Below are 46,336 nucleotides of genomic sequence, written 5' to 3'. Positions count from 1 at the left end.
CGGAATCTATAATCAGATTCCGGATTTTCCTGCTACCCAAGGATTAGTCAACAATCCTTAAGTGAACAGCATTGCGGGCAATGCCCGGGCTTTTCCTGAAACTCAGACCAATTACTTGGCTTGGGCTTCTACTTCGGCTTCTACGCGACGGTTAACAGCGCGACCAGCGTCGGTGGCGTTGTCAGCCACTGGGCGGGTTTCGCCATAACCAACGGAGTTCACGCGAGTACCTTCCACGCCATACTGGTTGACCAGAACGTTACGAACAGCGGCAGCGCGCTTCTCGGACAGCTTCTGGTTGTAAGCGTCAGTACCAACGGAGTCGGTGTGACCTTCAACAGTAGTGGTGGTGGCTGGGTACTGCTTCATGAAGTCAGCCAGGTTCTTGATGTCGGCATAGCTGTTAGGCTTGACGACCGACTTGTTGAAGTCGAATTTCACGTCCAGTTCAACACGAACGGTTTCAGCAACGGCTGGGCAGCCATCCGCGTCAACGGTGGTATTGGCAGGGGTGTTAGGGCACTTGTCAACGTTGTCGCAAACGCCATCGTTATCGGAATCGGAGCACACTTCAGCAACTGGAGCCGGCGCTGCGGCCACTTCCTGCTGCTTGGCGCCGCCACCGAAGTTCACGCCAACACCCACGCTTGGAGCCCACTCGGTCTCGCCACGGTCGATGTTGTACATGGCTTCAACGCCAGCACGTGCGTAGATGTTCTCGGTGAAGTAGTACTTGGCGCCGCCACCTGCGTTGAAGAAGGTGGAGTGGTCACGGCCTTTGTGGCCATGAGCTTCGACGTTGCTGATGCTCTGCTGCGAGAAGCCAGCGGAGAGGTACGGGCGCAGGCCTACACCTGGGGTACCGAAGTGGTACACGGCGTCCAGGGCAGCGTTGCCACCGTGGATTTTCTGGCTGTTGGTGCCGTTGTTCGACCGAATGTTGTGGATGCCGTCGTAGCCCAAACGCAGCTCAACGTCGTCGGTCAGGAAGTAACCGATCGAGCCACCGTAGAGGTTGGCATCGTCCAGGTCACGCGAACTGTCGGTGTAGTACTTCTTGGTGAACAGCTCACCCTCGACTGCGCCTTGGCCTTGTGCCAAAACGCCGAAAGAAGTTGCGGCAACAAGAGAGCCAATGGCCAGGCCCAAGGTGTTTTTCAGTTTCATCCGTTAAATCCCCATCTGGTGATTGTTAAGCGATCCCACCAGCACTGCGTGGGACAACTCGGCGGCAAGTCTAGCAGAACTTGCACGCCACTTAGAGAGAACCGCGCACCGTTAAGTTTCCAAAACGTTCGCGAATTTCTCGCGCAGCTTGTCGAGCGCGCGTTTGTACCGCATTTTAGTCGCGCTCAAGCCCATGTGCATGATGTCTGCGATCTCCTGAAATTCCAGCTCGGCTACGAAGCGCAGCACCAGAATCTCCCGGTCGATCGGGTTCACATGCACAAGCCAGCGGTCAAGACCGCCACGCTCCTCAGGTTTCGGCGCTTTTTCCTCCGAAGCCTCTTCCATCGGGTCAAGACTCAGCGCATCCATCAGCCTACGCTTGCGTCTCTCCTTCCGGTACTGCGTGATGCATTCGTTGTAAGTGATGCTGTAAAGCCACGTTTTAAATTTCGACTTACCTTCGAAATTCTTTAGGCCGTACAGCACCTTCAACATCACTTCCTGACAGACATCATCAGCATCGCGATCGTTCCCCAGGTACCTGGCACATACGTTGAAGAGCGTGCGCTGATAGCGCCGCATCAACTCCTCGTATGCACGCGTCACATGGAAAAGCTCTTCATGCGAACGAGCCACCAGTTCCTCATCGGAGAGTGCTTGTGGGTCGTAGCGCAAGGAAGGCGTTGGCACTGTAGTCAAAACGGTTCGGGCCGCAGGTCAGGTCAGGGCCACCTGCCCCATCAGGGGCGGGTGGTTTTTCGCGGCGGGCATACTAGCAGAATACGCACGTCTAGCGACTACTGACCTTTTCCGCAAGCAGGATCCTATTAGACAACGACACTAGCTCACCTGCATCCGTGAGGACCGTAGTCTTCACGGTACCAATTTCCTCTATCAGCCCTTCAAGCTCGCCAATGCGCACCTGCTGGCCCACCTGATACAGCTCGCGTACATAAATGCCCGCCAGAATTTGCCCGGCGATTTCTCGACTGCCCAGCCCCATGGCCAAGGCCACGGCCAGACCAACGGTAATCAATGCAATAACGATTACATGGTTAAGCAGGTCGGTCTTGATCTCAAGCTGGCTGATCGCGACTGAAATACTGATCACGATCACCAGCCACTGCGCTACTCGCCCCAGGCCGCCGGCGTATTCGATGCCCACACCCTCGGCGGCACCGCGCACAATACTATTGACCAATTGAGCCAGCAGCACGCCTACCAGCAATACCAGCACCGCGCCGAATACCTTGGGCAGATACAGCGCAAGCACGTCCAGGGTCGCCGACACTCGCTGCAGCCCCAAGGATTCGGCGGCGGACACAAAGAAAATAAGCAGCACAAACCAGTAGACGATTTTGCCCACCAGCGTAGAGATGGGCACGCGTATGCCTACCCGGCCCATCAATTTAGTAAGCCCGGTACCTGCCATCAGACGATCCAGGCCTAGCTTGGCCAACAACCGCGACAGCAGCGCGTCGAGCAGTTTGGCGACCAAAAAGCCCAACAGCACCACAACCAGCGCGCCAAACAGGTTAGGAATAAAATTAGCGACTTTGGTCCACAGGGCAGTCATCGCAGTGACCAGGCTTTGGGTCCAGAGGTCCAGTTCCATGTTCAATCAGCCTTATCCGCGACCTGCGCGGTACGGGTACGACGGGTAACAGGCGCGACGTGCGGGGCACCTTTGCTTACAGCGAGCATGCCGGCCTGAAAGCAGCGGCCGATCAGCCCGAACAGGTCCTGGGCGCCCACTTGCCGGTTCGCGGTCTTGAGCACGCGGTCCAGGCATGCGTTATCGTCGCGGCCGGCGGGGGCAGCGTTGAGCATGTCTCGCAAGGACTGTTCAAAAGGATCGTGCATGGTCACCTCACCAATGTGCTTAAAAAGACGCAGGCAAGTTGCACTAGGTCACATTTGGGTGAGAAAGCTTTATAGCCAGCGCAGCCGCCGATACAGCAACCACTGGGCTACGGCCACTGCCAGCGTCACGCCACAGGTGATCAAAAAGCCGTGGGGGTTGTCCGCCGCAGGAATGCCGCCCACGTTCATGCCTAGCAGACCGGTAATAAAGGTAATGGGCAGGAAGATCCCCGTAACCACCCCAAACCGGTACATGGTGCGGTTCATGCGTTCGCTCATCTGTCGCTGTTCGGCTTCCAGCAGCAGCGCCACTCGCTCACGGCTGAGCTCCAGCTCTTCCAGGTAGCGGATCAGGCTATTGTTGAGTTCATTCCAATAGTCGCCATCCTGGGCCGCGCACCAGCCGGGTGAATTGCGCGCCAGCAACGCGAACAAATCCCGTTGGGGCGCCAGAAAACGCCGCAGCCCTGCCGCCCTGCGTCGCAGGTGCAGGAGGCTGGAATGTTCCGGCACATAACCTTCCTCGGCATCCACTCGCTCCTCTTCCGCATCGAGGGTTTCAGTGAGCTGATCGACCACTGCCTGGATTCGCTCGGTCAGCCGTTCCGCCAGGTAGAGCACCAGGTCGGCGGCATTACGCGGCCCGTCACCAGCGGCCAGGCGAGCTAACAGGTCTTCGGTGGCGCGCAACGAGCGTAGCCGCAGGGAAATCACCCGTCGTTCTTCAGCGAAGATCCGTACCGAGACCATGTCTTCGGGCTGGGCGCCCGGATTGAGGTTGATGCCCCGTAAAAACAGCAGAAACTGCGAATCAGGCAAAGGTACCAAGCGTGGCCGGGTGTTTTCTTCCAGCAACAGGTCGCAGCTGAAGTCATTCAGGCCACTGCGCTCACGCAGCCAGGTGTGGGTCTGCGAGCTGCCGCGGTCCCAATGTAGCCACAGGCTTTCAGGCTCGGCCAAACGCAGGCTGGGCAGCTCAGCCAAGGTAATGGCGCGGGCACCGCCTAGTCCGTCGAGGACCAGCGCATGCACCAGCCCGGTTGAGGCAATGGGTTCAAGCATCAGCGGTTGCTTATCCTTTTATATGAGCAAGGGTATCGGGCACTGCAACGCTAAACGTGTGAAGTTCGTGGCTTGGACGTTACAGCTCAACACCTAGGCGGTCGCCATCATAGGCCAAGGGCCAGCGGATAAGCGAGCCGCACACGCCCTGCTGGGCCCGCCCGCTGTGTACATCGAAGGCCAAGCCATGGCGAGGGCAACGTAGCACGCCCGCCTGCAGCGTGCCGGTGCTCAAGGGGGCGCCTTGATGGGGGCAGCGGTCTTCGAACAGCAAGTGCTGGCCCTGGTCGACGATCAACAGCAAGTGTTTACCGGCCACGCTGAAACCGCGCTTATAGCCTTCGTCGAGGTTGATAAGGCGCTCAAGGGGTACGAACACAAGTCACCTCGCAAGTGGCATTCGCTCACAGCTTAGCGGCTACTGGTGCAACAGCCACCGCTTCGGTGGCGCTGGCCTGGGGCAGCAGGCGCGCAGGCGCGGCGAGCCATCGCTGGATTTGCGGCCATACCTGAGCCTGCGCTGCCTTGCTGACCAGCATGTCAACATGGCCAAAGTCTTCACTAAAGCCTTGGGCCTTGCCTAATAAAAGGAACTGGCCTTCACCGCCGAAGCGCTGGAACAACTGCTCACATGCCCAGGGCGGGCCTTGAGGGTCCCCTGCTCCCGCGACTGCCAGCAAGGGCACGGTGACTTGGGCCAACCCTGTTTGCCAGTCATCACCGCCGCGCCCGGAGCGCCGACGCAGGCCGTGCCAACGCAACAGTTCCAGGGCCACCCCCGCCGGTTCATCCTCCGGCCCGCGCTTGAGCCGTGGCCCTGACAGGTGGTCCAGCCCGCGCAACAACACACGCCCCAGCCAATTCAGCGGCGTCACGGTCACCGGCCAAGGCGCTCGGCTCACTTGGCTGCCAAACAGCCCAACGCCCGCCAAGCTATCGCTGGCCAGATAACCCAAACCCAGCGCCATGGCTAAGGTGGTACCACCCAAGGAATGCCCCAACCAATACGGGTGCTGCCCGCTAAGCTCGGAAACGAAGGCATGAATCGCCGGCAGGTCATAACGGGCGTAGTCCGCCACACGGTTGTGCCGATAGCGCTGGTTGCGCGGGGACAGCCCATGGCCACGCATTTCGGGTATCCACACATCGAAACCAGCACGGGCCAGAGTAGCGCCTAAGCCAACGCCTTTGGGGGAGTACCAGAAACGGCGGTTGGAGAAACTGCCATGGAGCAGCACCACCGGCACGCCACGGGCATCGGGGGTGTCGGCCAGGCCCAGGCGTGTAACGGCCAGCTCTACGGTGAAGTCATCACTGTTACCGGCCTTGATGCGGTAAACGTCTTCGCTAAGATCGCCACACCGTTCCGCTCGGAGCAATGCGACTGGAAATAAACGGCTGCTGCTTTGCATGGTTCACAGGTTTGATAATAAGAAGAAAGCGTTCGAAAGGCCGCCCTGCCCCCGTAGCAGCCGGCCTTGGCCGCGACCAGGTCAATACCATTGCCCGGCATTGTCTCATAGCAGCCGCGGCGAGGATTATCGCTTCACGCCTGCCCTTCTGCCAGGAAGAACCAGGTTTCCAAGACGGAATCGGGGTTCAGCGACACGCTTTCGATGCCCTGCTCCATCAACCATTTGGCCAGGTCTGGGTGGTCCGAAGGGCCTTGGCCGCAAATGCCGATGTACTTCCCGGCTTTGTTACAGGCCTGGATAGCGTTAGCCAGCAGCTTCTTCACGGCAGGATTTCGCTCGTCGAACAGGTGCGCGATGATGCCGGAGTCACGGTCCAGCCCCAGGGTCAACTGGGTCAGGTCGTTCGAACCAATGGAGAAACCGTCGAAGTATTCCAGGAACTCCTCGGCCAGAATGGCGTTGGACGGCAGCTCGCACATCATGATCACCCGCAGGCCGTTCTCGCCACGGGCCAGGCCGTTGGCAGCCAGCAGGTCGACCACCTGTGAGGCTTCACCGAGAGTACGCACGAAGGGCACCATGATTTCAACGTTATCCAGCCCCATCTCGTTGCGTACACGCTTGAGCGCGCGGCACTCGAGTTCGAAGCAGTCGCGGAAGGCTTCGCTGATATAACGCGACGCGCCGCGGAAGCCCAGCATTGGGTTTTCTTCCTCAGGCTCGTAAAGCTTGCCGCCGATCAGGTTGGCGTATTCGTTGGACTTGAAGTCCGACAGCCGCACGATCACCTTCTTGGGATAGAACGCCGCCGCCAGGGTGCTGATGCCTTCGACCAGCTTCTCCACATAGAAACCGACCGGGTCGTCGTAGCCTGCGATGCGCTTATCGACGCTGTCTTTGATGTCAGTAGGCAGGTCGGCGTAGTTGAGCAGCGCCTTGGGGTGCACGCCGATCATACGGTTGATGATGAATTCCAACCGGGCCAACCCCACCCCTGCGTTAGGCAACTGAGCGAAGTCGAAGGCGCGATCAGGGTTGCCCACGTTCATCATGATCTTGAAGGGCAACTCGGGCATGGCATCGACCGAGTTCTGCTTGATATCAAAGCCCAGCTCACCCTCGAAGATGTAACCGGTATCACCTTCTGCGCAAGAAACGGTGACACCCTGGCCATCCTGCAACAGCTGGGTTGCGTTACCACAACCCACCACGGCAGGGATGCCCAGCTCACGGGCGATGATGGCCGCATGGCAGGTACGGCCGCCACGGTTGGTGACGATAGCGCTGGCGCGCTTCATGACCGGCTCCCAATCCGGGTCGGTCATGTCCGACACCAGTACGTCACCGGGCTGGACTTTGTCCATTTCAGATACGTCGCGGATAATCCGCACCTTGCCGGCGCCGATGCGCTGGCCAATGGCGCGGCCTTCCACCAGCACGGTGCCCTTTTCCTTGAGCAGGTAGCGCTCCATCACGTTGCCGCTGGAGCGGCTTTTCACGGTTTCCGGGCGGGCTTGCACGATGTACAGCTTGCCGTCGTCACCGTCCTTGGCCCACTCGATATCCATGGGGCGGCCGTAGTGTTGCTCGATGATCAAGGCTTGCTTGGCCAGCTCGCTCACTTCGGCATCGGTCAGGCAAAACCGCGCACGCTCGGCTTTATCCACGTCCACGGTTTTCACCGAACGCCCGGCGCGGGCCTCGTCGCCGTAGATCATCTTGATGGCCTTGCTGCCCAGGTTACGCCGCAAAATCGCCGGGCGCCCAGCCTGGAGCGTGCCTTTGTGCACATAGAATTCATCGGGGTTCACGGCCCCCTGTACCACGGTCTCGCCCAGGCCGTAGGCGCCGGTGATAAACACCACGTCACGGAAGCCCGATTCGGTATCCAGGGTGAACATCACCCCAGCGGTGCCGGTTTCAGAACGCACCATGCGCTGTACGCCTGCCGACAGCGCCACGAGCTTGTGATCGAAGCCCTGGTGAACGCGGTAAGCGATGGCGCGGTCGTTGAACAGCGAGGCGAATACTTCCTTAGCGGCACGAATCACATTGTCCACGCCACGAATGTTAAGGAAGGTTTCTTGCTGGCCGGCGAAGGACGCATCAGGCAGGTCTTCGGCGGTGGCCGAGGAACGCACGGCCACGGCGATATCTGGGTTGCCCCTGGAGAGCTCGGCGAAATGGGTACGAATCTCTTCGTTCAACTGTTCTGGCAGCTCAGCTTCCATGATCCACTGGCGGATTTGCGCACCCGTACGGGCCAAGGCGTTGACGTCGTCTACATCCAACGCGTCGAGGGCAGCGTGAATTTGGACGTTCAGCCCGCTTTGCTCGAGGAAGTCACGATAGGCTTGGGCGGTGGTGGCAAAACCGCCCGGTACCGATACCCCGGCACCGGCCAGGTTACTGATCATCTCGCCCAGGGATGCGTTTTTGCCCCCCACATGCTCTACATCATGGACGCCGAGCTTATCGAGGGAAACTACGTACTCTACCAAGGTGATCTCTCCACTAAGGGGGTTGGAACGCTCAGGGCCGGACGGCGTCCGGGGGCACGAAACACTTCTTGTAGAACCTACCAAACCAGCAACTGCCTACACACCTAACCAGGGCGCAAGATACAACGCCAAGGCTAGCGAAACGGGCCTATGATACCCAGGATTCTTCCCCAGCTTAAGGCCCGGCGCGCATATGAAACGATCGGCTTTTTTTATCTCCGACGGCACTGGCATCACAGCCGAAACCCTCGGCCAAAGTCTGCTCGCGCAATTCGAAACCATAACCTTCAACAAGTTCACGCGCCCCTATATCGACAGCATTGAAAAAGCCAGCCTGATGGTGCAACAAATCAATGCCGCGGCTGAACGCGATGGGGTGCGGCCCATCATTTTCGATACCATCGTCAATCAAGACATTCGAGACATACTGGCCACGTCCAACGGTTTTATGATCGATATCTTTTCCACCTTTTTGGCGCCGTTAGAGCTCGAATTGGGCTCACATTCGTCTTATTCAGTGGGCCAATCGCACTCGATCGCGCGTAACGCCAACTATATGGACCGGATCGAAGCGGTGAACTTCGCCCTGGATAACGATGATGGCGCGCGTACCCATTATTACGATAAGGCCGACTTGATACTGGTAGGGGTGTCGCGTTCAGGCAAGACACCGACGTGCCTGTACATGGCGATGCAGTTCGGTATTCGCGCGGCGAACTACCCACTGACCGAAGAAGACATGGAACGCCTGCAACTTCCACAGGCGCTAAGGGCACACCGGCACAAGCTATTTGGCCTGACCATCGACCCGGACCGGCTCACCGCCATACGCCACGAGCGCAAAGCCAATAGCCGTTACTCTAGCTATGCCCAATGCGAATTCGAAGTGCGTGAAGTAGAAAGCCTGTTTCGCCGCGAAAACATCCCTAATATCAACTCCACGCATTTTTCGGTGGAAGAAATTTCTGCCAAGATCCTGGTGGAAATGGGCGTGGAGCGGCGGTTTAAATAAACGTTTAGGTGCCCTTGGCCTAGCCTGCCGTAGGAGCGAGCGCAAGCTCGCGAAGATACGGTACAAGCAACCACCGCGCCCTGTTCGCCAGCTTTGCTGGCTCCTACAACGTCCTATCAAACCGGCACGCGCACCCAACCCTCCATCAACACCCGGGCGCTGCGGCTCATGCTGGCCTTGGTCACCACCCAATCCTGGCCCACTTGCCGCGCTTCGGCGCCTACCCTGAGCACACCAGAAGGGTGGCCGAAGCGTACGCAAGGCCGGGCGCCGCCAGCGGCCAGGCTCACCAGGGTGCCGGGAATGGCGGCGGCGGTAGCAATAGCCACCGCCGCGGTACCCATCATGGCGTGATGCAGCTTGCCCATGGACATCGCCCGTACCAGCAGGTCAACGTCCGTGACCGCGATGGCCTTGCCGCTGGAGGCCACATAGGGTGCAGGTGGCGCTACAAAGGCCACCTTAGGCGTGTGTTGCCGCGTGGCCGCCTCCCCGGGTTGGCTTATCAAGCCCATGCGCAAGGCGCCAGCCGTACGGATGCACTCGAACCGAGTCAGCGCCAAGGGGTCGCCGTTAATGGCCTCTTGTAGTTCGGTGCCGGTGTAGCCCAGCTCGGCCGCGTTGAGGAAGATCGTTGGGATGCCGGCATTGATCAGGGTAGCCTTGAACGTGCCAATGCCTGGCACCTCAAGGTCCTCCACCCGTTGCCCGCTGGGGAACATGGCGCCACCCTCCCCCTCGCTGTCCTCGGCCGGGTCGAGAAACTCCAGGCGCACCTCGGCGGCGGGAAAGGTCACACCATCGAGCTCGAAGTCGCCCGTTTCCTGTACCTGTCCGTGGGTCATAGGCACATGGCTGATAATGGTCTTGCCGATATTGGCCTGCCATATGCGAACACTGGCCATACCGTTCTCTGGCACGTTTACCCCGCTTACCAGGCCACTGCTAATGGCATAGGCCCCAACCGCCGCGGACAGGTTGCCGCAGTTGCCGCTCCAATCCACAAAAGGCGTATCTATAGCCACTTGGCCGAACAGGTAGTCCACGTCATGCCCCGGGCGGTCGCTGGGCGCGAGTATCACCACCTTACTGGTGCTGGAGGTGGCACCGCCCATGCCATCGGTGTGTTTGCCGTAGGGGTCCGGGCTGCCGATCACCCGCAGCAGCAGGGCATCGCGCGCAGGCCCCGGCACTTGGGCCGCTTCAGGCAGGTCTTGCAGGCGAAAGAACACGCCCTTGCTGGTACCACCGCGCATATAGGTGGCAGGGATTCGGCATTGCGCTGGATAAGCCATGGCGGTGCGTCCTGGTGCCCGCGCTTAGACGAGCGCGGTGGTGGATTCAAGAAAATCGCTGGCGAAGCGTTGCAGCACTCCACCGGCGTCATAAATGGACACCTCTTCGGCGGTGTCCAGCCGGCACATCACAGGCACCTGCAACTGTTCGCCATCACGCCGGTTGATCACCAGGCTAAGCATCGAGCCGGGCGTGCGAGCACCGAGTACGTCGTAGGTTTCGGTGCCATCGAGCGCCAGGGTCAGGCGATTGGTACCTGGCAAGAACTCCAGCGGCAGCACCCCCATACCGATCAGGTTAGTGCGATGGATGCGTTCGAAACCTTCGGCCACGATGGCTTGCACCCCTGCCAGGCGTACCCCCTTGGCGGCCCAGTCCCGTGAAGAGCCCTGCCCATAGTCAGCGCCAGCAATGATGATCAGCGGCTGCTTACGCGTCATGTAGGCTTCGATCGCCTCCCACATGCGCAACTCGCGCCCTTCGGGTTCCAGCCGCGCCAGAGACCCTTGCTTCACCTGGCCGTCGGCGCTTCGCACCATTTCATTGAACAGCTTGGGGTTGGCGAAGGTGGCGCGCTGCGCGGTGAGGTGGTCCCCGCGGTGGGTGGCGTAGGAATTGAAGTCTTCTTCTGGCAGGCCCATGCGCGCCAGGTACTCACCGGCGGCGGAGTCGGCCATGATGGCGTTGGAGGGCGACAGGTGGTCGGTAGTGATGTTATCTCCCAGGATCGCCAGGGGTCGCATGCCGCTCAGGCCGCGCTCACCGGCCAAGGCCCCTTCCCAGTAGGGTGGGCGGCGAATGTACGTGGTAGTGGGCCGCCATTCATACAGCGGGCTTACCGCCTCGCGGCTACCCGGCTGCACCGCGAACATGGGGATATACACCTGGCGATATTGCTCAGGCTTGACCGAGGCCTGTACCACGGCGTCGATTTCTTCGTCTGTGGGCCAAAGGTCCGCCAGGCGAATCTCGTGCCCATCCGGGCCCAGGCCCAGTACGTCTTTTTCAATGTCGAAGCGGATGGTGCCAGCAATGGCGTAGGCCACCACCAGTGGCGGCGAAGCCAGAAAGGCCTGGCGCGCATAGGGGTGGATACGCCCGTCAAAGTTACGGTTGCCGGATAGCACCGCCGTGGCGTACAGGTCCCGCTCGATGATTTCCCGTTGGATGGCCGGTGTCAAAGCTCCGCTCATGCCGTTACAGGTGGTACAGGCAAAGCCCACCACGCCAAAGCCCAGGCGTTCAAGCTCTGGCAGCAGGCCGCCCTCTTCCAGGTACAGCGCAACGGTGCGCGAACCTGGCGCAAGAGAGGTTTTCACCCAGGGCTTGCGCACCAGGCCCATGCGGTTGGCATTACGCGCCAGCAAGCCTGCCGCGATCATATTGCGGGGGTTATTGGTATTGGTGCAGCTGGTGATTGCAGCAATGATTACAGCGCCGTCGGGCAGCTTGCCGGGTTCGTTTTCCACCACGCCAGATACGCCTCGGGCGGCCAGTTCGCTGACCGGCAAGCGCCGGTGGGGGTTGGAGGGCCCGGCCAAGGTGCGCACCACGGTGCCCAGGTCGAAGCTCAGCACGCGCTCATAGCGTGCCTGGGCAAGGTCCGCCGCCCATAGCCCGGCCACCTTGGCGTAGGTCTCAACCAGTCTGATCTGCGGCTCTTCCCGCCCGGTCAGGCGCAGGTAATGGATCGTTTGCTCGTCGATGGCGAACATCGCCGCGGTGGCACCGTATTCGGGGGCCATGTTGGCAATGGTGGCGCGGTCCCCCAAGGTGAGGTTGCGCGCGCCTTCGCCGGTGAATTCCAGGTACGCCCCCACCACCTTCTGCTGGCGTAGAAACTCAGTCAACGACAGCACCACATCGGTGGCGGTAATGCCCGGCCCTGGCTTGCCAAGCAGGGTAACGCCCACGATCTCGGGCAAGCGCATCCAGGAGGCGCGGCCCAGCATCACGCTTTCGGCTTCCAGCCCGCCCACGCCAATGGCGATTACCCCCAGGGCGTCCACCATGGGCGTGTGAGAGTCCGTGCCCACCAGCGTATCGGGGAACGCCACGCCGTCACGGGCCTGGATCACCGGTGACATTCGCTCCAGGTTGATCTGGTGCAAGATGCCATTGCCTGGAGGGATCACGTCCACGTTCTTGAAGGCGCGTTTGGTCCAGTCGATAAAATGGAAGCGGTCTTCGTTACGGCGGTCTTCGATAGCGCGGTTTTTGGCGAAGGCATCAGGGTCGTAGCCGCCGGATTCCACCGCCAGGGAGTGGTCAACGATCAGTTGAGTAGGCACCACCGGGTTCACTTGGGCCGGGTCGCCGCCGCGCTCGGCGATGGCATCGCGCAGGCCGGCCAGGTCTACCAGGGCCGTTTGCCCCAGAATGTCATGGCACACCACCCGCGCCGGAAACCAAGGGAAGTCCAGGTCCCGCTTGCGTTCGATCAACTGCAGCAGGCTCGCTCGCAGGCTGGCAGGGTCACAGCGGCGCACCAGGTTTTCCGCCAGCACGCGGGAGGTGTAGGGCAACTCGGCATAGGCCCCGGGCTGGATGGCTTCTACCGCGGCGCGGGTGTCGAAGTAATCCAGGTCGGTACCGGCGAGGTGTTTGCGATAGTCAGTGTTCATGGCGGCTAGGGCTCGGTCACGGTAGGTGGCGCATACAGAAGGGCTTAGCGTTGCTCCAAGGGTAGGAAGGCGCGTTGCTCCACGCCCACGTACTCCGCGCTGGGGCGGATGATGCGGTTGTTGGCGCGCTGCTCGAACACATGGGCGGCCCAGCCGGTTACTCGCGAGCACACGAAAATAGGCGTGAACAGCTCAGTAGGAATGCCCATGAAGTGATAGGCCGAGGCATGGTAGAAGTCCGCGTTGGGAAAGAGCTTTTTCTCTTCCCACATGACCTTGTCGATGGCCTCCGATACCGGAAACAGCACCTGGTCGTTCACCGCCTCGGCAAGCGTACGCGACCACTGTTTGATCACCTCGTTACGCGGGTCGGACTCTTTATAAATGGCATGGCCAAAGCCCATGATCTTATCCTTGCGCGCCAGCATCGCCCGCGTGCCCTGGGTAGCCTCTTCAGCAGAGGCGAACGTCTCGATCATCGCCATGGCCGCTTCGTTGGCGCCGCCATGCAAGGGGCCGCGCAGCGAGCCGATAGCCCCTACCACGCAGGAATACAGGTCTGACAGCGTGGAGGCACACACCCGCGCGGTGAAGGTGGAGGCGTTGAATTCATGTTCGGCGTAGAGAATCAGCGACACGTCCATCACCTTACGGTGCAATTCGCTGGGGGCCCTGCCGTGCAGCAAGCGCAAGAAGTGCCCGCCCAAGGTCGGCTCGTCGCTGCTGCACTCGATGCGCTTGCCGTGATGGCTGAAGTGGTACCAGTAGCACAGGATGGCCGGAAAGGCGGCCAGCAGGCGCTCGGTCACTTCGCGTTGGCGCTCGAAGCCGCCTTCCGGCTCAAGCGTGCCGAGCATGGAAGCCCCAGTGCGCATCACGTCCATGGGGTGGGTGCCCGCGGGAATGCGCTCCAGCACCTCTTTCAGCGGCTGAGGCAGTTCGCGCAACGTGCGCAAGCGCGCCAGGTAGGTATCCAGTTGTTGCCGGTTGGGTAGCTCGCCCTCGAGCAGCAGGTAGGCCACTTCCTCGAAGCCTGCGTGGGCAGCCAGTTCGCGCACGTCATAACCGCGATAGGTAAGGCCCGCGCCCTCCTGGCCCACGGTCGACAAGGCCGTTTGCCCGGCCACTTGGCCGCGCAACCCGGCACCATTGAGCACTTTTGCTTCAGCCATTGACGTTTCCTTTTATACATTGTTGTGTGGATTAAGCGTCGGCTCAGCGCTGCTGCGTGAACAGGGCGTCGAGCCGTTCCTCGTAGGCGTGGTAACCGATGGACTCGTACAGCGCCATGCGGGTTTGCATGGTGTCCACCACATGCTGTTGCGTACCGTCGCGACGGATGGCCGTGTACACGTTCTCAGCCGCCTTGTTCATGGCCCGGAACGCCGACAGCGGGTATAACACCAGGCTTACGTTTACCGAGGCGAGCTCGTCCGTGGTGTATAGAGGCGTGGCGCCAAATTCGGTGATATTGGCCAGGATGGGCGCGCGCACCCGCTCGGCGAAGGTCTTGTACATGGCCAGCTCGGTGATCGCCTCGGGGAAGACCATGTCCGCCCCGGCCTCGATGCAGGCCGCGGCGCGCTCCAGGGCAGCGTCCAGACCTTCCACGGCCAGGGCGTCGGTGCGAGCCATGATCACGAAGCTGTCATCGGTGCGGGCATCCACGGCAGCCTTGATACGGTCAACCATTTCCCCCAGGGAAACGATTTCTTTGTTAGGGCGATGACCACAGCGTTTGGCGCCCACCTGATCTTCGATATGCAGAGCGGCGGCGCCAAACTTGATCATCGAACGCACCGTGCGAGCCACATTGAACGCTGACGAACCAAAACCGGTGTCTACGTCCACCAGCAGCGGCAAGTCGCAAACATCTGTAATGCGCCGCACGTCGGTAAGCACGTCGTCCAGGTTGCTGATGCCCAGGTCCGGCAGGCCCAGGGACCCGGCTGCAACGCCACCACCGGAGAGGTAGATGGCCTTGAAGCCTGCGCGTTGCGCCAGCAAGGCATGGTTGGCATTGATAGCGCCGACCACCTGTAAAGGGTGTTCGCTGGCTACGGCATCGCGAAAGCGTTGGCCGGGCGTGGTCCGCTGGGTCATGACTCACCTCGTTGGGGTTGTTCACAGGCATGAGCGGCCATATGCCGCTCTACGTTACGCCGGGAGCCGGCGATATGGCGGCGCATCAGCAACTCGGCCAATTCACCGTCACGGTCGGCGATGGCGTCGAGAATCCGGTGATGTTCGACAAAGGCCTGGCGTGGGCGGTTGGGGGTGGTGGAAAAACGAATGCGGTACATGCGCACCAGTTGGTACAGCTCGCCGCACAGTAACTGGGCAAGGGTACGGTTGCCGCTGCCTTGAATGATCCGGTAATGGAAGTCGAAATCGCCTTCCTGCTGGTAGTAGCCAACCCCTGCCTGAAAGCCTGGGTCGCGTTCGTGCATCTCCAGCACTTGCCGTAGCTCGCTAACCTCAATGGCGCTCATGCGCTGGGCGGCCAGCCGGCAGGCCATGCCTTCGAGGGATTCACGAATGTCATACAGCTCGATCAGTTCCTCCTGGCTCAAGGCAACCACCCGTGCGCCCACATGCGGCACGCGCACCAGCAGCCGCTGGCCTTCGAGCCGGTGGAGGGCTTCACGTAATGAACCGCGGCTTACGCCATAGGCGCGTGCAAGCTCCGGTTCGGAAATTTTACCGCCAGGCGGGATATCCCCCGACACGATGGCCGCTTGAATGCGCCGGAACACCGATTCGGCGATGGTTTCAGCATCAGCCTCGGGCAGCTCGGGTGGGCGAATGACTTCCAGCATTGTCGACACCTTACAAAATCATTGCCTAATAGTTGACCAACCTCGCGTATGCGTCAAAGTATTCTTAAAAGATTGTCGACAATTAAGCGGATGAACATACCGCTTTCGGGGCTGGCGGCGCGCTTGAACTGGTGCTGTTTTATCACCGTGTTAAGATGCGCGACGCTCGAGGCAGGCCGGTTGCGCCTGTATTTGCCCCGCCCAGTGATTACTCAGGTCTCATGAGAACACCCAAACTCCCTTCCCTTCTTGGCTTGCTGCTCGTTCCCGGGCTAGGCCTTGCGTCCGAAAAAACCGCCTATGGCCTTAACGAGTACGCCCGCCTGGACGAACTCAACCTGGAGGTGGCGGCCAAGCTGGACACCGGCGCGATCACCGCCTCGCTCAGTGCTCGGGACATCAAGCGTTTCAAGCGCAATGGCGAATCCTGGGTGCGCTTTTACCTGGCCATCGACGATGCCCATCAGCATCCGATCGAGCGACCGCTGGCACGGATCAGCCGAATCAAGCGCCGTGCGGGCGACTATGATCCTGAAGCGGGCAAGCATTACACTGCGCGGCCAGTGATCGCGCTGAATGTGTGCATGGGCAAGGTCAAGCGGCGCATCGAGGTCAACCTCACCGACCGCAGCGCCTTCCAATACCCGTTGTTGATTGGTTCGGCGGCCCTGGTGCGTTTCGATGCGCTGGTCGACCCCGCCCTGAAATACACCGCCGGCAAGCCTGCCTGCGTTTCTGAAGCTTCCAACGCCGAGTAGCCTGAATGCGTTCCCTGACTCTCCATTTGAAGCTGTTGATCCTGACCCTGTTACTGCTTGGGGCAGGCATCACCGGCTATCAGATCTTCGTGCTGGGCATTCCGGTCACCGAGGACGAAACCGACGACCTGTGGAACATCGACGCCAAGGTTGAGTTCGTGCCCACGCCGAAAACCCCGGTGAAGGTACAGATGTTCGTGCCGCCGCTGACCAGTGACTACGTCAGCCTCAATGAGAGCTTTATTTCCAATAACTACGGGGTAAGCGTCAATCGCATTGACAGCAACCGCAAGGTAACCTGGTCCTCGCGCCGGGCCTCGGGTAACCAGACGCTGTATTACCGGCTGGTGCTGACCAAGCGCTACAGCACCGAGAAAACCAAGTACAAAGGCCCGATCTTCCGCGACAGCCTGGTACTGGAAGGGCCTGAGAAAATCGCCGCGGAGGCCCTGCTGGCGCCTATCCGGCAACACTCGGCGGACGTCGAAACCTTCATCAGCGAAACCATTCGCCGGGTCAACAACCTTAACGACGATAACGTCAAGCTGCTACTGGCCGGCGACCCTTCGCCCCAGCACAAGGCTGGGGTCATCGACCTGCTGCTGTCCATCGCCCACGTGCCCATGGAACGCGCCCATACCCTGCGCCTGGTCGCCGATCAGCCGCAAACCCCGGAGCTATGGCTGCGTAGCTTCAACGGTACCCAGTGGCTGTACTTCAACCCGGACACCGGCGAGCAAGGCCTGCCCGCCGACCGGCTACTGTGGTGGACCGGGGACGAACCCCTGGTCACCCTTGAAGGCGGCAAAAAGGTCATGGTCACCTTCAGCCTCAACAACAGCGAAATGAACGCCATTCGCCTGGCCAAGCTGACCGACGCGAACACCGACGCGGACTTCCTGGAGTACTCCCTCTACGGGCTGCCGCTGCAAACCCAGCAAACCTTTATGGTGATGGTGATGATCCCCATTGGGGTGCTGGTGATTCTGATCCTGCGCAACCTGATCGGCCTGCAAACCCTGGGTACCTTCACGCCGGTGCTGATCGCCTTGGCGTTCCGGGAAACCCAGCTGGGCTACGGCATTGTGCTCTTCACGCTGATCACGGCCCTGGGCTTGTCCCTGCGCTCCTATCTGGAGCACCTGAAATTGCAGATGCTGCCGCGGCTGTCTGTGGTGCTGACCTTCGTGGTGGTACTGATCGCCGCCATCAGCCTGCTCAGCCATAAGCTTGGGCTCGAACGCGGCCTGTCGGTGGCACTGTTCCCCATGGTCATTCTCACCATGACCATCGAACGATTGTCCATCAGTTGGGAGGAGCGCGGCGGCACCCACGCCATGAAGGTGGCGGCTGGCACCCTGTTGGCCGCGTCCCTGGCGCATCTGCTGATGACCGTGCCTGAGCTGGTGTACTTCGTGTTCACCTTCCCGGCGGTGCTGTTGGTATTGGTGGCCTTTATGCTGGCCATGGGGCGCTACCGTGGCTACCGGCTCACCGAGCTGATGCGCTTCAAGGCCTTCGTCAAGGAACGGGAGGCCGACGCCTGATGCTGGGGTTCATCAAAACCTGGAAGGCCTTGCACGCCCGCGGCATTATGGGTATCAACAGGCGCAACGCCGATTACGTGCTCAAGTACAACAATCGGCGGCTGTACCCTATCGTGGATGACAAAATCATCACCAAGGAGCGCGCCATCGCCGCCGGCATACAGGTGCCGGAACTGTACGGGGTGATTTCCACGGAGAAGGAAATCGAACGCCTGGACGACATCATTGGCGACCGCCCGGACTTCGTTATCAAGCCGGCCCAGGGCGCGGGCGGCGACGGCATTCTGGTGATCGGCGACCGTTTTGAAAACCGTTACCGCACCGTTTCCGGGAAAATCGTCAGCCGTTCGGAAATCGAATACCAGCTTTCCAGCATTCTTACCGGCCTGTACTCCCTAGGGGGGCACCGTGATCGGGCGTTGATCGAGTATCGGGTTACCCCCGACCCGATCTTCAAGAGCATCAGCTACGAGGGCGTTCCGGACATTCGCATCATTGTGCTGATGGGCTACCCCGTCATGGCGATGGTGCGCTTGCCCACCCGGCAGTCCAATGGCAAGGCCAACCTGCATCAAGGGGCCATTGGCGTGGGCGTCGACCTTGCCACTGGCATTACCCTGCGCGGCACTTGGCTCAACAGCATCATTCAGAAGCACCCGGACACTACCAGTGACGTCCAAGGTGTGCAGCTGCCCTACTGGGATGGCTTTATGACGCTGGCCGCTGGCTGCCACGAACTGTGCGGCCTGGGGTACATCGGCGTGGACATGGTGCTGGATCAGAACAAAGGCCCGTTGATCTTGGAGCTCAACGCCCGGCCCGGCTTGAACATCCAGATCGCCAACAACTGTGGGCTGGCCCATCGCACCGAAGCCGTGGAGGCTCACCTGGCGACCCTGGCCACCGAAGGCCGCAGCGAAACCCCGGAAGAACGCGCCCGTTTCGCCCAAACGGTATTCGGGCACGTGCGGGCATGAGCAACTGCATGCTTCACCCCCTGGCTTACCAGCCTGACCCTACCCACTGCTTTGCCGCCATACGCCAAGCCCCTGGCGCGGTGCTGCTCGACAGCGCCCGGCCAATGGCGGAACGTGGCCGCTTCGATCTGCTCAGTGCTTGGCCGGTGGACACCTTCAGGCCCACACCGGGCGAATCAGGCACGGCTTTTTTCCAGCGCCTGCGCAAAGGCCTGGCAGCCCTGGGCGAGGCCTCGCTACCCGAAGGCTGCGAGCTGCCCTTCGCCGGCGGGCTGATCGGCTACCTGGCTTATGATTTCGGCAGACGCCTGGAGCAGCTGCCCACAGGGCTGGAGGCAGAATTTACCCTGCCTGATGCCCAGCTTGGGCTATACAACTGGGCCCTGGCCAGTGACCACGCCCAAGGGCGCAGTTGGTTGGTTTTCCACCCAAGCGTAGGGCTGGCCGAGCGCCAGCGGCTGATCGACGTGTTCAGCGAACCGGCAACGCCCGCAGCGGCCAGCTTCCGCCTTACCGCCCCCTTTGCCAATGAAGTGGAGCAGCCCGCCTATAACCAGGCGTTCAGCCGCGTGCAGGGCTACATCCGGGCCGGCGACAGCTACCAGATCAACCTCACCCGCCGCTTTGCCGGCCATTGCGAGGGGGACCCATGGGTGGCCTACAAGGCGCTACGCAAGGCCTGCCCCACCCCCTACTCAGGTTTTATGCAAGTCGATGCCAGCACTGCCATCCTTAGCCACTCCCCTGAACGCTTCATCCGCATTCAAGGCCAAAGGGTAGACACTCGGCCCATCAAAGGCACCCGCCCTCGCCGCGCGCGCCCCGAAGACGATGCCGCCGAGGCGGCCGCCTTGCTGGCCAGCGAGAAGGACCGGGCTGAAAACCTGATGATCGTCGACCTGTTGCGCAACGACCTGGGCCGCAGCTGCGCCATCGGCACGGTGCGGGTACCGGAGCTGTTCGCGCTGGAGTCTTACCCCAACGTGCATCACCTGGTCAGCAGCGTGGTGGGTACCCTGGCCCCTGACAAGGACGCACTGGACCTGATCGCTGGGAGTTTCCCGGGCGGCTCCATCACCGGCGCGCCGAAAATCCGCTCCATGCAGATCATCGATGAAGTCGAGGGCCATCGCCGGGCGATCTACTGCGGCTCGCTGATGTACCTGGATGTACGCGGCAACCTGGACAGCTCCATCGCCATTCGCACGCTGCTGGTAGAACAGGGTCGCATTGCCTGCTGGGGTGGCGGCGCGGTGGTGATGGACTCCCAAGCCGACGACGAATACCAAGAGTCGTTGATCAAGGTAAAGGTATTGATGGACACCCTCGCCGCCCTATAAGGGCGAGCGCAAGCTCGCGAAGCGATGGCACAGGCAACCAAATGGCGCCCTGTTCGCCAGCTTTGCTGGCTCCTATAGCCATCACGCTTGCGGCTATCTCCCAATCCTGCAAGGCCTGGCTCAATTTGATACTCTTTTGCCTATTCGAGCGCTGCCCTAAGCGCCAGCTAACTGGAACCGCCTGATGAACCACCCTTTCGACGTCGCCGAAGCGGCGGCCCTCTATGCGGGCAAGCCCCCACAAGACGTACTCAAGTTCGCCTTCGATCACTTCGGTGATGATCTCTGGATTTCCTTCAGCGGTGCCGAAGACGTTGTGCTGGTGGACATGGCCTACAAGCTGAACAACCACGTAAAGGTGTTTACCTTGGACACCGGCCGCTTGCACCCGGAAACCTATCGGTTTATCGAACAGGTACGCGAACTTTACGGCTTGCCTATAGAAATCCTTACCCCAGAGCGCGAGCCGCTTGAAGCCATGGTGAAGGAAAAGGGCCTGTTCAGCTTTTACCGCGATGGCCATGGTCAGTGCTGTGGTATTCGCAAAATTGCCCCGTTACGCCGCAAGCTCACTACCGTGCGCGCCTGGGCCACCGGACAGCGCCGGGACCAAAGCCCTGGTACCCGCAGCCAGGTCCCAACGATAGAAATAGATACCGCGTTCTCTACCCCGGACAATACCCTGTTCAAATTCAACCCCCTGGCGCAGATGACCAGCGAAGAGGTCTGGGCGTACATCCGCATGCTGGAGCTGCCCTATAACAGCCTGCATGAACGGGGCTTTATCAGTATCGGCTGCGAGCCTTGCACCCGGCCCGTACTGCCCAACCAGCACGAGCGCGAGGGGCGCTGGTGGTGGGAAGAGGCCACTCAGAAAGAATGTGGCCTGCACGCAGGCAACCTGATCGCCAAGGCGTAAAGGCCTATTGGCCTGTGGGAGGCAGCAGAGCTGGCGAAGGCCTTTTTCCAAGAGCGGCCAGCCTAGGGTTCGCCAGCTTTGCTGGCTCCTACACGGCTCCCGTGGGGGATTCAGTGAGCCGGCAGCTCCACCCCATCGAACAGTTCTTCGAGCTCCTGCTTATTGTGGCAGGCGATGGCCTTGGCCATCACCTCGCGGGTCAGGTGCGGCGCGAAGCGCTCGATGAAGTCGCACATAAACCCCCGCAGGAAGGTGCCCCGGCGGAAACCGATCTTGGTCACACTGGCCTCGAACAGATGATCCGCGTTCAGTGCCACCAGGTCACTGTCCAGCTTAGGGTCTACCGCCATCTGCGCCACGATCCCTACGCCCAATCCCAAGCGCACATACGTCTTGATCACGTCCGCGTCCGCGGCGGTGAACACCACTTTAGGGGTGAGCCCGCGGTGGCTGAAGGCTTCGTCTAGTTTAGAGCGCCCGGTGAACCCGAACACGTAGGTCACGATAGGGTGTTCAGCCAGTACTTCCAGAGTGAGCTTAGGCAGCTTGGTCAGCGGGTGGCCCTGGGGCACGACCACGCAGCGGTTCCAGCGGTAGCACGGCATCATGATCAAGTCCCCGAACAGCTCCAAGGCCTCGGTGGCAATGGCGAAGTCCACGGTGCCGTCGGCGGCCATTTCAGCAATCTGCATGGGGGAACCCTGGTGCATGTGCAGGGCCACGTCAGGGTACTGCTTGATAAAGGCACTGATCACCGGCGGCAGTGCGTAACGGGCCTGGGTGTGGGTAGTGGCAATGGACAGCGTGCCTTTTTTTTCATTGGAGAATTCCTGGGCGATCTGCTTGATGCTCTCGACCTTGCGCAGGATTTCCCCAGCGGTATTGATGATGCGTTCTCCGGCTGGGGTAACCCGGGTAAGGTGCTTGCCGCTGCGTGCGAATACCTCTACGCCCAGTTCATCCTCTAGCAGACGAATCTGCTTACTGATGCCGGGTTGGGAGGTGTACAGGCTCTGCGCCGTGGCGGAGACGTTCAGATCGTGGTGAGCGACTTCCCAGATGTAACGCAGTTGCTGAAGCTTCATGCATGCCCCCCAGAGGCCCAAAACGCCAAGCCCCTCGCTTGCGGTGTGGGGGCTACGGCAAGGGTTATAACTATATGGATGGTTGAATCCAGAATCTAGAACTTTTTGCCAGGATGTTTCAGAATTGGCGTTGTGTCAGCGCTTGAGCCAGAGGTACCAGGTACACGGGTGCCACCGCCAACTGCAACACCCGGGCGGCCGTGCGCCCTAGGGGTAGATCGGCCGCGATCGCACGGCTGTGGCTACCTAGCACCAGCAGGTCTACCCTTAACCGCCGGGCCTGGTCCAGGATGACTTCGGCGGGGTCCCCCTGGCGAACCCGCACCGCGCGAATCAAGTCCAGGTCCTGCTCGCCATCAGCCAGGTCCTCGCAGAAATTATCCAGTACACGCCTTTCGATATTGGCCATCATGGTGCTAACGCCGCGGCCATGCAGCTCGTTCAGGGTCGGGCCGTCCAAGTAACTCTGCAACACCGACTCGGCAAAGCTGCCTATGGGTTCTACCGCGTGTATTACGTGCAGTTCGGCATCGAATTTACGCGCCAAGGCCAGGGCGTGCTGTAACACGAAGGGTGCGTAGGCACCCAGGTCGGTGGCATACAGCATCGAACGAATCATCTGCGCTCCCCCGCCACCCTGGTCGGTGGCGATAGGTCCAAGTCTAGCAGCGGCCTCATAAAGCGCAGGGGTTGACCGCACATCGTCCCGTTTACTCACCTTTCATGCCCTGCGACGGCGCTCAGGCATTGTCGAGGGGCGGCCGAACGCGCTAAGGTTCGGCACCCGCGCGCACCGCTAGCCCCGGTTGCGCCTGACCTGCTTGATGATGAGTACCACCATGGCCGATTTGCCCCTTAACGACCTCAACGTTGCGTCGAACGAGACCCTGATCACCCCAGATCAGCTCAAGCGTGACATCCCCCTCAGCGAAGCGGCGCAAGCCACGGTCGCCAACGGCCGCCAGGTGATTCGCGACATCCTCGATGGCAAGGACCATCGGGTGTTCGTGGTGATCGGCCCCTGCTCGATTCACGATGTGGCCGCCGCCCACGACTACGCCCAGCGGCTAAAGGCGTTGGCCGACGAAGTCTCGGACACCCTGTACCTGGTGATGCGAGTGTATTTCGAAAAGCCTCGCACTACCGTGGGCTGGAAAGGCCTGATCAACGACCCGTACCTGGACGACTCCTTCAAGATTGCCGATGGCCTGCACATTGGCCGCAAGTTGTTGCTGGAATTGGCTGAAATGGGGCTGCCTACCGCCACCGAAGCGCTGGACCCGATCTCGCCCCAGTACCTGCAAGACCTGATTAGCTGGTCAGCCATCGGCGCGCGTACCACCGAGTCGCAAACGCACCGGGAAATGGCTTCGGGCCTGTCCTCGGCGGTGGGTTTCAAGAACGGCACCGATGGGGGCCTGACCGTAGCCATCAACGCCTTGCAGTCAGTGTCCAAACCGCACCGTTTTCTGGGTATCAACCCCGAAGGCGGCGTGTCCATCGTGACGACCAAGGGCAACGCTTACGGCCATGTGGTACTGCGCGGCGGTAATGGCAAGCCCAACTACGATTCAGTCAGTGTGGCACTGTGTGAACAGGCGCTGGAAAAGGCCAGGGTTCGCGCCAACGTAATGATCGACTGCAGCCACGCTAACTCCAACAAGGACCCGGCCCTGCAGCCGCTGGTGATGGAGAACGTGGCCAATCAAATCGCCGAAGGCAACCGCTCGATCATTGGTTTGATGGTAGAAAGCCATATCAACCCAGGCGCTCAGAGCATCCCTAAAAACCTGACAGAGCTGGAATATGGTGTGTCGGTGACTGACGGATGCATTGGCTGGAGCACCACCGAGGCGAGCATTCGCGCCATGCGAGACAAGCTTAAAGGGCTGCTGCCTACCCGCTCACGGGCCTGACACGAGAAACGCCGGGGCAAACCCGGCGTTTTGCTGTGGCCATGGCCGCCTTTAGGTAGTGGCGCCGCGGCGCTGGTGGCGCTCCATATAACGCTCCACATAGGAGCAGGACGGAATCACCGTATAGCCCATGCTATCGGCGTATTCCAAGGCCTTCTCCGTCAGAGCGGCCGCGATCCCCCTACCCCGCAAGGCATTGGGTACGAAGGTGCGGTAGATGTCCAACGTCTGCTTGCCCAAGTCCATATAGGTCAGGTAAGCGCGATGGCCGTCTACGTTGGTTTCGAACTGATGACCTGCCTGGTCATGATGGATGGACACTGCCTCGCTCATTTCGAATCCTCGCGGGTCTTTGAATTAGACCGTTACAATACCGCTGTTTGCCTGCTGTTGGAACTGCTGAAAAGCTTTAGATCACCACGGCCTCGGGCAGAGCCTTGCCAGACAATCGGCCTGCTGCTGGCCAGAAAGGCCCTTATGAGCCTGATTGGACCTTGTAAACGCTGAAGACTGATAAAGCGCCAGTAAGTTCCAACTAAGCCCTAGTTACCTATGTATGTAGCCTAATCGCAGACTACTTGGCCTGCATCAATACCTCCGAACCCATATGGTATGGATCCTTACCGTGGTCAGAAAGGTAGACCAAGGCCTTGAATTTCACGCTATTTTTTTAACATATCTTGCGTACTCGGCGTTTACTTACTACAAGTAATGAGTACTATGTACGCCGGCTATTTTCTCAACGTCGAGAAGTAGCTATTAAATTAGAAAGTCCTTTAAAGGGGAACACGATGAACAACGTTCTGAAATTCTCTGCTTTGGCTTTGGCTGCCGTTCTGGCTACCGGCTGCAGCAGCGCTTCCAAAGAATCCGAAGCTCGCCTGACCGCTACCGAAGACGCTGCCGCTCGCGCACAAGCTCGTGCCGACGAAGCCTATCGCAAGGCAGACGAAGCTCTGGCTTCTGCTCAGAAAGCTCAGCAGACTGCAGACGAAGCCAACGAGCGCGCCCTGCGCATGCTCGACAAGGCAAGCCGCAAGTAACCTTCCCGGTTACTGGCAGCAACGAAAAAGCCGGCCCTCTTCGCAGAAGGCCGGCTTTTTCGTGTGTGTTCGACCATTGGGTTCGCCAGCTTTGCTGGCTCCTACAGGCCGGAGGGTAAACCGATCACCACGGGAATACCATCCTCGGCGCCGATCACGTCGCGCAGGTTATCCCAGTTCACGCTGGTTTGGCTGGCGAGGTCCTTACGGTTGAGCAAGGCATTGATTACCGCGGTGTGCTTATCCACCCCAGAAGGGTCACCTTGGGCATCGAGCGGGGTATGGGCTTCCAAATAGATTTGCCCGCCGCTTACGCCGAATTTATAGGGCTCGTTGATGATCCGCACCGGGGTGCCCACTGGCACCAGGGTCGAGAGCTCCAGCACGTTCTCGTTGTACATCCGGAAGCAGCCATGGCTGGTGCGGGTCCCGATGCCGAATTTCTTGTTGGAGCCGTGAATCAGGTACCCGGGCAACCCCAAGGTGAATTTGTAGGGCCCTAGGGGGTTATCCGGGCCAGGCGGCACCACATTGGGCAGCGGGTCACCGTCGGCGGCGTGTTCGGCCTTGACCGAAGCCGGTGGCGTCCAGGACGGGTTGGCCGTCTTGGCGATGATCTTGGTGTTGGCCACAGGCGAGCCCCAGCCTTCGCGGCCAATGCCCAATGGGTAGGTGCGCACCGTGTCGCCGCCTTTGGGGTAGTAATACAACCGGTACTCGGCCAGGTTGATCACAATCCCCTCACGTGGGCCAGGAGGCAGGATAAACCGTGTGGGCAATACGATCTCGGTACCTACCTTGGGCAGCCAGGCATCCACGCCAGGGTTGGCCGCGAGCATTTCCTGATAGCCCAAGTCATAGGTTTGAGCCAGGTCCGCGAAGGTGTCTTCGTATTTGGCGCTAATGGTCTGCACCTGGCCCACGACATCTTCGCCAGGGGCTGGCAAGGGAAACTCCAAGGCCACCGCGGGCCCGGCCACAAGGACTGCGGCCAGGGAAAGGCAACGGTTAAAGGCGGGAAAACGCGGAAACATCCTGGTGATCCTTACATGCGGTAAACCAAGGTCTAACCGTGCGATTGTACACGGGCCTAAACCCTTGAGGGAACGCTACGGCCCAGTGGTCAGTTCAATCGTATTCGTTCTGCAGCCCCGGCCATACGGGGCGGGTGCCTTTGCGCTGGGCGAAAAGAATGGCCCTGCACAGCGGGCACAGACGGGTGTCACGGAAAATCCCCCGGGCCACGGTCTGCCATTTGGGCTGAGCCGGCAGCAACCCGCCACAGAGGGTACGGTCGATGGAGCCTCCCAGCTCCAATTGACGCGCCGCCAGGTGTACGCGCGCTTCCTGACACGCGAACAGGTCCAACTGCTCGTCGGGCTCGATCAGTTGATAGGCGAATAGGGACCAGGCAGGACGTGGCATTGGGGGCTCCGGAAGGGGGCGCAACCTTAGCTCAAAGCCTGGCCTGAGAAAAGTGTCAGAGCAGCGGTTTGAGGGCCGGCCATACATTTTCCAGCAGCCGAGGCTGGGCTTCGGCCCGGGGGTGAATACCGTCAGCCTGCATCAGCTCGGCCACCCCGCCCACGCCGTCGAGCAACGAAGGCACCAAGGGCACCTGCTGCTCACTGGCGACCTGCTGGTACACCTTGCCAAAGGCATTAATGTAGGCCGCGCCATAGTTGGGCGGCAACGGCACGCCCAGCAGCAGCACCCGCGCACCGCTGTCCTTGGCGCGCTGAACGATCCAAGTAAGGTTTTGTTGCAATTGCGCCGGGGGTTGCCCGCGCAGGCCGTCGTTACCACCCAATTCAACGATGACTAATTCTGGCTTGTTGGCCGCCAACAGCGGCTCTAGCCGCGCACGACCATTGGCGCTGGTGTCACCGGTAATAGAGGCGTTGATCACTTGGCTGGTGTAACCCTGAGCCTGCAAACGGTTTTGCAGCAGGCTGACCCAGCCCTTGGTGGTATCCAGGCCGAAACCTGCGCTGATACTATCCCCCAACACCAGCAGGGTACCTGCTCCGGCTGTCTGGGCCATGCACAGCGCCCACAGTAAGGCGGCCACTTTCCACACTCGCATCGGAATCTCCATGGGCGTAAGCATTCTCACAGCGCGGAACCTTAGCAAAGTGGTTCCTGGCGCGGAAGGCGATTTGCATATTCTCAACGCGCTGTCCCTAGAGCTGCACACTGGTGACAGCCTGGCCATCGTCGGCGCCTCGGGTTCGGGCAAGTCCACCCTATTGGGGCTGTTGGCGGGGCTGGACCAACCCAGCGCCGGCGAGGTTACCCTCGCAGGGCACTCGCTGGGCAACCTTACCGAGGACCAGCGGGCACGGGTACGCGCCGAGCACGTAGGCTTTGTGTTCCAATCGTTCCAATTGCTTGAAACCCTGACTGCCCTGGAAAACGTGATGCTGCCGCTGGAGCTGCACGGCCGCGCCGATGCCCGTGAGCAAGCGGCAAACCTGTTGCAACGGGTAGGCTTAGGCGAGCGCCTGGACCACTGGCCACGGCAATTGTCTGGGGGTGAGCAACAGCGTGTCGCCATTGCCAGGGCCTTTGCCGCCGAGCCCGCGGTGCTGTTCGCTGATGAGCCCACCGGCAACCTTGACACCCACACTGGCGAGAAAATTACCGAGCTGCTGTTCACCCTCAACCGCGAACACAGCACCACGTTGGTACTGGTCACCCACGACGAACGGCTGGCCCAGCGCTGCCGTCGATGGATTCGCCTGGAGGCGGGGCAACTGGTTGCCTCGGGCACCCATTGAAGAGCGCACGCAAACAAAGCTTGGGCCGGCTGTGGCGCCTGGCCACTCGCCAGCTGTGGCGAGAAGCCCGGGCCGGCGAGCTACGGGTATTATTTTTCTCCTTGTTGATCGCCGTGGTGACCAGCACCGCCATTGGCTACTTCGGCGCGCGCTTGAACGCCGCCATGCAATTACGGGCGACCGAATTTCTGGGCGCCGACCTCGTGTTGCAAGGCAGCACTCCGGCACGCCTGGAGCAGCTGCGCACTGGGCGGGACCTGGGCCTGGAGCATGCTCAGGTGGTGGAATTCAGCAGTGTAGTGGCCACGGAGCAAGCGGTGGAGTTGGCCAGCGTCAAAGCCGTGGACGGCAATTACCCACTGCGCGGTCAGTTGCGCAGCGCCGCCGAGCCCTATGCCGCCGAAACCGAAGGGGGCACGCCAGGGCCGGGTGAGGCCTGGGTGGAGCCTCGTTTGCTCAGCGCGCTAAACCTGAACATTGGCGACAGCGTGGACATCGGCCTGAAACGCTTGCGCCTGGCGCGGGTGCTCACCTACGAGCCGGACCGCGCGGGCAATTTCTACAGCCTTACCCCACGGGTGATGATCAACCTGGGAGACCTGCCCGCCACCGGCGTGGTGCAACCTGGCAGCCGCGTAACCTTCAGGGACCTTTGGCGGGGCGATGCCGCCAACCTTGAGCAATACCGGCAGCTGGTCAACGTAGGCCTGGACGCCAACCAGGCCCTGCGCGATGCCCGTGACAGCAACCGCCAGGTAGGCGGCGCCTTGGGCAAGGCTGAACGCTACTTGAACCTCGCAAGCCTGGTGGCCGTGCTGCTGGCTGGTGTAGCGGTAGCCTTGTGCGCGGCGCGCTTTGCCGCCAAACGCTATGACAACAGCGCCTTGCTGCGCTGCCTGGGGCTGTCTCGGGGCGAGGTGCTATGGATATTCGCCTTGCAATTATCGATGCTAGGCGTGGCGGCCAGCCTGGCGGGCGCAGTGATTGGCTGGCTGGCGCAGTTCGGTATTTTCGCCCTGTTGAGCGGCTTGCTGCCCGACACCATTCCCGGTGCCGGCCTATGGCCCGCCGTGGCGGGGATGGGCACGGGTATGGTCGCTCTGGCGGGCTTTGCCTTGCCGCCGCTGGCGGCCCTGGGCCGGGTACCGCCACTGCGGGTGTTGCGTGGCGACCTGTTACCCCTGCCCACTCGTGCCTGGGCGGTGTACGGCAGCGCCTTGGTGGCGCTGGGCCTGATCATGTGGCGCTTGAGCCTTGACCCTACCCTGACGCTGGCGCTTCTGGGGGCCGGTACCTTCGCCGCGCTGCTGCTGGGCGCGCTGCTGGTGCTGGGGCTGCGCCGACTGCGCGGGGCCTTGGCCAACGCCCCCTTGCCTTGGCGCCTGGGCGTGGGGCAGTTGCTTCGCCACCCTGTCGCCGCCGCCGGGCAGGCCTTGGCCTTCGGCCTTATTCTGTTTGCCATGGCCCTGGTCGCGCTGTTGCGCGGCGAACTACTGGACACCTGGCAACATCAGTTACCGGCCGACTCGCCGAACTATTTCGTGCTCAATATTCTGCCCACCGAACGTGATGCCTTCGCCGAGCAACTCAAGCAGTACGGCGCCGTGGGAGCACCGCTCTACCCTATCGTGCCGGGGCGGCTGACGGCCATCAACGGCAAGCCCGTGGGGGATGTGGTCGCCGAAGACAGCCAGGGCCAGCGCGCCACTCAGCGAGACCTGAACCTCACATGGGCGGCGGACCTACCCCAGGGCAACCAGATCGTCGCAGGGCAATGGTGGGCCAAGCCTGGCGCGGATCACCTGCCCGGGGTTTCGGTGGAACAGCGCCTGGCAGAGAGCTTGGGCGTCAAGGTAGGCGACAAGCTTACCTTCAGCGTGGCCGGTACGGTGCGCGAAACCCGGGTCGCCAGCCTGCGCACGGTGAGCTGGGATAACTTCCAGCCCAACTTCTTTATGATCTTTGAACCTGGCACCTTGCAGGACTTCCCGGTTACTTACCTCACCAGCTTCTATCTCGCCCCGGGCCATGACGCGCAGGTAGTGGCCCTGGCCCGCGCCTTCCCTGCCATGACGTTGTTGCAGGTGCAGGCCTTGCTTGAGCAATTGCGCAGTATCCTGGCGCAAGTGACCCTGGCGGTGGAATACGTACTGGTGTTCGTGCTGGCGGCAGGTTTGGCGGTGTTGTTCTCCGGCTTGCAGGCCACCCTGGATGAGCGCATTCATCAAGGCGCCTTGCTCCGAGCACTGGGTGCCAGCCGTGCGGTACTGGTACGCGCGCGGAGGATCGAGTTCAGCGTACTCGGTATCACCAGCGGCCTACTGGCAGCCGTAGCCGCCGAAGGGGCCAGTTGGGCACTGTATCGCTTTGCCCTTAACCTGCCTTGGCACGTCCACGCCTGGCTGTTGCTGCTGCCGTTGGTAGGGGCGCTACTGGTAGCCACCGCCGGAGTGTTTGGTACGCGCCGCGCCCTGACCGCCAGCCCCCTGCGCGTATTACGCGAAGGCTAGTACCACGGACAAAAGAGGTTCACACGTGCCAACCAATATCATCACCCGCGCCGGCCATGAGAAGCTCAAAGGCGAACTGGACCACCTATGGCGCGTGTACCGCCCGGAAATCACCCAGAAGGTTGCCTGGGCCGCGTCCTTGGGTGACCGGAGCGAGAACGCTGATTACCAATACAACAAAAAGCTGCTGCGCGAGATTGACCGCCGGGTGCGCTACCTGCGCAAACGCCTGGAAGACGTAAAGGTTGTGGATTACGCCCCTGAGCAGGAAGGCCGGGTGTTCTTTGGCGCCTGGGTGACCATCGACAACGACGGCGGCGAAGAAAAGCGTTTCAGGATCGTTGGCTACGACGAAATCTACGAGCGCAAGGATTATATCTCCATTGATTCGCCCATGGCCCGCGCGCTACTCAAGAAAGAAGAAGGCGATGAAGTGACTGTGGCTACCCCTACCGGGCCCGCTATCTGGTATATCGCCCAGATCAACTACGAACAGGTTTGACGCCCGGCCAGGGTGCTATAAAACATCCAGCCTTGTACCCTGGCGCCCTAGCCCTTAGGATCAACGCCGGGTGCACCTTGGCGTTCCAACGTGCAGGTTAAAACTCACGCCGGTCGGGCCGCCGGTGAGGCTTTGCCATGCCCGCCCCAAACAGCCCCGCGCCAACACCCATTCCGCGCGCGCAACAATTGACCCATCAAGCCCTGTCGGCGCTTGAACGCTTTAGCCATATCGAGGCGGTCAGCGGCATCGTCCTGGTGATCGCGGCGCTGCTGGCGCTGATCTGGGCCAACAGCCCGATCGCCGATACCTACGCAGCCCTCTGGCATACGCCAGTCAGCCTTGCCTTGGGCAGCTATTCCCTTGGCGCGGATCTGCACTTTTTGGTCAACGATGGGCTGATGACCATTTTCTTTCTGGTGGTTGGCATGGAAATCCGTTCAGAGCTCAACGACGGATCCTTGGCCAATCTCAGAATGGCTGCGTTACCCGTGGCGGCGGCTTTGGGGGGCGTTGTGGTTCCGGCGCTTATCTACACGGCCATTAACCTTGGGCACGCTTCGCTGGTGGGATGGGCTGTACCTACCGCTACTGATATCGCCTTTGCCGTTGGCGTGCTGGCCTTGTTGGGCAAGAGCATCCCAGCAGGCGTGCGGATCTTCCTCTTGGCGCTGGCGATCATCGATGACATCGCAGCGATCGTTATCATTGCCGTGTTTTACACCTCCTCCCTGGATACAGGCGGCGCGGCAATTGCGCTAGCGGGCGTGCTGCTCGTGTTGCTGTTCCAGAGAATGGGCATTACCTCTGCCTGGCTGTATTGCCTGCCAGGCCTCGTTCTGTGGGCGGGGCTGGCGAAGCTTGGGGTTCACCCTACCCTGGCCGGGGTGATTCTTGGGTTGATGACCCCGGTATACTCCCGCCCTGCCGAGGAGCGCCCACTGGATACACTCAACAAGGCCATGCATGAGCTTATGGCGCGTTTCAAGGAGGCGCCCAGCAACCAGGCCGTTACCAAACCGCTGGTGCGGTTGCGCAAGGCCCAGCGGGAATTGGTACCGCCCGTGCAACGGGTTCAAACCGCGCTCCACCCCTGGGTGGCCTATGGCATCATGCCGCTCTTCGCCCTCGCCAACGCCGGCGTGGCGTTCGGGGAAACCTCCACAAGCGAGGGTTCGGCGTATCTGGTAGGCGTGGGCGTGGCGGTGGCCTTGACCCTGGGCAAACCCTTGGGGGTGATTCTGACCTGTGCCGCCTTGGTGCACACTCGCCTATGCAACCTTCCAGACGGCGTCAACTGGGCGGGGGTGGCGCTGATCGGCCTGCTCGCCGGGATCGGCTTTACCATGTCCATTTTCATTTCAGGGCTGGCCTTCGAGGACCACAGCCTGCTCGGCATGGCCAAACTGGGCGTATTGGCCGCTTCTGCGTGCTCAGCGGTACTCGGCATCGTATGGGGCTGGCTGATGTTCGTTCGCCCTAGGTAACGCAACCGGCGATAGCGGCCAAGCCCTGACACCTTCATGACATAGGACTGCTGACAGTGCCTTAGCATAATGACGGCAGGCCAGGGATCAACCCAACGTCAACAACCCCTGCCGTGCCACTCGAACCAGCGCGGCGATCAGCGCTGGCGCCTCGGCCGCCGAGGGTGACTGCACCACCGCCAGGTCAAAACGATTATCAGGAAAGTGCGCCAGGGGCTGCCCTTGGTCCACGAACCGCACCGAAAACGGCGCTGATTTGCCGTTGCGCCGCGGCCAGCCGTCAAGGCAGCGCAGCAACGTAGGCTGATGGCGGCCTACCAGCAAAATACGAGGGTTATGGGACTTGGCCGAAGAGCCTGGCAAGGGGGCCAGGCAAACGATGGTGCGCGGACAACTCATGGTAGGTACTCTGCCTTACGGATTTCGCCGGGCAGGTGCAAGGCGGCACGAGCCAGCGTTTTAGCGGTATTTCAGGCTGTGTAGCCCAGGCGCCCCGCAAGTAGCTGTCTAAATCGGCGCATGTGAACGATCCTAGTAGCGGTGAGTGTTCGCTGTCAACTTAGCGCTTGCCCTCCTCCAAGCTCTCCCGCGCCCGGTCGAACGCCAGGTAATACTTGTTCACGTTATTGACGTAGCTGACCGGCGCCACGCCAACGTTTTCCAGGGCGATGCGCTCCACCTGGAAAAACCACCTGTTAGGGTCCAAACCTCGCTGCCGCGCTTGGGCCCTGAAGCGCTGCACCCGCTCCGGGCCCATGTTGTAGGCAGCCAGCACGAAGGCCATGCGCTCGCGCTCGTCCATGTGCTTGCTGTTGAAAAACCGGCTACGGATCAAGGCCAGGTAGCGTGCAGCCGCGCGCACGCTGTCGTCCACGGCATTGACGCTCTTGACCCCCACTCGGCGTGCCGCGGCGGGGGTGATCTGCAAGGGGCCGCTAGCGCCTCCGCCACCACGGGCGGCAGGTTCCAGGTCGGATTCCTTATAGGCCAATGCGGCAAGGTCCAGCCAATCCAAGCCCTGCTGGCGCGCGTTGCGTTGCAGCACCGGGCGCAAGGCTTCCAAGCGCTCGCGGTCATCGTTGTGCAGGGGATAACGGGTTTGATACAGGGTACGGCAGCCGTCGAGCAGGGCTTTGTCCTGATTGGCCGGCGGGCGGTACTGGCCGAGAAATTGTCGCACGCTGTCGCTCAATTGCGGCGCGTCTTGGCGCACATACCAGTTCATCGGGCCCGGCGCGTGGAAGCCTACCCGGCGATCGATGCGCAGGTCCGGCATCAGCTTTACCCAGCGTTCGGCGATCGGCTGCTCTACCAGTGTCAGGCCATAGACCCCGGCGCTGATCATATCCAGTACATCTTCCACCCCCAGGCTGGCGTCGGCCCACTCCACGCTCATCGGTGCGAGGTGGCGCGAGGCCAATTGTGCGTTGGCCCGGCTTACCGCTTCGGCGGCAGCGCTACCGGCCACCAACACCACCCGCTTGCCCGCCAATTGCTCCAGCCGGGTGTAGGGTTTGTGCTTACGCGACTGTACCAGCACCAACGGGGTATCGACCGCGGTAGCGGCGCTGGCCATGGTGGCCGCGCCCGCCCCAGCAGGGAGTAATTCACCCGGGGCGGCGAGGTCTGCTTCACCCCGCTGCAAGGCACCCAGGAGTTGATCCTTGGGGCGCGGTACTGCCTTGAGCCGCACCTGTGGGTGTTGCCCAGGCTGGTTGTTGAGGTAGTCTTCGAAGGCCTCCAGGCGGCGATCTTCCGCGCCTACTGCCGTGCCATCAATGGTAGCCGAGCTGTTACGGCTTTGGTTAACCACCACTCGCAGCACCTTGGCCTGGCGGATCTGCGCCAGGTCATGGGGTGCGTTAGGGTTGGGCTCGGCCAGCGTTGCGCTTGAAGCCAAAGCACATAGCAGAAGTGCGGCCAAGCGCATCGCCTGGCCAGACACGGGATCTTTCATCGGTGCTCCGAGGTTAAAAGCCCGCCCAAAGCCTCGGCTGTGGGCTACCAAAACCGCGCCAGCTTGCCAGCGTCGGGTTTTATTTATTGGGGTAAAGCTTTGGTATGCTTTCCGGCCTCAGCCTGAAAGGAGTAACCATGCAACTCATCGACATCGGCGTCAACTTGACCAACCCGGCATTCGACGAGCAGCACAGTGCATTGCTGGCGCGCGCGCTCGCCGCAGGGGTTGGCCAGATGGTACTCACCGGTACCAGCGCCGAGGTCAGTGAACAGGCCATTAGCCTGGCCGAGCAGTTGGACCTCCAAGCCAAGCGGCTGTTCACTACGGCGGGGGTGCACCCCCATGATGCCAAGGCCTGGAATGCAGACACCGCCCGCCGCATCGCTGCCCTGCTCAGTCACCCACGGGTACGTGCCATAGGGGAATGCGGACTGGACTTTAACCGGGACTTTTCACCCCGCCCCCAACAGGAACGGGCGCTAGAAGAGCAACTGGCCCTGGCCGTGGAACATGGGTTGCCGGTATTTCTCCACGAGCGGGACGCCGCGCCGCGCCTGACAGCAATTTTGCGGCAGTGGCGAGATCGCCTAAACGGTGTCGTGGTGCACTGTTTTACCGCCGGCCGTTCGGAGTTGTTCGGCTACCTGGACCTAGACCTGCACATCGGCATTACCGGTTGGATTTGCGATGAGCGCCGGGGCAGCCATTTGCATGAGCTGGTGGGCAGTATTCCCCAAGGCCGATTGATGCTGGAAACCGACGCGCCCTGGCTGCTGCCCCGTACCCTCCGGCCCAAACCAAAAAATGGCCGCAATGAGCCGGCGTTCTTGCCTGAGGTACTGCGTGAAGTGGCGCGGCATCGAGGTGAACACGAGCACGTGCTGGCGGCCCATACCACTGCCTGTGCCAAAGCCTTCTTCAAGCTGCCCGAGCCGCCATCGGCCGAACCTATTAAGGCCTGACCCGGGCCTGCTATCGCGGCAATGAAACTTTCACCAGGCTATGACGCCCATAGGAAACGACGATTCGCTTAAAAGCCTGGGCTCACTTAGCTTTCAACCATGAATCATTCGCATCCGCAGTGGAGTTATTGCCATGTTTAGACGCCTTGCCTGCCGTGCCGCGGGCCCGATGCCTGGAGCCGGCATCCCCATGGCCAACCAGGCCTCGGCCTCGGTATTTACCCTGCCCTTGCTCGTTATCGCTGTTGCGCTGATAGCCTTGGGCGTAATCACCGCTACACCTCTGGAAGTAGCCATTGGTGCCATTTGCCTGATCGCCGCACTGAGCAAGCCTGCGCCGCTTAAAGGCTAGGTGTGCCGCGTCGCCGCTGGCGAAGCTCAGTAATAAGCCGTGCCAAGGCTTGTCTGGCCCGGTTGCTGGCCGGTGTTTGGCCGCCGTAATACGCCTCACCAAATTCTCGTGCAAATGCTTGTATCGCCTTAGCCTGTTCTGGCAAGGCCGCGCTGGCCCGGTCAGCGAACGCGAAAGGCCCCTCCCCCATTTGCCGTTGCACGCCCTTACGGGCCAGCACGCGCTCGAACCTGTGGAACAAGAGCACCTGAGGGTGTTGCTGGAGGCGCTTAGGCCGCAATAGCAGCATTGTCAACACAGCCAACGTTAGCCCGCCTATGATCGGCAAGGCCCAGTTGGCATAGTTGGCAAACCATTGGCTAAGCCACTGCCGTTGCTGTGCTTCTTGATAGCCAAGCACCCAACGCTCCCAACCGTAGTTGAGGTTTTCCCAACCTAGGCGCAAGTCGTTGAGCCAGGCAAACTGGCGATAATGCAGGGCTGAAAAGGGCGAACCCGCGAGGAAGGGTTCGTCAGCGGCCAAGGCCTCGGCCAGGCCTGCTTCCACGCGCTGGGGCGCCACTGCCGCCGTTGGGTCGGCGCTGGCCCAGCCTGCGCCCGGCGCCCAATACTCGACCCAGGCATGAGCATCATACTGGCGCACGCTCAGGTAATTTCCCCTCGGATTGAATTCGCCGCCCTGGTAGCCGATGACGATACGCGCGGGTATGCCCATGGCCCGCAACATAAAGGTCATCGCGCCAGCGTAGTGCAGGCAGAAGCCACGGCGAGTATCGAATAGAAACCCGTCAATGCTGTCCGCGCCTAATGGGCTGGGCTTGAGGGTGTAGTGGAATGCCTCTTGGTTAAACATACGCAACAGCGCCTGTGCCTGCTGCCTGGGATCGGCGAAAGCTGCCATTAGGCTACGCGCCAGTTCGCGGCTGCGCGGGTTGCCCTGGGCTGGCAGGGCCAGCGCCTGCCGCTTAGGCGCGTCGCCAAGCTCAGGTTCGCGCACGGCCTGGGGCCAAGCGCTCGCCTCATAACTCAAGGCCTGGTCGATGGTACGGGAACGCTGCCATCTGAAGTCATAGCCTTGCCGAGCAATGGGGCTCTCCAGCCTGCTGGTTTCAAGCATAAACAACCAAGGCTGGCCGCTGGCTTCCTGGATCACGCGGTAATGGTAAGCCGGCCCCCGCGGTTGCAAGGTCGCCGCCTGGCGCACGGCGCCGGAGTCGCTCTGGGTCCAGCGCGCGCCGTCGAAGCGATCAAGGGTCAAGGCGCGCCAATACAAGCGCTGACGTTCCGGCAACGGACCCTCGAAGGACGCACGAAAGGCTAGCTCCGCCGACTGGGCCAGTTCGGCGATATCCCCAGGAGCGACGTTGTCACTAAGCCCGGTCTGTGCTTTGTTGCCTGGCATGGGCAAGGACCATAAAGGCCCCATGCGCGGGAATAACAAGAACAGCACCACCAGCAACGGCAAAGCCTGTAACAGCAGCCGGCCACCCTGGCGCGCAGGAGCGAAAATATGACCTGGCCGCTCGGGCAGCTCAAGTACCAGCAAGGTCGCCAGCAGCGCCGTTAGCGGCAGTAGGCTATATAACGCCCAAGCCAGGCTGGCGTCGAACAGATAGCCCACGGCAAGGCAAAAGAACCCTAGCATCACCACTACGCGAACATCCCGAGGGGTGGCCACCTCGATTAGCTTGAGCACCGAGGCCGCTACCAGCAAAGCGGCGGCGAATTCAAGACCGATTACCGTGCCTAGGGACAGGTAAAGCCCGGCCAGCATTATAATCATCAGCATGGCCTTTAACGCCCAGCCTGGGGTAGCGCCCTTGCGCATGGAAAGCCAAGCGCGCCAGGCAGTACAGCCGAACCACACCCCCAGCAACCACAGCGGCACGTTCAACCACAGCGGTACCAGCACCAAGGCCTCGGCGGCCAGTAGCCAGCCCACGGCATGGCGTGGCAACCCGGCAGCGTTAGCGGTCATGGTCGACGCCCATACAGCGCCAGGGCCGACAGGCTTGCTTCGCGGTGGGGCTCATCGGCGGCGGCAGGCAAAAGCCGGCCCGGCAGCCTTAGGGTGAACGGCCGACCTTGGGCCGCTAGCGCCAACACCCAGTGGCAAAGCACCGACAGGCGCGCTTCCACTGGGCCGTCCAGGGCGTCGAAGTCCAGGGCCAGGTCTTGCCCGGTAACGTCGGTAAAGGTTTTCACCAGCAAGGCCTGGCCCCGGGAATAAGCCTTCCAGTGCAGGCGCCGCCAGGAATCCCCCGGGTGATACTCCTGCAAGCCTTGAAAGTCATCCACGCCATTGGCCTGCACGTGCCAGCCATGGTCTTCGGCGTCCATCGCCGGGCCGCTACGGGCTGGCAGCGGCCCGGCCTGAGGCTTGGGGTATACCAATACCCGTTGGCCGAGGTCGACCCAGCTCCAGGCGCGCAGCAGGCCCAAGGGGAACTGAGTTTGCAGGCGCAGGCGAGGCGCGCGTAGCCAACCTCGCTCAACCGTGGATAGTAGCAACGCCACATGCTGCCCAGTGCCTGCCTGCAGGTCGACCCGTTGAAGCTGGCGGGCGGTCCAGCCCACGTGCAGCGCCAGGTGCGGCCGTTCTCTACTCTCAAGGCTTAACCCTATTTGGGCCTGCTCGCCCGCGAACACCGGCACGGGCGGCTCGGCCAGCAGCACCAGCCCGCTGAGGTTGCGATAGGTATGCAGTATGGCAACCACGAACACCCCACCCAGGCAAAAGGCCAAGGCATAGGCCATGCTGTTTTGGTAGTTGACCGCCGCGAGGAAAATCAGCGCCAGGGTGAACAGGTACCCCCAGCCGCTGGCACTGGGCACGATATAAATACGCCTATGGTCCAACTGCACCCGTGGCGCCGGCGGCGAACGCTGGGCTTGCCAGCGCGCCAACCGCTGCCGCCACGCCAGGGTCACAGCGCCGGCACCTCACGTAGCAGCCATTGCACCAGCGCGCCCCCGCCCTGCCCGCTGGGGTCGGCCCGCTCCCGCAGGCGATGGCTGGCCACCGCGGGCAGCACCGCCTGGATGTCCTCGGGAATCACGAACGCCCGGCCCTCCAACATGGCCCAGGCACGGGCCGCCGCCAGCAGGGCCAGGCTCCCCCGTGGGGACAGCCCAGTGGCGAACTGAGGTTGAGTTCGCGTGGCTTCCACCAGCCGCAGCACGTAATCGACCACCGGCTCGCTCACTCGCACGGCCTTTGCCTTGGCCTGGGCGGCTGCCAGCTGGGCATGATCAAGCACAGGCGCCATCCGCGGGAGCATATCGCGGCGAGCTTCGCCTAACAGCAGCGCACGCTCCGCGGCATGGGCCGGGTAGCCTAAGGACAGGCGCATTAGAAAACGGTCCAGTTGGGATTCAGGCAGGGGGAAGGTGCCGCCTTGGGTGACAGGGTTTTGAGTGGCGATCACAAAGAACGGCTCAGGCAGCGGGCGCGTGGCGCCTTCGATGGTCACCTGGCCCTCCTCCATGGCCTCAAGCAAGGCACTCTGGCTTTTGGGCGTGGCACGATTGATCTCATCGGCCAGGATCAGCTCGGCAAAGATGGGCCCTGGGTGGAAGGCGAACTGCCCCGAGTCTTTATCGAATACCGATGTTCCGAGGATATCCCCTGGGAGCAGATCGGAGGTGAACTGAATGCGCTGGAAGCTCAGGCCCAACACCTTGGCCAACGCATGGCTCAAGGTGGTCTTACCCATGCCCGGAAGGTCTTCAATCAGCAAGTGCCCATCGGCAACCAGGCAGGCCACCGCCAGGCGCACTTGTGTTTGTTTCCCCAACAGCACTTCGTTGACAGCGCCTAGGCAGGCTTGTAGTGGGTCGGTCATGGTTACCTCTCGCTTCAGCTAAAACCGCTGCCAGCGCGCCGCCCCAAGCTGCTACCCGCTAGCGGCCCGCCCGCGACTCGCGGATATAAAAGCGGGCTTTTTCAGCCTTGGTATTGCAGCCCTCGAAGGCTTCGAACTGTTGCTGGGTTTTTGCGCCTGTCACCAGGGACAGTGCTTTAGAGTAGCTCACCGTGCCTGCAAAGCCTTCGGCCTTGGCCAGGTCCAGCTCGTGCCAGGCAGCATCAAGCTGGGTAGCGCAGCTTTCGCGGTAAGCGGTTTTGCCGGCACAACCGGTCAAGACAATGGCCAATAATGGCAGGCAGACCCAGGCTTTCATCTAATGCAATACTCCAGAATTTATACGGTGTGCAGATAAGACGATAGGGCCTGGCAAAAGTGCCAGGGCAAAAGCGTCAGAGCTGATTGCCCTGGGGCGGCGCATTGCCCGAACGTAAATGAGCATTCCTGGCCGTTGGCGCAGTGTTGGGTACCACCAGTCAAAAAGCCTCTGACGGCTGGTTGCTTTTGTATCAGCGGCGATACAGTAAAGAAACCGGGGGGATACGCACCACCGTCAAGCTGGCACCCACCCTGGGTGGCAGGCTCAGGCCTCAGCCCTCGAACATTCCGCCGAGCGTGACCGCCGGCCGGCCCCAATGGCCAAGCTTTCAGGCTGCTGCTAACGATGAATATGCCCTTGAACCCTGTGTTGGACGATGAGCCTCTTTCTCTTACCGATGACGACAAGCGTTGGAATACCCGTGCGCTGATCGTCGATGACGATGTACCCCTACGCGAGTTGCTGACTGGCTACCTGGCGCGCTTTGGCATACTCGGGCACGGTGTGAACGACGGCCAGGCTATGCGCCAAGCCCTTAACAATAACCTGTACGACGTGGTGGTACTGGACCTGATGCTGCCGGGCGAGGACGGCTTATCGCTGTGCAGGTGGTTGAGGGCTGAATCAGACATTCCTATCCTGATGCTGACCGCGCGCTGCGAGCCTACGGATCGGATCATCGGCCTGGAGCTGGGCGCGGACGATTACATGGCCAAGCCTTTCGAGCCCCGAGAGCTGGTCGCCCGCATTCAGACTGTGCTGCGCAGGGTGCGTGACGACCGTGGCGACCCGCGGGCGAACATGCGCTTCGATCAGTGGCGGCTCAATAGCGTGTTGCGCCAAGTGACCTCGGCCGAGGGCTTGGTGGTGCCGTTGTCCAACGCCGAGTTTCGCCTGCTGTGGGCCTTCCTTGAGCGTCCACGGCGAGTGTTGAGTCGGGAACAACTGCTCGATGCCGCAAGGGGCCGCTCCATCGAAGCCTTTGATCGCAGCATTGATTTACTGGTCTCCCGGCTACGACAAAAACTCGGCGACGATCCTAAGTCGCCCCAATTGATCAAAACCGTACGCGGCGAGGGTTACCTGTTCGACGCCAGGGACATCGGCTAATGCGCAAGGCCGATACGCTGTTCGCCAGGTTGTTCGGTGTTTCGGTCATTGCCATCGTTCTGGCGCATCTGCTGGCGGGCATCTGGTTCCACTATTACGGCTTTCCAGGCCCACCGCCTCCGGCAGCAGGGTGGCAACGGCAATCTGGCCCGCCGCCTTTGATGTCGCCCACCCCTGAAGCGAAGCAGAACGCAGGCCCGAGCACTGCCCCACCCTTTGTCCCACCACGGCAAAGGCGCTGGTGGGATGGCCCCCTGGTGCCACTGACGTTCCAGCTCATCACCTTGGTAATCGCCGCGTGGTGGGGCGCCGGCGTTCTGTCTCGCCCCATTCGGCGCTTTAGCCAGGCCGCGGAGCGCCTTAGCGAGAACCTGGACAGCGACCCCCTGCTGGAAAGTGGCCCGCAGGAGGCCCGCCTGGCAGCGCAAAGTTTCAATCGAATGCAACACCGTATACGCGAACAGGTGCAGCAACGCGCCCGAATGCTGGGAGCCGTATCCCACGACCTGCGCACACCGCTGGCGCGGCTGAAACTACGCTTGGAGCAGGTTGAGGAGCCGCGACTTCAGCAGCAGATGCGCCAGGACCTGGATGACATGATTGGCATGGTCGATGCCACCCTAAACTACCTGCATGAACGCCGTACCAGCGAGGCCTTACAGTGGTACGACCTACAGGCCCTGGTGGAATCACTTTGCGAGAACGCCCAAGACAATGGCCTGTCCGCTGAGCCTTCAGGTACTTGCGCGCCCTTGCATACCCAACCCATGGCATTGCGTTCGTGCCTGGCCAACCTGCTGGACAACGCCTTGCGCTATGGTGGCCCCACCCTGATACAACTGTGCGACAGCGCGCGGGAGGTGCGTATCTGCGTGATTGACCGTGGCCCTGGGATTGCCGAGGATAAGCGAGAGGCGGTTTTCGAACCCTTTTTTCGGCTAGAAGGCTCGCGTAACCGCAATTCTGGCGGCGTAGGGCTAGGCATGACCATCGCCCGTGAAGCCGTGCTCAGGCTCGGCGGTACCCTAGCCCTGGAGCAGACCCCCGGTGGCGGGCTAACGGTTGTAGTTACCCTGCCCAGGCCCTGACGCTACCCCTAGGCCCGCTCTCGGGCCCAATCGGTCATCAAGCGGTAGCCCACTGCCAAGAAGGTCGGCCCCAGGAATAGACCGATAAAGCCGAAGGCCAATAGCCCACCGAACACGCCCACCAGGACGATCACCACGGGCAAGTCACCACCACGGCTGATCAAGTACGGCTTGAGCACGTTGTCCACGCCACTGACCACGAACGTGCCCCACAAGCCCAAGAATACCGCCATGGCGTAGTGCTCTTGCCAGATCAGCCAGCCCACGGCTGGAATCCATGCCAGCGGCGGCCCCATGGGGATCAGGCTCAGCAGGAAAGTGAAGATGCCTAAAACCAAGGCGCCCGGAATGCCAGCAATCATAAAGCCGATCAGCGCCAGCGCCGCCTGGGCCGCGGCCGTACCAATCACGCCATTGACGACCCGTTGCACCGTGCCTGCTATCAGGTCCAAGTAATACTCGCCGCGCTCGCCCATCAAGCGTTCCAGCAGGCGCAGGGCGAAGGCCGACAGGCGTGGGCCATCTCGGTAAAAGAAAAAGGTGAAGACCAGGGCCAGCGCCAGCTCGATCAGGCCACTGCCCAAGCGCGCGCTACGCGCCAGCAGCCAGTTGCCTACCTGCCCCAGGTGGGGCTTGAGCCCTTGGAAAAACGCAGCCCCTTGGGCATCCATGGACGCCCATAGCTGTGACAACCGACCGCCGACCAGAGGCAGATTGGCTACCCAATTCGGCGCTGGCGGTAATCCCTCCAATTGAACATCGCGGATGAAACCGGTGGCATCGCGTACATGCTCGGCCAGGTTGAATCCCAGCCATACCAATGGCAAGAGCACCAGCAACACCCACATACCGGTGAGAATGCCTGCGGCCAGCGTGGGGCGGCCGCCCAGCGCAACGTTGAGCCGACGCATCAGGGGCCAACTGGCGAACGCCAGGATCGCGCCCCATAACAAGGCAGAGATGAAGGGCAGCACTACCCAGATACAGGCCACTAACAGCAACAGCAGAGCGATCTGCATCAACAGCCGATCGGTATTGATCATTGGGCAAGCTCCAGTTTTAGGCCTGGGCGATCGCTGGGTTGGCTGCTCAGGCGAGCGGCGCGTACGCCTGCGCTCGCCAACGCAGCCTGCCATTGTGCGGCACCGGCGCCAGTCACACGCACCCGCAGGCTGCTGTCCAGGTTGAGGGCGCGGGCCAGCAGGGCGGCCCATTCAGGCTCGGGGGCCGCGGTCAGGTCGGGGAAGTCCAGTGCCCCTGCGTCACGCAACTCCCTGAGCAGAGTGCCTGGGGTAGGCAGTACCACACCCAATGGCGCTTCGGGGGCCAGGCGTTCAGCGTGCAAGGCCACGCGGCGATTGCCCCGCATCACGCAGTAAACCGCCACCAGGGTGTCTTGCTCCCCTGCCTCCTGGCGCATAAGCAAAAAGGCTTGCTGGTCATCGCTGCCCAGCAGGCGGGTGTTGGTCAGGATGTCGTTGGCCCACAGGTTGCTCTCACCGCACTCGCGGCCTTCACACCAAAACAACACTTGGTTGCCTTTGCCGCGCAGGGCCAGCCGGGCGGCGGTGAACGTATCGGCAGCGCTTCGGTCCGTGGGCAATTCCCAGGTGAAAGAAGATAACTCGCCACGCACCTGCAGGCGTGCGTCCATGCGCAAGGTGCCACCAATGCGCCGGGGCGGGCCTAATGGGTACAACCGCTCGGCAGGGCCGAGCGCCTGCTCGGCCAAGGGCTGGCTGTCGGCGGGTTGTAGCTGTTGCAGCGGGTAAGCACCGTCGGCGGCCAGGGCACTGGGCCCAGGCGACAGCGCGCCCAGCACCAGTAGCACGGCCAGACGGCTGGAAAGGCGGGGTGAAAACAGCATGTAGGACTCCCTGTGAACCGGCCAAGGGTCGGTAGTCCGCGCCGTCAAGTCAAGGCAAGGCGAGGAAACGATTGATACAGGCTGCTACGAGGCTGGCCCCGGCGTCGTCATCCAGGTGCAGATGATGGCCTCCAGGCAAATGGACCTGTTCGAAAGGCAGCTGTTCCAGCAACTCGGTATGCTTGGCCAGCACGCCCTCGGCCGCCACGACCAATAGCGTCGGGCATCGCACCTGCCGCACCAGTGCAAGGGCTGCCGCAGGCTCCAGCCTCATGGGCGTGGTAAGGGTCAGGCGATTATCGCTACGCCAGGTGAGCCTGCCCTGCTCTTGCATCAAGCCCCGCTCGGCCAGCAGGCTCGCGGCGCTTTCGCTGACCGCCAGCGTGCTGCGCGCCCGTGCCCGTGCCGCTTGAGCATGGTTTTCATACACCGGCTTGCGCCGACCAGCCTGGGCAAGCTGCTCACGCAACGCCTTGCCCAAACGCTGCGCCGGGTCGGTCGGCGCGCTGTCAGGGGGCACTACGCCTTCGATCAATGCCAGCCGCTCGATTCGCTCAGGCAGGGCAGCGGCCAATTGCGCGGCAATGATCGCGCCCATGGAATGCCCCAACAGGGAAAACCGTGCCCAGCCCAGTTGTTCGGCCACTTCAAGCACGTCCCTGGCATATTCCCATTGGGCGTAAAGGCTACCGGCCGGGCGGTGCCCAGACCACCCGTGGCCAGCCAAGTCCAGGGCCAGTACCCGCAGGCCCGGCAATTTTGGCAGCAACCTGGCAAAGCTGTTGGCGTTATCCAGCCAGCCATGCAACGCGATGACCGGCTGCCCGCTGGCCGGCCCGTGCATTTGCCCAGCCAGTTGGATATGGCCCAGGTCAAAGCACACCTCGCTCCAGCCGCTCATGACAGTAGCGCCTTGGCTTGCCAGCGACGCAGGATGCCACGGATCACTTCGGCGGTTTCCAGTGGGTGCTCCAAAGGGAACATATGCCCGCCCGGGACCTGCAAAAACTCACCTTGGGGTAGCCGCCTGACAGTACCTGCATGGTGGCGAAGCACCACTCGGCTACTGGCACCGGCAACTACCGCCACGGGCAACTTGAGTTTGTTTGGGCGCCCAGGGTTTGAGTGTGGCACGCTGCGATAGATGCGTATTTCGGTATCGGGGTCGAACGTCAGGCGCACTCCGTTGCCGCTCGGCTTAAGGCCGTGGGCCAAGTAAGCCTCCAGGCAGTCAGGGTCAAACCCTTGAAACAGCGCTTTGCCGCGAAAATACTCACGGGCCTGGGCCACGTTGTCGAAGTGTTCCCGGCGCCCCAGGGTACGCCCAGCCGGGGTAAGCCGGTCAATCAGGCCAAGACGCTTGGCCGCCCGTATCACCCATTGGTCCCGACTGCCCAACACTGGGGAATCCAGCATGATCACCCCTTGGTAACACTCAGGGTGGCGCAAGGCAGCATGCAAATGCAGCAGCCCCCCCAGAGAATGGCCCACGCCCCAAACCGGCACTGCTTGATCGCGCACGGCATGCAGCAGCTCATCGACCAGGGCCTTCCAGTTATCCCCCACCGGAAACCGTGGGTCGTGGCCGTGCCGAGGCAAGTGGCGCACGCTGAAGTCAGGCGCGAGCGCTTCAAGCAATTTGCCGTAGGTGGCCGAAGGAAAACCGTTGGCATGGGCGAAGAACAGCGTGTCTGGCATGGCAAGTGGCCCGTGATCACAGAGGGCCTGATTGTGGCCGCGCACCCTGGCAGGCCGCAACACGCGAATCGATCATCGAAGGCGACAGGTCAGCCATTCGCCGCAGTGCTCGCCGCCAGTGGCATAACCGCCACGGTCAGGCGAGAAATGCAGCACGGCTTGCCGTGGTCATCCACCAGGCGGATGTCCCACACATGGGTACTGCGGCCAATATGGACTGGGCGGGCCGTGGCGGTTACCCGGCCTTGGCGCACCGCGCGCAAGTGATTGGCGTTCACCTCTAGGCCCACGCAGTAAAAACGCTCGCGGTCGACGCACAGCATGCTGGCCATGGACCCTACCGTTTCGGCCAACACGACCGAAGCGCCGCCGTGTAGCAGGCCGAAGGGTTGGTGGGTGCGCGCATCCACTACCATGCTGGCCGTGAGGTAGTCCTCGCCCGCGGCTTCGAAGCGAATGTCCAGTACTTCGCCAATGGTGTGTTTGCT

Annotated in this window: 46 protein-coding genes (1 of these 46 only partly in view); 16 read left to right on the top strand and 30 right to left on the bottom strand. The window is 61.5% G+C overall.

Going from position 1 to position 46,336, the window contains the following annotated elements:
* Positions 1–111: 111 nt before the first annotated feature.
* The 8 genes from ACWKV4_RS16935 to ppsA form a co-directional block, all read right to left on the bottom strand.
* Entirely contained in the window at positions 112–1,167 is a 1,056-nt protein-coding gene (locus ACWKV4_RS16935; RefSeq protein WP_483833161.1) for an OmpA family protein, read from the bottom strand.
* Between the two features lie 111 nt (positions 1,168–1,278).
* A complete protein-coding gene (gene sigX, locus ACWKV4_RS16930; protein WP_483833257.1) occupies positions 1,279–1,845 on the bottom strand; it encodes an RNA polymerase sigma factor SigX in 567 nt (188 codons plus the stop codon).
* A gap of 115 nt (positions 1,846–1,960) precedes the next feature.
* Entirely contained in the window at positions 1,961–2,785 is an 825-nt protein-coding gene (locus ACWKV4_RS16925) for a mechanosensitive ion channel family protein (protein WP_483833162.1), read from the bottom strand.
* Between the two features lie 2 nt (positions 2,786–2,787).
* Positions 2,788–3,033, bottom strand: a complete 246-nt coding sequence (locus tag ACWKV4_RS16920; protein WP_483833163.1) for a CrfX protein — start codon at positions 3,031–3,033, stop codon at positions 2,788–2,790.
* Positions 3,034–3,102: 69 nt separating this feature from the next.
* Positions 3,103–4,098, bottom strand: a complete 996-nt coding sequence (locus ACWKV4_RS16915) for a zinc transporter ZntB (protein ID WP_483833258.1) — start codon at positions 4,096–4,098, stop codon at positions 3,103–3,105.
* A 76-nt stretch (positions 4,099–4,174) separates the two neighbouring features.
* Complete coding sequence (locus ACWKV4_RS16910) at positions 4,175–4,474, bottom strand: Rieske (2Fe-2S) protein (RefSeq protein ID WP_483833164.1); 300 nt, start codon at positions 4,472–4,474, stop codon at positions 4,175–4,177.
* 25 nt (positions 4,475–4,499) lie between these two features.
* Entirely contained in the window at positions 4,500–5,507 is a 1,008-nt protein-coding gene (locus ACWKV4_RS16905) for an alpha/beta fold hydrolase (RefSeq protein ID WP_483833165.1), read from the bottom strand.
* Positions 5,508–5,641: 134 nt separating this feature from the next.
* Positions 5,642–8,011: a phosphoenolpyruvate synthase gene (gene ppsA / locus ACWKV4_RS16900; RefSeq protein ID WP_483833166.1), complete on the bottom strand. Its 2,370-nt coding sequence runs from the start codon at positions 8,009–8,011 to the stop codon at positions 5,642–5,644.
* A gap of 193 nt (positions 8,012–8,204) precedes the next feature.
* Here ppsA and ppsR point away from each other — a divergent pair, with 193 nt between their 5' ends.
* Positions 8,205–9,023 carry a posphoenolpyruvate synthetase regulatory kinase/phosphorylase PpsR gene (ppsR, locus tag ACWKV4_RS16895; RefSeq protein ID WP_483833167.1) on the top strand — a complete coding sequence of 273 codons (819 nt, stop codon included), beginning with the start codon at positions 8,205–8,207 and terminating at the stop codon, positions 9,021–9,023.
* A gap of 116 nt (positions 9,024–9,139) precedes the next feature.
* Here the strand turns inward: ppsR and prpF are convergent, their stop codons facing one another.
* Genes prpF through ACWKV4_RS16870 form a run of 5 tightly spaced genes read right to left on the bottom strand, consistent with a single transcriptional unit; the run spans position 9,140 to position 15,762 of the window.
* A complete protein-coding gene (gene prpF / locus ACWKV4_RS16890) occupies positions 9,140–10,318 on the bottom strand; it encodes a 2-methylaconitate cis-trans isomerase PrpF (RefSeq protein ID WP_483833168.1) in 1,179 nt (392 codons plus the stop codon).
* A gap of 24 nt (positions 10,319–10,342) precedes the next feature.
* The gene (acnD, locus tag ACWKV4_RS16885) at positions 10,343–12,943 is read right to left on the bottom strand and encodes a Fe/S-dependent 2-methylisocitrate dehydratase AcnD (protein ID WP_483833169.1); all 2,601 of its coding nucleotides are present in this window, start codon (positions 12,941–12,943) and stop codon (positions 10,343–10,345) included.
* Positions 12,944–12,987: 44 nt separating this feature from the next.
* The gene (prpC, locus tag ACWKV4_RS16880) at positions 12,988–14,115 is read right to left on the bottom strand and encodes a bifunctional 2-methylcitrate synthase/citrate synthase (RefSeq protein WP_483833170.1); all 1,128 of its coding nucleotides are present in this window, start codon (positions 14,113–14,115) and stop codon (positions 12,988–12,990) included.
* A gap of 43 nt (positions 14,116–14,158) precedes the next feature.
* Positions 14,159–15,046, bottom strand: a complete 888-nt coding sequence (gene prpB, locus ACWKV4_RS16875; protein WP_483833171.1) for a methylisocitrate lyase — start codon at positions 15,044–15,046, stop codon at positions 14,159–14,161.
* Entirely contained in the window at positions 15,043–15,762 is a 720-nt protein-coding gene (locus ACWKV4_RS16870) for a GntR family transcriptional regulator (protein WP_483833172.1), read from the bottom strand. The genes prpB and ACWKV4_RS16870 overlap by 4 nt, the downstream gene beginning before the upstream one ends.
* Before the next feature lie 221 nt (positions 15,763–15,983).
* On the opposite strand from ACWKV4_RS16870, the gene rloA reads away from it, so the two are divergent.
* The 5 genes from rloA (at position 15,984) to ACWKV4_RS16845 (ending at position 21,303) form a co-directional block, all read left to right on the top strand.
* Positions 15,984–16,520, top strand: coding sequence for a retropepsin-like aspartic peptidase RloA (gene rloA / locus ACWKV4_RS16865; protein ID WP_483833173.1), 537 nt, complete (start codon positions 15,984–15,986; stop codon positions 16,518–16,520).
* A gap of 5 nt (positions 16,521–16,525) precedes the next feature.
* Positions 16,526–18,067 (top strand): osmotic stress tolerance membrane protein RloB, encoded by a 1,542-nt coding sequence (gene rloB, locus ACWKV4_RS16860; RefSeq protein WP_483833174.1) that lies wholly within the window; start codon positions 16,526–16,528, stop codon positions 18,065–18,067.
* Between the two features lie 2 nt (positions 18,068–18,069).
* The gene (locus ACWKV4_RS16855; protein ID WP_483833259.1) at positions 18,070–19,044 is read left to right on the top strand and encodes an alpha-L-glutamate ligase-like protein; all 975 of its coding nucleotides are present in this window, start codon (positions 18,070–18,072) and stop codon (positions 19,042–19,044) included.
* Positions 19,041–20,384, top strand: coding sequence for an aminodeoxychorismate synthase component I (gene pabB, locus ACWKV4_RS16850; protein ID WP_483833175.1), 1,344 nt, complete (start codon positions 19,041–19,043; stop codon positions 20,382–20,384). Before ACWKV4_RS16855 ends, pabB begins: the two co-directional genes overlap by 4 nt.
* 184 nt (positions 20,385–20,568) lie before the next feature.
* Positions 20,569–21,303, top strand: coding sequence for a phosphoadenylyl-sulfate reductase (locus ACWKV4_RS16845; protein WP_483833176.1), 735 nt, complete (start codon positions 20,569–20,571; stop codon positions 21,301–21,303).
* 110 nt (positions 21,304–21,413) lie between these two features.
* On the opposite strand, the gene cysB is transcribed toward ACWKV4_RS16845, so the two are convergent.
* Both cysB and ACWKV4_RS16835 read right to left on the bottom strand, forming a co-directional pair.
* Positions 21,414–22,388, bottom strand: a complete 975-nt coding sequence (gene cysB, locus ACWKV4_RS16840; RefSeq protein ID WP_483833177.1) for an HTH-type transcriptional regulator CysB — start codon at positions 22,386–22,388, stop codon at positions 21,414–21,416.
* A gap of 118 nt (positions 22,389–22,506) precedes the next feature.
* The gene (locus ACWKV4_RS16835; RefSeq protein WP_483833178.1) at positions 22,507–23,007 is read right to left on the bottom strand and encodes a universal stress protein; all 501 of its coding nucleotides are present in this window, start codon (positions 23,005–23,007) and stop codon (positions 22,507–22,509) included.
* Between the two features lie 220 nt (positions 23,008–23,227).
* Here ACWKV4_RS16835 and ACWKV4_RS16830 point away from each other — a divergent pair, with 220 nt between their 5' ends.
* Entirely contained in the window at positions 23,228–24,304 is a 1,077-nt protein-coding gene (locus ACWKV4_RS16830; RefSeq protein WP_483833179.1) for a 3-deoxy-7-phosphoheptulonate synthase, read from the top strand.
* 51 nt (positions 24,305–24,355) lie between these two features.
* Here ACWKV4_RS16830 and ACWKV4_RS16825 read toward each other — a convergent pair whose 3' ends face one another.
* The gene (locus ACWKV4_RS16825) at positions 24,356–24,637 is read right to left on the bottom strand and encodes a GNAT family N-acetyltransferase (RefSeq protein WP_483833180.1); all 282 of its coding nucleotides are present in this window, start codon (positions 24,635–24,637) and stop codon (positions 24,356–24,358) included.
* 458 nt (positions 24,638–25,095) lie between these two features.
* Here ACWKV4_RS16825 and ACWKV4_RS16820 point away from each other — a divergent pair, with 458 nt between their 5' ends.
* Complete coding sequence (locus ACWKV4_RS16820) at positions 25,096–25,347, top strand: Lpp/OprI family alanine-zipper lipoprotein (protein ID WP_483833181.1); 252 nt, start codon at positions 25,096–25,098, stop codon at positions 25,345–25,347.
* Positions 25,348–25,448: 101 nt separating this feature from the next.
* Here the strand turns inward: ACWKV4_RS16820 and ACWKV4_RS16815 are convergent, their stop codons facing one another.
* The 3 genes from ACWKV4_RS16815 to ACWKV4_RS16805 form a co-directional block, all read right to left on the bottom strand.
* Positions 25,449–26,381 (bottom strand): L,D-transpeptidase family protein, encoded by a 933-nt coding sequence (locus tag ACWKV4_RS16815; RefSeq protein WP_483833182.1) that lies wholly within the window; start codon positions 26,379–26,381, stop codon positions 25,449–25,451.
* A 94-nt stretch (positions 26,382–26,475) separates the two neighbouring features.
* Positions 26,476–26,772, bottom strand: coding sequence for a hypothetical protein (locus ACWKV4_RS16810; protein WP_483833183.1), 297 nt, complete (start codon positions 26,770–26,772; stop codon positions 26,476–26,478).
* Between the two features lie 55 nt (positions 26,773–26,827).
* On the bottom strand, positions 26,828–27,433 hold the full coding sequence (locus ACWKV4_RS16805; RefSeq protein WP_483833184.1) for an arylesterase: 606 nt from the start codon (positions 27,431–27,433) through the stop codon (positions 26,828–26,830).
* A gap of 10 nt (positions 27,434–27,443) precedes the next feature.
* Between ACWKV4_RS16805 and ACWKV4_RS16800 the strand changes: the two genes are divergently transcribed.
* From ACWKV4_RS16800 to nhaA, 4 genes are all read left to right on the top strand, one after another.
* Positions 27,444–28,127, top strand: a complete 684-nt coding sequence (locus ACWKV4_RS16800; RefSeq protein WP_483833185.1) for an ABC transporter ATP-binding protein — start codon at positions 27,444–27,446, stop codon at positions 28,125–28,127.
* Entirely contained in the window at positions 28,124–30,637 is a 2,514-nt protein-coding gene (locus ACWKV4_RS16795) for an ABC transporter permease (protein WP_483833186.1), read from the top strand. Before ACWKV4_RS16800 ends, ACWKV4_RS16795 begins: the two co-directional genes overlap by 4 nt.
* A 25-nt stretch (positions 30,638–30,662) precedes the next feature.
* Entirely contained in the window at positions 30,663–31,139 is a 477-nt protein-coding gene (greB, locus tag ACWKV4_RS16790; protein ID WP_483833187.1) for a transcription elongation factor GreB, read from the top strand.
* A 137-nt stretch (positions 31,140–31,276) separates the two neighbouring features.
* Positions 31,277–32,626 carry a Na+/H+ antiporter NhaA gene (gene nhaA, locus ACWKV4_RS16785; protein WP_483833188.1) on the top strand — a complete coding sequence of 450 codons (1,350 nt, stop codon included), beginning with the start codon at positions 31,277–31,279 and terminating at the stop codon, positions 32,624–32,626.
* A gap of 87 nt (positions 32,627–32,713) precedes the next feature.
* Here the strand turns inward: nhaA and ACWKV4_RS16780 are convergent, their stop codons facing one another.
* Both ACWKV4_RS16780 and ACWKV4_RS16775 read right to left on the bottom strand, forming a co-directional pair.
* Positions 32,714–33,025 carry a class I SAM-dependent methyltransferase gene (locus tag ACWKV4_RS16780; protein ID WP_483833189.1) on the bottom strand — a complete coding sequence of 104 codons (312 nt, stop codon included), beginning with the start codon at positions 33,023–33,025 and terminating at the stop codon, positions 32,714–32,716.
* 160 nt (positions 33,026–33,185) lie between these two features.
* Positions 33,186–34,583, bottom strand: a complete 1,398-nt coding sequence (locus ACWKV4_RS16775) for an MltF family protein (protein WP_483833190.1) — start codon at positions 34,581–34,583, stop codon at positions 33,186–33,188.
* 137 nt (positions 34,584–34,720) lie between these two features.
* Between ACWKV4_RS16775 and ACWKV4_RS16770 the strand changes: the two genes are divergently transcribed.
* Entirely contained in the window at positions 34,721–35,548 is an 828-nt protein-coding gene (locus ACWKV4_RS16770; protein ID WP_483833191.1) for a TatD family hydrolase, read from the top strand.
* A gap of 133 nt (positions 35,549–35,681) precedes the next feature.
* Entirely contained in the window at positions 35,682–35,900 is a 219-nt protein-coding gene (locus tag ACWKV4_RS16765) for a hypothetical protein (RefSeq protein WP_483833192.1), read from the top strand.
* On the opposite strand, the gene ACWKV4_RS16760 is transcribed toward ACWKV4_RS16765, so the two are convergent.
* From ACWKV4_RS16760 to ACWKV4_RS16745, 4 genes are read right to left on the bottom strand one after another with little or no spacing between them, the layout of a single operon-like run.
* Positions 35,890–37,878, bottom strand: coding sequence for a transglutaminase TgpA family protein (locus ACWKV4_RS16760; protein WP_483833193.1), 1,989 nt, complete (start codon positions 37,876–37,878; stop codon positions 35,890–35,892). The two genes, ACWKV4_RS16765 and ACWKV4_RS16760, sit on opposite strands and share 11 nt — an antisense overlap.
* Positions 37,875–38,831, bottom strand: coding sequence for a DUF58 domain-containing protein (locus ACWKV4_RS16755; protein WP_483833194.1), 957 nt, complete (start codon positions 38,829–38,831; stop codon positions 37,875–37,877). The genes ACWKV4_RS16760 and ACWKV4_RS16755 overlap by 4 nt, the downstream gene beginning before the upstream one ends.
* The gene (locus ACWKV4_RS16750) at positions 38,828–39,745 is read right to left on the bottom strand and encodes an AAA family ATPase (RefSeq protein WP_483833195.1); all 918 of its coding nucleotides are present in this window, start codon (positions 39,743–39,745) and stop codon (positions 38,828–38,830) included. The genes ACWKV4_RS16755 and ACWKV4_RS16750 overlap by 4 nt, the downstream gene beginning before the upstream one ends.
* Before the next feature lie 58 nt (positions 39,746–39,803).
* A complete protein-coding gene (locus tag ACWKV4_RS16745) occupies positions 39,804–40,082 on the bottom strand; it encodes a hypothetical protein (protein WP_483833196.1) in 279 nt (92 codons plus the stop codon).
* 348 nt (positions 40,083–40,430) lie between these two features.
* Between ACWKV4_RS16745 and ACWKV4_RS16740 the strand changes: the two genes are divergently transcribed.
* On the top strand, positions 40,431–41,195 hold the full coding sequence (locus ACWKV4_RS16740; RefSeq protein ID WP_483833197.1) for a response regulator: 765 nt from the start codon (positions 40,431–40,433) through the stop codon (positions 41,193–41,195).
* Positions 41,195–42,283, top strand: coding sequence for a sensor histidine kinase (locus ACWKV4_RS16735; RefSeq protein WP_483833198.1), 1,089 nt, complete (start codon positions 41,195–41,197; stop codon positions 42,281–42,283). The genes ACWKV4_RS16740 and ACWKV4_RS16735 overlap by 1 nt, the downstream gene beginning before the upstream one ends.
* Before the next feature lie 8 nt (positions 42,284–42,291).
* Here the strand turns inward: ACWKV4_RS16735 and ACWKV4_RS16730 are convergent, their stop codons facing one another.
* The 5 genes from ACWKV4_RS16730 to ACWKV4_RS16710 all read right to left on the bottom strand — a co-directional run.
* Positions 42,292–43,326, bottom strand: coding sequence for an AI-2E family transporter (locus ACWKV4_RS16730; protein WP_483833199.1), 1,035 nt, complete (start codon positions 43,324–43,326; stop codon positions 42,292–42,294).
* Positions 43,323–44,150, bottom strand: coding sequence for a DUF4892 domain-containing protein (locus ACWKV4_RS16725; protein WP_483833200.1), 828 nt, complete (start codon positions 44,148–44,150; stop codon positions 43,323–43,325). Before ACWKV4_RS16725 ends, ACWKV4_RS16730 begins: the two co-directional genes overlap by 4 nt.
* Before the next feature lie 49 nt (positions 44,151–44,199).
* On the bottom strand, positions 44,200–45,051 hold the full coding sequence (locus tag ACWKV4_RS16720; RefSeq protein ID WP_483833201.1) for an alpha/beta fold hydrolase: 852 nt from the start codon (positions 45,049–45,051) through the stop codon (positions 44,200–44,202).
* Positions 45,048–45,848, bottom strand: a complete 801-nt coding sequence (locus ACWKV4_RS16715) for an alpha/beta fold hydrolase (RefSeq protein ID WP_483833202.1) — start codon at positions 45,846–45,848, stop codon at positions 45,048–45,050. The genes ACWKV4_RS16720 and ACWKV4_RS16715 overlap by 4 nt, the downstream gene beginning before the upstream one ends.
* An 89-nt stretch (positions 45,849–45,937) precedes the next feature.
* Positions 45,938–46,336, bottom strand: partial view of a hotdog fold thioesterase gene (locus ACWKV4_RS16710; protein ID WP_483833203.1) — the 3' portion only. 48 nt of this gene lie beyond the right edge of the window; the window shows 399 of its 447 coding nt (coding positions 49–447); its start codon lies beyond the right edge, outside the window; it ends in the stop codon at positions 45,938–45,940.

The sequence above is a fragment of the Pseudomonas artemisiae genome (assembly GCF_057128685.1).
Note: the sequence above shows the minus strand (reverse complement) of the source record. Positions and strands in the feature narration are given on the sequence as shown.

What these genes read in the sequence shown, in the direction of transcription:
- ACWKV4_RS16935 (WP_483833161.1), bottom strand. Translation starts at nt 1,167, where the DNA reads ATGAAACTGAAAAACACCTTGGGCCTGGCCATTGGCTCTCTTGTTGCC.
- ACWKV4_RS16925 (WP_483833162.1), bottom strand. Translation starts at nt 2,785, where the DNA reads ATGGAACTGGACCTCTGGACCCAAAGCCTGGTCACTGCGATGACTGCC.
- ACWKV4_RS16920 (WP_483833163.1), bottom strand. Translation starts at nt 3,033, where the DNA reads ATGCACGATCCTTTTGAACAGTCCTTGCGAGACATGCTCAACGCTGCC.
- ACWKV4_RS16905 (WP_483833165.1), bottom strand. Translation starts at nt 5,507, where the DNA reads ATGCAAAGCAGCAGCCGTTTATTTCCAGTCGCATTGCTCCGAGCGGAA.
- ppsR (WP_483833167.1), top strand. Translation starts at nt 8,205, where the DNA reads ATGAAACGATCGGCTTTTTTTATCTCCGACGGCACTGGCATCACAGCC.
- prpF (WP_483833168.1), bottom strand. Translation starts at nt 10,318, where the DNA reads ATGGCTTATCCAGCGCAATGCCGAATCCCTGCCACCTATATGCGCGGT.
- acnD (WP_483833169.1), bottom strand. Translation starts at nt 12,943, where the DNA reads ATGAACACTGACTATCGCAAACACCTCGCCGGTACCGACCTGGATTAC.
- prpC (WP_483833170.1), bottom strand. Translation starts at nt 14,115, where the DNA reads ATGGCTGAAGCAAAAGTGCTCAATGGTGCCGGGTTGCGCGGCCAAGTG.
- prpB (WP_483833171.1), bottom strand. Translation starts at nt 15,046, where the DNA reads ATGACCCAGCGGACCACGCCCGGCCAACGCTTTCGCGATGCCGTAGCC.
- ACWKV4_RS16870 (WP_483833172.1), bottom strand. Translation starts at nt 15,762, where the DNA reads ATGCTGGAAGTCATTCGCCCACCCGAGCTGCCCGAGGCTGATGCTGAA.
- rloA (WP_483833173.1), top strand. Translation starts at nt 15,984, where the DNA reads ATGAGAACACCCAAACTCCCTTCCCTTCTTGGCTTGCTGCTCGTTCCC.
- rloB (WP_483833174.1), top strand. Translation starts at nt 16,526, where the DNA reads ATGCGTTCCCTGACTCTCCATTTGAAGCTGTTGATCCTGACCCTGTTA.
- pabB (WP_483833175.1), top strand. Translation starts at nt 19,041, where the DNA reads ATGAGCAACTGCATGCTTCACCCCCTGGCTTACCAGCCTGACCCTACC.
- ACWKV4_RS16845 (WP_483833176.1), top strand. Translation starts at nt 20,569, where the DNA reads ATGAACCACCCTTTCGACGTCGCCGAAGCGGCGGCCCTCTATGCGGGC.
- cysB (WP_483833177.1), bottom strand. Translation starts at nt 22,388, where the DNA reads ATGAAGCTTCAGCAACTGCGTTACATCTGGGAAGTCGCTCACCACGAT.
- ACWKV4_RS16835 (WP_483833178.1), bottom strand. Translation starts at nt 23,007, where the DNA reads ATGATTCGTTCGATGCTGTATGCCACCGACCTGGGTGCCTACGCACCC.
- ACWKV4_RS16830 (WP_483833179.1), top strand. Translation starts at nt 23,228, where the DNA reads ATGGCCGATTTGCCCCTTAACGACCTCAACGTTGCGTCGAACGAGACC.
- ACWKV4_RS16825 (WP_483833180.1), bottom strand. Translation starts at nt 24,637, where the DNA reads ATGAGCGAGGCAGTGTCCATCCATCATGACCAGGCAGGTCATCAGTTC.
- ACWKV4_RS16820 (WP_483833181.1), top strand. Translation starts at nt 25,096, where the DNA reads ATGAACAACGTTCTGAAATTCTCTGCTTTGGCTTTGGCTGCCGTTCTG.
- ACWKV4_RS16815 (WP_483833182.1), bottom strand. Translation starts at nt 26,381, where the DNA reads ATGTTTCCGCGTTTTCCCGCCTTTAACCGTTGCCTTTCCCTGGCCGCA.
- ACWKV4_RS16810 (WP_483833183.1), bottom strand. Translation starts at nt 26,772, where the DNA reads ATGCCACGTCCTGCCTGGTCCCTATTCGCCTATCAACTGATCGAGCCC.
- ACWKV4_RS16805 (WP_483833184.1), bottom strand. Translation starts at nt 27,433, where the DNA reads ATGCGAGTGTGGAAAGTGGCCGCCTTACTGTGGGCGCTGTGCATGGCC.
- ACWKV4_RS16800 (WP_483833185.1), top strand. Translation starts at nt 27,444, where the DNA reads ATGGGCGTAAGCATTCTCACAGCGCGGAACCTTAGCAAAGTGGTTCCT.
- nhaA (WP_483833188.1), top strand. Translation starts at nt 31,277, where the DNA reads ATGCCCGCCCCAAACAGCCCCGCGCCAACACCCATTCCGCGCGCGCAA.
- ACWKV4_RS16780 (WP_483833189.1), bottom strand. Translation starts at nt 33,025, where the DNA reads ATGAGTTGTCCGCGCACCATCGTTTGCCTGGCCCCCTTGCCAGGCTCT.
- ACWKV4_RS16775 (WP_483833190.1), bottom strand. Translation starts at nt 34,583, where the DNA reads ATGAAAGATCCCGTGTCTGGCCAGGCGATGCGCTTGGCCGCACTTCTG.
- ACWKV4_RS16770 (WP_483833191.1), top strand. Translation starts at nt 34,721, where the DNA reads ATGCAACTCATCGACATCGGCGTCAACTTGACCAACCCGGCATTCGAC.
- ACWKV4_RS16765 (WP_483833192.1), top strand. Translation starts at nt 35,682, where the DNA reads ATGTTTAGACGCCTTGCCTGCCGTGCCGCGGGCCCGATGCCTGGAGCC.
- ACWKV4_RS16760 (WP_483833193.1), bottom strand. Translation starts at nt 37,878, where the DNA reads ATGACCGCTAACGCTGCCGGGTTGCCACGCCATGCCGTGGGCTGGCTA.
- ACWKV4_RS16750 (WP_483833195.1), bottom strand. Translation starts at nt 39,745, where the DNA reads ATGACCGACCCACTACAAGCCTGCCTAGGCGCTGTCAACGAAGTGCTG.
- ACWKV4_RS16745 (WP_483833196.1), bottom strand. Translation starts at nt 40,082, where the DNA reads ATGAAAGCCTGGGTCTGCCTGCCATTATTGGCCATTGTCTTGACCGGT.
- ACWKV4_RS16740 (WP_483833197.1), top strand. Translation starts at nt 40,431, where the DNA reads ATGAATATGCCCTTGAACCCTGTGTTGGACGATGAGCCTCTTTCTCTT.
- ACWKV4_RS16735 (WP_483833198.1), top strand. Translation starts at nt 41,195, where the DNA reads ATGCGCAAGGCCGATACGCTGTTCGCCAGGTTGTTCGGTGTTTCGGTC.
- ACWKV4_RS16730 (WP_483833199.1), bottom strand. Translation starts at nt 43,326, where the DNA reads ATGATCAATACCGATCGGCTGTTGATGCAGATCGCTCTGCTGTTGCTG.
- ACWKV4_RS16725 (WP_483833200.1), bottom strand. Translation starts at nt 44,150, where the DNA reads ATGCTGTTTTCACCCCGCCTTTCCAGCCGTCTGGCCGTGCTACTGGTG.
- ACWKV4_RS16720 (WP_483833201.1), bottom strand. Translation starts at nt 45,051, where the DNA reads ATGAGCGGCTGGAGCGAGGTGTGCTTTGACCTGGGCCATATCCAACTG.
- ACWKV4_RS16715 (WP_483833202.1), bottom strand. Translation starts at nt 45,848, where the DNA reads ATGCCAGACACGCTGTTCTTCGCCCATGCCAACGGTTTTCCTTCGGCC.